Source organism: Micromonospora sp. NPDC005087 (genome assembly GCF_042872965.1).
GTDB lineage: Bacteria > Actinomycetota > Actinomycetes > Mycobacteriales > Micromonosporaceae > Micromonospora.
On record NZ_JBIALB010000019.1, the window covers coordinates 57,234 to 102,162 of the forward strand.

Below are 44,929 nucleotides of genomic sequence, written 5' to 3' on the forward strand. Positions count from 1 at the left end.
CGCGACGACGGCCGCGGCCACCTCGTCCTCGGTGAGCATCCGGTGCAGCGCTGCCCGCGACACGAACGCCTCCTCGGCCTCCTCGTACGTCGTCCCGGTGCGCTCGGCCTCCAGGTTGAAGTTGCGGGTCATCCGCGGCCCCTGGACCGGACCCGGCGACAGGCAGTTCACCGAGACGCCTGCCGGGCCCACTTCGTACGCGAGTGTCGCGGTCAGCCCGATCACCGCCATTTTGGAAGCGGTGTACGGCGTGCGGCGGGTCAGCGGGCGCTTGCCGCTCACCGACGCGAGGTTGATCACATCGCCGACGCCCCGCTCGACCATCGCCGGGAGGAACGCCCGGCACATCAGGTAGATGCCGCGGACGTTGGTCGCGAAGACGTCGTCCCACTCGTCGGGCTCGATGTCGACCAGCGGCGCGACGGGGCCAGGGACGCCGGCGTTGTTGACCAGGATCTCCACCGTCTCGTCGGCCACCTCCTCGGCGAGCGCGGCAACGCTCGCCGGGTCGGACACGTCGGCCGCCGTGACCCGGACGCTCCCGGGCATCGCCTTGGCCTCGGCCGCCACTGCATCGAGCCGCTCCCGGTTGCGCCCGACCGCGACCACGCGGGCGCCGCGGGCCGCGAGAGCGAGCGTGATCGCACGGCCAAGCCCGCTGCCGGCACCGGTCACGACGGCGGTACGGCCCGCCACCCGGTCTCCCGGGAAGGCGGGCCCGTCGACGGTGGTCACGCCGGACCGTCGAGCAGGGCGACCGCGCGGGTCGGGCCGCCGTGGGCGCCGAGCACCTTGAGCGGGAAGCCGATGAACGTGAACCGCTTGCCGATCAGCTGGTCGAGGTTGGTGAGGTTCTCGTAGTGGGTGATGTGGTGGCGGCGGCACATCATGTGGCACGGGTAGGACTTGCTGGTCGGGTTGTCGGGTGTCGGGCTGTCCACGCCGAACGTCTTCACCCCGTGCTCGACGATCCATTCGCTGCCGGTCTCCCCGAGACCGGGGAATTCGGTGAGGTACTGCGGCTGCCCGGCGTACCGGCCGTGCGTCCCGGTGTGCAGCAGCAGGATGTCGCCGCGCTCGACGGTCACGTCGACGGCGTCCTGCGCCGCGTCGAGGTGCTCGGCGGTGATGTCCTGGCCGGCGCCGACGTGCGAGACGTCGAGGCAGACCGCCGCGCCGTAGAACAGGTCGAGCGACATCTGGTCGATGGTCTGGGCCGACGGGTCGGGGTCGAGGTGGGAGAACGAGTCGACGTGGGTCGGGCCGTTGTCGTTGAAGATGATGCCCTTGGTCTGGAACGAGAAGCCGCCCACGAAGCGCAGCGCCGTCTCTTCGTGCAACGCGTGGTCGAACACCACGGTCTTGAGGTGGCCGGGATAGACCTGCATGCCCTGGTAGATGTCCTGTGACAGGTCGACGAGCTGCACGTCGACGCTCCCTTCCGTCGGGCCGGCCCCGCTGACCGGGGTGGCTGGGTGTCGGAACTCTAGGGCGGCCGCGCGCGGCACGGACGCTCCAATCGGAGTAGATTTACGGTCATGAACGCACCGATCGATGAAGCGCTCCGGCGCCCCGGTTCGGCAGCCCCGACACCGCCCCGGCCCGGGACCACCGCGTCGCCGTTCGACATCGCGGACCGGATCGCCGAGGTGGTGGGCGGGCCGGTCATCCTGGAGGACCCGTCGTTCCGAGTGGTCGGTTACTCCGCTTTCGTCGGCCCGATGGACCGTGGCCGCGCCGAGGCGATCCTCGGCCGCAGGATCCCGGGTGTGTGGCTCGAGCATCTGACCCGGACCGGAAGCCTCGACCGGCTCCGCGGCACCGCGGACGTCGTCGACCTGTCCGACGGCCCGCGGAAGGCGCACCGCCGGCTGATCACGGCGTTCCGGGCCGGAGACCGCCTGCTGGGGTTCGCCTGGGTCGCGGAGGGCGAGCGGCCGCTCGGCGACGGGGCGGCCCGCATCTTCCGCCGCGCCGTCGACGAGGAGACGCCCGCCCTGCTGCGGCACCTTGAGCGGCTCGACGCCGAGGAGGCGCACCGGTCGCGGCTCGCCTCCGCGCTGCTCGACGGACTGCCCGGGGCACCTGCAGCTGCCGACCGGCTCGGCTTCGACCGGGACGGGCGCTTCGTGGTCCTGTCCGTCGCCGGTCCGGCACAGGCGCGGGCACGGACGGAGGACGGGGAGGCCGGGAGGACGCGCCTGCTGGAGCACCTGCGGCTCTGTCTTGACTCGTTCCACCGCCGCTGGGTGGTGACCCCCCGCGGCGACGGCGGGCTCGCCCTGGTGGCCCTGCGCGCCGAAGAGTCCGAGAAGACGGCCGCGCGGCTCGGCCAGGAGGTGTTGAGGCTCGCCGGCGACGGCCCGCTGCGCACCATGAGGGTCGCGGCGAGCTCGGTCGGCGCCGGCCTCGCCGTCCTGCCGCGGCTGCGTGCCGAGGCGACGGCCGCGACAGTCGTGGCAGGCGACGACGGGTCGTTCGTCGCGTACGCAGACGTCGACGCCGTGGTGCTCGTCGCGGACGTGGTTGCCGCGCTGCCGGCGGGTGTCCGGCTGTCGGGGATCGATCGGCTGCGCGCGGCCGACCGCGGCACCGGGCCAGAAGGCGGCGAGCTGGAGCGCACTCTGCGCGCGTTCCTCGCAGCGTGCGGCAGCGCCTCGGCGACGGCCCGTGAGCTCGGCGTGCACGTCACCACCGTCCGGCACCGGCTCGACCGGATAGCCGCGATTTCGGGGCTCCGGCTCGACCGCCCCGAGGTCCGCATCGCCTGCGACCTCGTGCTGCGCCGCCCCTGAGCCTGGGACACCTGTCGCCCAGCAGTCCGGCGGCCCGGCACTGACGTTTGCTGACACCCCTGTTCACACCGGCTCGCCCTAGGGTGGCCGGATGACGACAGCCCAGACGGACGTGACGACGGTCGGCGTGGTCGGCCTCGGGATCATGGGGTCGGCGATGTCCGGCCACCTGCTGACCGCCGGCTTCGACGTGACCGGCACCGACCTGGCCCGGCCCGCGGTCGACGAACTGGTCGCCCGCGGCGGCCGCCCGGCCCGCGACCTCGCCGCCCTCGCGCGCGAGTCGGCGGTCGTGGTCACCTCGCTTCCGTCCGCCGCGGCGGCGCTGGAGGTGTGCCGGGGCCTCGCCGCCGCGGAGCCGGCCGACCTCGTCGTCGTCGAGACGTCGACGCTGTCGCTGGCCGTGAAGCAGGAGTGCCGCGATCTGCTCGCCGCGGTCGGCGTACCGCTGCTCGACTGCCCGCTCAGCGGTACCGGCGCGCAGGCCCGCGACCGCGACCTGGTGGTGCTCGGCAGCGGCGACGAGGCGGCGTTCGAGAAGGCCCGTCCGGTGATGACAGCGTTCGCGCGGTCAGTGCGGTTCGTCGGGCCCTTCGGCCACGGCATCACGATGAAGCTGGTCGCCAACCTGCTGGTGTCGATCCACAACGCGTCGACGGCGGAGGCGTTCGCGCTCGGCGTGGCCGCGGGCCTCGACCCGGCGGTCCTCTTCGAGACGGTCCGCGAGGGGGCGGGCGGGTCGGTCATCTTCGACAAGCGCGGGTCGCTCATGGTCGAGCGTGCCTACCGGCCGGCGACCGCGCGGGTGTCGATGTTCGTCAAGGACGTTTCATTGGTGCAGGAGCTGGCCGCGTCGGTCGGCGTCGCCACGCCGGTGCTCGACGCGACACTGCCGCTGTACACGAAGGCGGTGGACGCCGGGTGGGCCGATGCCGACGCGGCCGCGCTGCTGGAGGTCGTCGAGGCGGAGGTGCGGGGTTGAGCGAGATGACCTTGGCGCAGGCGGAGGCGGTTGCCGCCGGGACGCTGCGACACGCCCGCGTGGTCAGGGCGGCGCCGCTCGCGGTGGCGGTGCTCGACCCGGGCGGCCATGTGGTCGTGGTGAAGCGCGAGGACGGCGCGGGCATCCTGCGCGTCGAGATCGCGACCGCCAAGGCCTTCGGCGCGCTCGGTATGGGCATGTCGTCGCGGGAGATCGCCCAGCGGGCGGAGCGGCAGCCGACGTTCTTCGCCTCGCTCGCCGCAGTGACCGGCGGTCGGCTGGCGCCCGCGGCGGGAGGTGTTCTGGTACGCGACGCCGACGGCTCCCTGCTGGGAGCCGTCGGCGCAAGTGGCGACGTCTCGGACGTGGACGAGGCGTGCGTGCTGGCCGGGATCGCGGCCGCCGGTTTGGTCTGACGGCGCGCGCCCCGGTCGGCGGATCAGTCGGTGAGCTTCAGCAGCCGCGCTGCCGTCCGACCGCGGATGGCCTCCCGGTCGTCGTCGCTGAGCCCGCGGGTCTCGTCAATCTGGCCGAGCGGGTCGTAGTGGCCCATGTCGAACGGATAGTCGGTGCCGATGACGACGTGATCGGCCCCCATCTGCTGGACCAGGAACTCCAGGTGCGGCGCGTCGAACACCAGGCAGTCGACGTAGATCTGCTTGAGGTAGGTGCTCGGCGGTCGTGAGATGTGGTGCCGGCCTTCGGGCCGCAACTCGTAGGCGTGGTCCATTCGGGAGGAGTAGAACGGCAGGTAGCCGCCGCCGTGCACGGCGACCAGCTTGAGGTTGGGGTGTTCCTCGAGGACCCCGCCATGGATGATCCGGGTCAGCGCGAGCGTGGTGTCGAGCGGGTTGCCGATGACGTTGGTCAGGTAGTACTTCCGGAACCGTTCGCCGCCCGTGAACCCGTTGGGGTGCAGCATCACGACGACGTCGAGCTCCTCCGCCTTGGCGAAGAACGGCCGGAACCGGCGGTCGTCGAGATCCATTCCCATGACGTTGGTGTTGATCTCGACGCCCCGGAAGTCGTACTCCGTGACGCACCGCTCGAGTTCCTCGACCGCCGATCGCACGTCCTGCATCGGTACGGTGGCCAACCCGACGAACCGATCGGGGTGGTCGCCGACGATCTTGGCGAGGTTCTCGTTCTGCATCCGGGCGAGCTCACGGGCGAGCTCCGGGTCGGCCCAGTAGAAGTAGCCGGCCGGGGCCACCGAGATGGCCTGGACGTCGATGCCCATCCGGTCCATGTCGGCGATCCGTGTCTGCGGGTCGGTTGCCTGCGGCATGATCTCGCGGACGTGCTCGAGCTGGTAGGCGTTGGTCTCGTCGCCGCCGTAGTAGCTGAACGGCTCCATCTCCGGCGCCATCAGCCCCTCCACGAGCGGCTGGCAGTCGGGGAGGATGACGTGGGCGTGGATGTCGACGGTTCGGTGGGATCCGCTGGGCATGGATGACCTTCTATTCGTTGGGACGTGGGGCGAAAGCGGACTCAGCCGACGGGCGTGGGCGCCCAGGGCAGCTGCGCGCCGGCGTACTTCGCGGCCCGGACGTCGCCGGAGCGGGCGTGACCCTCGAAGAGCTCCACGCGTGCGGCGCGGCCGCACAGCTCGCCGAGCCGGGCGCTGGCGGCGGGATCGGTGACCTCCTGGTACGTCACCGTGCGCAGGTACTTCCCGACCCACAGCCCGCCGGTGTAGCGGGCGGCACCGCGGGTGGGCAGCACGTGGTTGGTGCCGATCACCTTGTCGCCATATGACACGCAGGTGCCCTCGCCGAGGAAGAGCGCGCCGTAGTGCCGCATCTTGTCCAGGGCCTCGCGCGGGTTGCGGGTCAGGATTTGCACGTGCTCGCTGGCGTAGGTGTCGGCGAGCGCGTACGCCGCGTCGAGGTTTTCGACGACGTGCACCTCCCCGTGGTCGCGCCACGCGGGGCCGGCCATGTCGTTGGTCGACATGCCCGGAAGGATCTCGTCGACGTGGACCATGACCGCTCGGGCGAGTGCCTCTGAGGTGGTGATGAGCACCGCCGGGGAGTCCGGCCCGTGCTCGGCCTGGCTGAGCAGGTCGACGGCCACCACGAACGGATCGGCCGCATCGTCGGCCACGACGAGGATCTCGGTCGGTCCGGCGAACAGGTCGATGCCAACCTCACCGAACAGCTGCCGCTTCGCCTCGGCGACGTACGCGTTGCCGGGGCCGGCGATCAGGTCGACCTTGCCGATCGACTCGGTGCCGATGGCCATCGCGGCGACCGCCTGGACACCGCCGAGCAGGAAGATCTCGTCCGCGCCGGCCAGGTGCAGGGCGGCCACAGTCGCCGCTGGGATCTTTCCGCGCAGCGGCGGGGTGCAGGCAGTGACTCGCTCGACCCCGGCGACCTTCGCCGTCACGACGGTCATGTGCGCCGAGGCGGTCAGCGGGTAGCGGCCCCCGGGCACGTAGGCACCGGCCGCGACGATCGGCAGGTGCTTCTGGCCCAGGAACACGCCCGGCTGGGTCTCCACCTCCAGGTCCTGCAGGGTGTCGCGCTGGCGTTGGGCGAAGTCGCGGACGTTGGCCTGCACGGTTCGGATGTCGTCGACGACCTCGGACGTCAGTGACGCGACGAGCTCCTCGATCTGCTCCGGCCCGAGCCTGAACGACTCGGGCGACCAGTTGTCGAACTTCTCGGAGTAACGGCGTACGGCCTCGTCGCCGTTCGCGCGAACGTCCTTGATCACCTCGCGGACGACGACGGAGACGTCGTCGTTGCCGTGGGCGGCGGGCACGCCGCCGGTGGGGGACTTCAGGTGGGTGCTCATGGTGCTCCTGTACTGGGCGGGTGCGGTCAGGCCACGGGCTCGGCAGTGGGGCTCATTTCCTTCATGGCCTCGAGACGCGCGAGCACCTCGGCCTGGAGCGTGGCCACCGTGGGGTCGGTCTGCCGGCGCGGGCGGGGCAGATCGATGGTGATGTCCTCGTAGATCCGGCCGCCGGGCTGGAGCACGATGATCCGGTCGGACAGCTCGACGGCCTCGACGACGTCGTGGGTCACGAAGACCACGGTCTTCTTCGACTGGGCCCAGATGTCCTGTAGCTGCGCGCGAAGCCCTCGGGCGGTGATCGCGTCGAGGTGGCTGAACGGTTCGTCCATCAGCAGCAGGTCGGGCTCGACCGCGAAGGCACGGGCGATGCCGACGCGCTGCTGCATGCCGCCGGACAGCTGACCGGGATAGAAGTTGGCGTTCTTCGCCAGGCCCACCATCTCGAGGTACCGCTTGGCCCTGGCCACGGTGGCCTCGCTCCGGTCGTTCTGGACGTACATCATGTTTCGCATGACGCTGCGCCAGGGAAGCAGCCGCGGGTCCTGGAAGACGTAGCCCATACGGGCCGGGCCGCCATCGTCACTGGTCAGGCTGATCTCGCCGGAGGTGTGCTCCTCCACACCCGAGATGATGTTGAGCAACGTGCTCTTGCCGCAGCCCGACGGCCCGACGATCGAAACGAATGTCTGGCCGCTCACCTCGAAGGAGATGTCGTCAAGGACCCGGCTCGCCCGGGGAGTGCCCAGGTTGAAGGTCTTGGCGAGGTTCTTGACGGTCAGGACTGCCACGAGAGCTCCCTAGGGCTGGGGGTGTGCAGGATGGGGGCGGACGGGGTCATCAGCCATCCCGCCAGCGGAAGGCGCGCTTGATCGCGCGGTCGAGCACGAGCCGGTCGAGCAGCACGATGAAGCCGACGAACAGCACGACCCAGGCGGCGAACCCGCCGAACCGGTTGGCGTCGTACCAGAAGCGGGCACGGTAGCCGACGCCCCCGCCGCCGCCGAACCATTCGGCGAGCAGGACGCCGTTCCAGCCGATGATGATCGCGAAGCGCACGCCGGCCGCGATGTACCCGGTGACGGCTGGGAGGACGAGGTCGCGGATGCGGCGGGTGACCGGCACGTTGTACGTCGACGACATGTCGCGCAGGTCGCGGGAGACGCCCCGCACGCCTTGGGCGACGTTGACGACCACGAACGGCACCGAGGTCAGAAACGTCGTGATGATCGGGCTCATGTCGCCGAAGCCGAACCACATCACCGTGAGAAACGACCAGATGATCGCCGGGATCGACAGGCCGACCAGGACCGGGCTCTCGAAGAACGCCCGGGACAGCGAGGAGAGGCCCATCAGCACACCGATCGCGATGCCCACGACGGTCGCGAGCAGCAACCCGACGCCGAAGCGGTAGAGCGTCGAGCCGAAGTTGCCGAAGACCTCGCCGCGGGAGAACTCCTCGCCGAGCCGCTGCACCACCTCGACCGGGCCCGGGACGCGGCCGAAGAGCAGCGACATCAGGACCCAGAACAGGAAGAAGGACAGCAGCGCGGCGACCCGGGCGGCCCCGTCGGAGGTGAGCCGCTTGCGCCAGGTCGGCGTGCTCTGCTCGATCTCGCTGGTCGAGCGGCGCCGGTTGACGGTGGCCTGGAACGTGGTGCTCATAAGGCGGAACTCCTTTCCTCCGGACGCCATGCGAGGAGCCGTGCCTCGGCCTTGAACAGGACCAGGCGCTCAATGAGGAGCATGAACACGATGAACAGGGACGTCCACGCGAGCACGGCAGCGATGTCGTAGAGCTGGTACTCGGTGCGGATCTGGAAGCCGACACCGTTGCGGCCTCCGAACACTTCGGTCAGCGCCTCGACCTTCCAGGCCACCGCGAAGCACATCCGGATCGCGGCGAACACGAACGGCACGATCGTCGGGAGCAGCACCTCCCGGCGGATCTGGTGCGGGGCCCGCCCGAATGCCTCGCTCATGGTGACCAGGGACTTGTCGACGCCTCGGATGCCCTCGGCGACGTTGAGCGCGACGTAGGGCGCGGACACGAGCGCGACCGCGAGGATCGGCCCGAAGTTCGACAGGCCGAACACGATCAGCGACATGACCGCGTAGACGATCGCGGGGATCGTGCCGGCGATGGTCACGCCATCGTGGAAGAACGCCCGCCAGTAGTTGTACCGGCCCATCAGATAGCCGACCGGCGCCCCGACGGCGGCGGCGACCCCGAAACCGGCGAAGGTCTTCAGCACGCTCGCCGAGAAGTCGGTGACGAAGTTGCCGTTCTCGACGATCTCGACCGCCGCTTGGATGACCTCGTGCGGGCGGGGCAGCAGCCGCGATCCGTACCACCAAGAGCCGAACTCCCATAGCAGGAACATCGCGATCCAGCCCATGACGAGCAGGCCGGTGCGCCGCCAGCGCCGCAGCCGGGCGATCCTGCGGGCGCTCGCCTCGCGGTCGTCGGGGTCCGCGGGGGGCGCGGCCGGAGCCGCGCCCACCAGCTGATCCGTCATCATCTCTCCTTCACTCGGCCCTACCGGGCCCACTCACCCGGCCACACCGGGCCTGCTGGATGCGTCGGGACTCGAGGTTCAGGACTTCGGGAGGATGGTGAAGTCGGGGGCCGGCGTGTTCTTGTCGACGTAGCCGGTCTCCTTCATCAGTTCGAACAGCTTGGTCTCGCTGTCGACCCACGCCTGGTCGAGGTAGGTCGTGTCGACGAACCAGTCGTACTTGTTGGCCAGCCAGTCCTGGATGAACGCCTTCTCCTCGGGCGTCTCGGCGGCGAAGTCCTCGGGGTAGGCCTTGACGATCGCGTCGCGGTTCTTGGCCCACTCCTGCACGCCGCGGTCCCAGATCTTGACCAGGAAGGCCGCCTCCTCGGGGTTCTTCTCGACCCAGGCCTTACGAGCGACGAAGACATTGTTCTGGGGGTGGGTGACGTTCTGCGGGTCGGAGGAGAACTTCTCGGCGTAGATCTGCGAGACCGACTTGGAGTCGTAGAGCGGCTTGATCGCGCCGCTGGACAGCTGCGGAATCGAGAAGTCGGGCAGCAGCAGACCGGCGTCGGCGTCACCACGCTCGATGAGGCCGGCGGCGTTCTGCGGGTCGGTCACGACGAGCTCGAAGTCGCCGCCCCCGGCGCGCAGGTCGAGGTTGCAGAACTTGCGGGCGTAGACGCCCCACATGATCGTGATCGAGACGGCGCTGTGCGTCACGATCTTCTTGCCCTTGAGGTCGCAGATGGTCTGGGCGTTGCTCTTTGCCGACACGGCCAGGATGCTTCTGTCGGAATTGAACTTGCCGAAGATTGTTGTCTTCTCGCCGGTCTGCTTTTCCAGGTCGGGTACCTCGTACGACGCGGCTGAGACGACGTCCGCGTGGCCGCCGGCGTACACCCCGTACTCGTCCCAAGAGGACGAGGTGAGGACCTGGATCCCCGCCTCCTCCTCCATCTGCTGCTTGATGCCTTGGCTCTCCATCCACTTCCAGACCGGGTCGGGAGCCATCACCATGTTGACGACGCCGCCGGCGTCCTTTGCCTCGCCGCCCTTGGCGGCGCCTGGACGCGACCCACAGCCGGAGACCAGCAGGGCAATGACGCTGGCGGCGGCTACCAGGCGCCAGCGGTGGGGACGGAAGATGCGTGCAGTGCTCATATCGTGCCTCTCAGAGTCGTTCGACCGGTCCGAGGGTGCGATCAAGGGGCGTCGCGCTACGACGGGCCTGGTGGTGGTTGGGGGGTGGGGGTGAAGTGGTGGGGATGTGGCGCCTGACACTGCCGTGACTAATCTTGCAAGTCAAGCATTTCTCGGAAACTTATGCATGCTCCTGTTCTCGACCATGCGCTCAACGGCCGCCGGGTTCACGCCTGCGTGCCGATATTTCCGGACGTACACGGGGTTCTGGGAAGTTGACAGCAACGAGATGGTCGCCTATCTTCGTTGTGCATAGATTATGCATTTCTGCCCGCATCGAGGGCCGGTGCCTGGACACGAGAAGAAAGTGAGACGGCTTGTGAGCGTGAATCCGGGCATGACGGGCGACGGTCCGGGACGACGGCGACGCGCGCGCCCGGCGACGAACAGCTCGACCGTGGCGCAGGCCGCCGGCGTCTCCCAGTCGACGGTCTCGCGCGCCCTGCGGGGCGACCCCCGGGTGCGGGAGGACACCCGCCGCCTCATCGAGGAGACCGCCGAGCGGCTGGGTTACCGCCCATCGTGGGTGGCTCCCCCGACGCCACAGCGCACACGCACCATCGGTGTTGTCGTCGCCGACCTGACCAACCCGTTCTTCCCGACGCTGCTCACGCCGGTACACGACGAGCTGCAGATTATGGGCTACCGGGTCGTGCTGTTCGCCGAGCGCACCGACATCCCGACCGGGCAGGAGGCCCTGGTCAACCTGCTCAACCGGTCGATCGACGGCGTCCTGGTCACGACGGCCACCCTCGACTCGCGGCTCGGCCAGGCCCTCGCCGGGCGGGACCTGCCGGTCGTGCTTCTCAACCGGTACGTCGACGCGATGGACGTCGACCGCGTCATTGCGGACAACTACCAGGGCGGACGCGCCGCCGCTCGCCATCTGCTGGACTTCGGCCACCGCACCATCGGCGTCATCCGTGGCCCCGCCAACACCTCGACGAGCAGAGACAGGCACGCCGGCATCGTCGACGCCGGGATCGCACTCGACGAGCGTCTCGTCCGCGAAGGACCGTACTCGCACCAGTGCGGCTACCAGAACGCCCGAGAGCTGCTCCGGCTGGCCACTCCCCCGACCGCGCTGATCTGCGGCAACGACGTGATCGCGTTCGGCGCCATCGACGCCGCGAAGTCGCTTGGCCTGGACGTGCCGGGCCACGTTTCGGTGCTCGGCTTCGACGACGTTCCGATGGCAGCCTGGGAGGTGTTCCAGCTGACCACGGTCCGCCAGCCCCTGTCGGAGATGGCACGGACGGCCGCCCGACTGCTCGTGGAGCGCATCGAGCACGGCGGCGACATCGGCGCCGGGCGCGAGCGTCTGTTCGCCACCAGCCTCGTGCAGCGGTCGACCACCCAGCGGGTGGCCCGCTGACACCCGGTGCCCACAGGGCCCGGCCGTCGCTGGTGACATGGCATGTCCTCCTCGAGCGGGGGCGGTAGGTTCGGCACCACCCATGCGCCACAGCCTCGCCGCGTCACGCGACGCGCCACCATGTGGGGCCACCCATTTCTGAGGCGACAGTGTGGTGAGCGACACATCGGCACGGATCCGCGGCCGGCGGCACCGTGGCCTCATGACCTCCGCCTCGCTCCACCAGGTGACTACGCCCACACCAGCCCCACGACCGCGTCCAGACGCTGACGTGCGCCTGCCGACGTGGGCACGCGAGGCCTCCGACGGCGTGGATCTGGTGGCCCTGGCGGACCAGGTCGTCGAGGCGGACCTCGCGGCGGCGTTCGACACGTTGCGCGACAACGACGAGTTCGTGACCCGGCTACGGGCCAGCGTGGTCGAGAACCTCCGCCATCTCCGCCAGGTCATCGCCGGGCGGATCCACCTCACTGAGGTGACGCTCGCCGAGCCGTTCGCCCTGGCCCGCATGCAGGCCCGGCTCAGGTTGCCGCAGACGGCGCTGCAGCGGTCCTACCGTGTGGGCTTCCTGACCATGTGGCACGAGTGGAGCGACCGGCTGGTCGAGCGGGCCGACCGCAACGACGTCCCGCGCGCAGAGAGCCTCGAGGCACTACGCAGCATGACTGCGCTGCTGCTCGGCTACCAGCACCAGGTGGCATCGCAGGTCGCGGACAGCTTCGCCCGGGCCGACGAGGCGCTGAGCCGCTCGCGCGAGCACGTACGCAACGGCCTCGTCCAGCATCTGCTGCGCGAGGACTCCACGCCACTCCCACCGTCGGACCTGGTGCTGCTCGACTATCCCCTCGACGCCAGCCACATCACCGTGCTGCTGCCGGCGATGCCCGAAGGCGCTGCGCGCCAGATCCTCAACGCGCTGCGCAAGGCGTGCCACACCCGCGACACCCTCGTCCATGCGGTCGACCTCACCAACACGGTGGTGTGGCTGGCACACCCCCGGCCACCGGGATGGCGCGCCGCGAGGATCGCCAACCTGACCGACTGCCTCCGCGGCCTCGGCGTCGAAGCGTCGGTCAGCGACCCGCACGTCGGCGTACAGGGCGTGCGGGCCGGCTGGCTCCAGGTGCAGGACGTGCAACGGGTACGCACGGCGTGGGGTGCGGCGGGCAGCCCCAGGGTGCTGGGCCACCCCGACGTCAGCCTCGAGATCCTGTTGATGGCCGACCCGGTCAAGGCCCGTGCGTTCGTCCACGCCGAACTCGGACAGCTCGGTGCCGACGACGACCTGGCCGCGCGGCTGCGCGAGACCGTCGAGGCGTCCCAACGGTGGGGCAGCCATGTGACCACCGCCGCGCACCTCCACCTGCACGAGCACACCGTACGCAACCGGCTGCAGAGGGCCGCAGAGCTGCTGGGCCGCCCGCTGACGGAGCGACGGACCGAGCTCCAGGTCGCGCTGAGGCTCGCGCGGCTGCTGACCGAGAACAACAGTCGGGCCGACAGCCCGACACTGCCGCCGCCGGTCAGTCCCGGCACGCCGGGATGACGCCCGGCGTGAGTACACCGCACGGCCGGACCTCCCATCCTGAGGGTCCCCGCATGAGGAGCGAGTACATGAACGGCGACGTGGCGCGTGTGAACCACTGGATGGGGCGAGAATTCGCGGGTGCGAGCACCCGTACCGCCTCGGTCACCAACCCAGCGACCGGAGCGGTGACCGCCGCGGTGGCACTGGCGTCCACGCACGACGTGGCCCGCGTGGTCGACGCCGCCGTCGCGGCGTTCCCGGCGTGGCGCGACACGTCGTTAGCCCGCCGCACCCAGACACTGTTCGGTTTCCGCGAGCTGCTGAACACACGCAAGACGGAGCTGGCCGAGCTGATCACCGACGAGCACGGCAAGGTGATGGCGGACGCCGTCGCAGAGGTCAGCCGCGGCCAGGAGGTCGTCGAAGTCGCCTGCGGGATCGCCCAGCTGCTGCACGGCGCCGTGAGTGAGAACGCCGCCACCGGTGTCGACGTGTCGACCGTACGCCAGCCGTTGGGACCGGTCGCCGTGATCAGCCCGTTCAACTTCCCGGCCATGGTGCCCCTGTGGTTCGTGCCGGTGGCCATCGCGGCGGGCAACACCGTCGTGCTCAAGCCCAGCGAAAAGACCCCGTCGGCCTCAATCTGGCTGGCGCGGCTGTGGGAGGAGGCAGGCCTGCCGGCCGGTGTGTTCAACGTCGTGCAGGGCGACGCCGAAGCGGTCGACGCGCTGCTCAGACATCCCGCGATCGAGGCGGTGTCGTTCGTAGGATCGACGCACGTCGCGCGGCACGTCTACGAGACCGCGGCCGTGTCGGGCAAACGCGTGCAGGCCCTCGGCGGCGCCAAGAACCACATGGTCGTGCTCCCCGACGCCGACCTCGACGCCGCTGCGGACGCCGCCGTCAGCGCGGGCTACGGCTCGGCCGGCGAGCGGTGCATGGCGATCAGCGTTGTCGTCGCGGTGGGACCGGTAGCGGACGACCTGGTGACCCGAATCGCCGACCGGACACGTGCCCTGTCGGTCGGGTCCGGACGCCGCGACGTCGACATGGGGCCACTCGTGACGCGCGAGCACCGCGATCGGGTTGCCTCGTACGTCGAGGCGGCGGAGGCGGAGGGCGGCAAGCTCGTCGTCGACGGCCGCGACTGGGACGTGGATGGCGAGGCGTCAGGCTTCTGGCTGGGGCCGACGCTGGTCGACCATGTCACACCCGAGATGTCGGTCTACCGCGACGAGGTGTTCGGCCCGGTTCTCGCAGTCGTACGAACGGAATCCTTCGACGAGGCGCTTCGCCTGATCAACGCCAACCCCTATGGCAACGGCACCGCCCTGTTCACCTCCAGCGGGCCGGCCGCCCGGCGGTTCCAAAACGAGGTGCAGGTCGGCATGGTCGGGATCAACGTGCCGGTGCCGGTGCCGGTGGCGCACCACTCCTTCGGCGGCTGGAAGAACTCACTGTTCGGCGACACGCACGCCCACGGTGCCGAGGGGGTGCGGTTCTTCACCCGCGCCAAGGTGGTCACGTCGCGGTGGGGCGCGCCGAGCGGCGGAGTACAGCTCGGCTTCCCGCAGAACACCTGAAGTGACGACCACGGCGGCGCCCCCCGCTCCGACGCTCCTTCTTGCCTGCCTGCTCGGCGGTTCGGCCGGCTGGGCGATGACGGCCGCGGGCGCCGCAGCGAGCACCATGGCGGCCGCCTACGGCGCCGACCTTCTCTGGGTCGGCCTGCTCACCGCCGCGCTGGCCGCGCCCTATGCCGCCCTCCAGTTCCCCGGCGGGATCCTGGTCGACCGCCTCGGCGTGCGAACGGCGGCGGTCGCCGGGCTGTCCCTCGTCGTCGCCGCGCACCTGCTGGCCCTGCTGGCTCCCCTGCCCTGGCTGGCGGTGGCGGCCAGGATCGCCTCCGGGACGGGATTCGCCGTCTGCTTCGTCTCCGGAGCCGAGCTGGCGCGCAGCAGCGGCCGCGGATCGTGGGGCATGGGGATCTTCGGTGGCGTGGCGCTCGCCGCGTCGGGAGCGGCCGTGCTCGTGGTGCCGTTCGCCGAGCTCGTGCTGGACTGGCGGGCTCCCTGGGTCACGACAGCTGCTGTGACGGCCCTCGCGCTGGTACTGGCGGCGCGGCAACCGCCGGACGGAGCCCGCCGAGCGACGCCCACGCATGGCGTCCACACCGCCGGATCACCACCGTCGACGCTGTTGCGCGACGGTGAGCTGTTCCGCCTCGCCGCCGTCCACGCCGTCACGCTCGGAGTGGGCCTCGTACTCTCGTCATGGGCCACCACGTTGCTCGTCGACATCTGGTCGTTCGAGTCCACGGCGGCCGCCGTGATCGGATCGGGCGTGCTCGGCCTCTCCGTGGTGAGCCGGCCTCTCGGCGGCCACGTCGCGGCGATGTGGCCCACCCACAGCCGGACGATCTGTGTCCTCGCACTGATCGCGTGCTCGGCCGCCACCATGGCGCTGTCCCGACCGACCGCGCCGGTGGTCGCGGTCCTGGCCGTGGTGGTGCTCGGGCTGTTCAGCGGACTGCCGTTCGCGAGCGTGGTCGGCGCCGCCCAGGCGCGCTACCCGCAGCGACCGGCGGCTGCCGTCGGGATGATGAACACGGCCGCGTTCGGTCTCGTCGTCACGGCGACCCCGGTCATGGGGTGGGCAGCCGACCACGGGCACGCCTCCTGGACACTGGTCGTCGTCGCCATGCTGTGGCTGGTGCCGTTGCTCGTGCTCCCGAGCGGTGCTCAGCCACGTGCCGTGCCGCCGTCCTGACCACGGGTCCCGAGCGCGTCGGCCACCTCGTCGGCACTCAGCGCGATCTGGAGTTCGGCGAGGGACCGCACGTGCGCGGTGGACACCCCCAGCAGCTGCTCGGCCTTGCGGATGCGCAGGCCGACCGTGTTGGGGTGCACGAACAGCGTGGTGGCAGTGGCAGCGGTGTTGAGGTCGTGGGCGACGTAGGCGCGCAGCGTCTGCTCGAGAGCAGTCCCGCGCGTAGCGTCGTGGGCGCGGATCGGGGCGAGCGTCTCGGCGGCGAAGCGACGTAGCTCCGAGACGTCCTCGAGCTGCAGCAGCAGCCCGTGCACGCCCAGCGACTCGAAGCTCGCGACCGTGTCGGCCTGCCCACGGAGCTGGGCGATCGTCGCCGCACCGCGGGCACGTCGGTAGGCCGCGGGGTAGTCGGCGAGCGTCGTGCAGAGCGGCGAGACTGCCACCCCGGTGTCCGCCCCGACGCCGATACGGCGCAGCTGCCGTTGGAGCTGACCGGCGCGGTCCAAGGCGTCGGCCTGGTCCTTCGCCGGCAACAGCAACACGACGTCGTCCGCGATCGCGCTGACCAACGCACGGGGCTGAGCGGTGGCCACCAGCGACCTCGCGACCGACAGGACGCGGGCGGACCCGGCACGCTGCGTGCCGCCGTGGACCACGATCACGGCATGCGGGTTCGTCAGGTCGAGACCGAGCCGGCCCGCCCGCTCGGCGGCCGTCACCAACCCCGCTGGGTTCCCGGTGAGCAGGTCCGTGACCACCTCGCCGGACAGGCGCCACTCGACCTCGAGTGCCGTGCGGGCCCGCAGCACCTCGAGGGCGCAGACCGTGGCGGCGTGCTCGAGCGCGCGGACGTCGATGGCGGGCAGCGGCAGCACGGACCGGGGGACCCAGATCCGAGCGACCGTGTCCAGGCCGAGCATCACCGGCGTCGAGTGCGCCTCCGTGTCCTGTGTGACGAGAGGCTCCTCGTCACGCTTCACCGCGGCCAGCTCGTCCCCAGACGGTTCCTCTGTCACCACGACCGACGTACCCAGCACCTCGGTCAGCGCCGCCGCGACCCCCGCAACGCCACCGCCCCGGAGCGCGACCTGGGTGAACTGCTCATGCACCGCCTCCCCGCGACGCAGCAACTCGTGCTGCTCGGCGAGAGCGGTGTTGGCCGCGAGCAGCTCGGCGATGGTCGCGGCCTCGCGATCGCGCAGCCTGGTCGTCTCGATCGCGACGCCGGCCTGGTCGGCGAGCAGAGAGAGCAGATCCCGCTCGTCGGCGCCGTACTCGTGGGGAACCCGCTTGTAGCAGTTGAGCGTCCCGACGGGCACGCCCGACGACACAACGGGGACCGAGATCAACGAGCGGTAGCCCTGCTGGCGCGCCACCCCACCCCACGGGAGGAAGGTCGCGTCGGCCAGGGTATCAACCACCTGCACCGACCTACCGGTGAGGAACGCTTTGCTGGAGGGAGCCTGCAGCTCGTCGTCCGGGTCCAGCATCACCGGATGGTCGGCGTTGACCTGCTGGATGTAGCTCGACGAGAGGCCGTAAGTGCCGGTGATGGCCAGCGAATTGCCGTCCTCGTCGACGATCAAGACGGCGCAGAAGTCGTAGCCAAGCAGGCGGGCCGCCGTCTCGGACACGAGGTCGAGCACCTCTGGTAGCGAAACCGGTCGATTGATCACGGTGGCGATGGTCGCGATCGCCTCGAGCCAGGGGCGCAGGTGCAGGGCACCGCTCGTCTGCATGGCGTGACTGTGCCACGACACCCGACTCCGCGCCATGCCTGTGTGGCGACACATGTCCGAACGGGGCCAGCGGAGGCCACAGTAGGCGCCATGAACGACCACCACCTGTCCGAGGCCGAGCCGCCCGGGACGTCCCGCGGGGCCGGCGTGCACATCATCCGCGCCGACGACCTATCCGACGAGACACCCCAGACGTCCGGCCTGAAGCGCTTCGAGGCCGTCTCCGCCCGCCGCCTCGGGTCCCAGGACCTGTGGATGGGGCTCTCGGTGCTCCCCCCGGGCAGCAAGACCGGTGTCCACCACCACGGCCAGTCCGAGACCGCGCTCTACGTGCTCAGCGGGGTGGGTCGCTGGTGGGTCGGCGACACCCTCGACGACATGCGGGAGGCGCACCCAGGCGACTTCGTCTACATCAAGCCCCACGTCGTGCACTGGGAGGAGAACGCCAGCGGCGCCGAGCCGGTGCGGATGATCGTCGCGCGCACCACCCAGGACGCCATCGTCGTCAACCTCGAGCACCACCCGTACGGACCCGCACTCGACAACAGCGAGAGGTACGACCATGACTGAGGCGCGCCGCGCGGTCGTCGTCGGCGGCTCGTTCGCCGGACTCACCGCGGCCCTGCTGCTGCGCGAGCAGGGCTTCGAGGTCGACGTCTTCGAGCGAACCCCGACGTACCTCGACGGCCGAGGCGGCGGCATCGTCCTCCAGCCCGACACCGTCCGCTGGATCGTCGAACGACCTCACGGCTTCGGCGTCGACGACATCAGCATCGGCTCGTCGGTGACGCGCTACCTGGGCGTAGGGAACAAGATCGTGCATGAGGAGCCCGCCGCCTGGCGATTCAGCTCCTGGACAACGATGTACCGCGTGCTGCTGGACGACTTCGGCACCGACCACTACCACCTCGGCGAGTACGCCGTCGGAGTCAGTCAGGACGACGACGGCGTGAACATCCGCTTCACCAGCGGCCGGACCGAGAGTGCAGAGCTCGTGGTGTTCGCCGACGGAATCTCGTCGATCGGGCGCCGGCGGCTTCAGCCGCAGTTCCAGCCGCGCTACTCGGGCTACATCGGCTGGCGTGGAACCGTGCCCGAGCGCACAGTGTCGGTCGAGACGGCCGACCTCATCCACAAGGCGACGACCTACGCCGTCATCGACGCCTCGCACATCTGCATGTACCCAATCCCCGACAGCAACGGCAGCCTCTCCCGAGGGGACCGGCAGCTCAACTACGTCTGGTACCGCAACGTCCCCGAGGGCCCGGAACTGGACGAGATGGTCACCGACCAGCGCGGCTTCACCGCCCCCGTCTCGGTGCACCCGGGACAGGTGCAGCAGCGGTACGTCGACCGGATGCGTTCCGACGCCTTGAAGCTGCTGCCACCCGCGGCAGCCGAGCTGGTGACCCGGACCGCCCAGCCGTACATCCAGATCGTTCTCGACATCGCGGTGCGCAAGATGGCTTTCGGACGCGTGGCCTTGATCGGCGACGCTGCGTTCGCCGCGCGACCCCACGCAGCGGCCGGCACCGCCAAGGCGGCCGCCGACGCCTGGGCTCTCGCGGACGCGCTCTCTGCTGAGCCCGACATTCCGCGCGCGCTGGCCGCCTGGGAGCCGGCCCGGCTGGCGTTGGGCAACAACCTTCTCAGTCGGGTTGCCGAGATGGGTGCACGGTCACAGTTCACGAACACCTGGGATCCGGCTGACCCAGCGCTGCATTTCGGCCTCTACGGCCCCGACCAGTAGGACGCCTCTGGTGGGGCTGTGGGACGCATGCAACCGGGAAGACCCCTCGACTGCGGCCTACCTGACCGCCCAGCGTCCACAGGCCTCGCACCTGAACGGCACAACAAGATCATCTCTTCGAGGGGCACTTCCTCGCCGGTTGCCAGCACCTCGAACCGCGCAGCCTCGCAACACAGTGGTGTGGTCTCGCCAAGGAATCCCCTTCGTGTCCCTGCTGTCGGACAGCGGCGTCAGCATCGAACAGATCGCCGACCTTTGCGGCCACTCCGGCACGACCGTCACCGAGAGCGTCTACCGGCACCAACTCCGGCTGGTGCTCCTGAGCGGTGCGATCGCCATGGACCGGATCTTCGACCCTGAGGCGTTGTCACTCAATTAGTCACCCAGCTACGACGAGAGGGCACGTCCGTCGATCAGATGTGCCCTCTGAGCTGCGTCGGAACGGCCGGATTTGAACCGATGACCCCCTGACCCCCAGAGACGCGCAAGCCGTCCCGACCGCTCCCCAGCCCAGGTCAGACGGGTTCTCTCGGCACGGTACGGAACCCTGTGGAGCGGTCGGCTGCTGTACTCCGCTGCTGTACTCCCCCAGCGGTCGGGCGGCCGATCTGCGAGACCCGCACCGAACTGGCAACCCCTTCGTCCCGAACAAGGTCAAGTCGCTTCCGTGCCCTTCGGCTGAGTGCAGATATGCAGGTCAAAGCGTTAGTGACCGTTGGTCTGCATCGGTGCCGGGAACGGTCATTTATAAGATCATCTCCCGGATTTCTCCCAGCGCGACGGGGGCACAACGGATCAGACCCCTTCGATGCGAACTGTCGGCCCGGTGGTCCGGTGAGGTCCCGTCCGAGGTCAGAAGGGTTGCGCGGGTCCGAACGGGTCCGGCTCGGTGCCTCTGGCTGCTGTGTTTCACTGCTGTGCAGCCGGTTGATCGTGCGGGTCGATCGCCTCGTCCAGCCGCCCCACCGTCTCGCAGGCGCCTGCGAGGTTGTTGCGCGACGCCAGGGTCTCGGGGTGGTCCGGGCCGAGGATCCGCTCGCGGTCGGCGAGGGTGCGCTGTTGCAGGTCGATCGCCTCGTCCAGTCGCCCCACCGCCTGGTAGGCGTAGGCGAGGTTGTTGCGCGAGGTCAGGGTGTCGGGATGGTCCGGGCCGAGGACCCGCTCGCGGTCGACGAGGGTGCGCTGGTGCAGGTCGATCGCCTCGTCCAGTCGCCCCACCGCCTGGTAGGCGTAGGCCAGGTCGTTGCGGGAGCCAAGGGTGTGGGGGTGGTCCGGGCCGAGGACCCGCTCGCAGTCGGAGAGGGTGCGCTGGCAAAGTTCGACCGCCTCGTCCAGCCGCCCCACCGCCTGGTAGGCCAAGGCCAGGTCGTTGCGCGAGACCAGGGCGTCGGGATGGTCCGAGCCGAGGATCCGCTCGCGGTCGGCGAGGGTGCGCTGCTGCAGGTCGATTGCCTCGTCCAGCCGCCCCACCATCTGATAGGAAGAGGCCAGGACGTTCCGCGAGGCCAGGGTCTCGGGATGGTCCGAGCCGAGGACCCGCTCGCGGTCGGCGAGGGTGCGCTGCACCAGGTCGATCGACTCGCCCAGCCGCCCCACCATCCAGTACGCATTGGCCACGTCGTTGCGCGAGGCCAGGGTGGCGCGGTGGTCCGGACCGAGGACCCGCTCGCGGTCGGCGAGGGTGCGCTGCACCAGGTCGATCGACTCGTCCAGCCGCCCCACCAACCGGTAGGCGCCGCCGAGGGTGTTGCGCGAGGCCAGGGTGTCGGGGTGGTCCGGGCCGAGGACCCGCTCGCGGTCGGCGAGGGTGCGCTGGTACAGGTCGATCGCCTCGTCCAGCCGCCCCACCGCCTGGTAGGCCAAGGCCAGGTCATTGCGCGATTCCAGGGTTTCGGGATGGTCCGGGCCGAGGACCCGCTCGCAGTCTTCGACGAGGGCCGCGCCGTGAGTGAGCGCGGCACTGACACTGTGGACCCGGCCCAGCCAGTACTGCATCCATATCCGCAGGGTGAGCAACCGTCGTGTGGTGGATTCGTCGGTGGGGTGCGTAGCGAGGGTCTGGGCGTGTTGAACGTAGTCGGCGATGAGGGTACGGGTCGCCCATTGCTCGCCAGTCTGCTGTGCGGCGGCGTCGAGCCGGCCGACGGTGTCGCTCAGCAGCGTGTCGAGTCGGCCGAGGTGCTGGTTGTGGTCACGGACGACGCGCTGCACGAGCCGGTGGACCACGGTGCGGTCGGTGTCGACGGTGGGGATGGTCAGCGACCGTTCGGCGAGGACGACCGCGGCGGTGTCGTCGTCGGTGAGGTGGGCGAGCATGGCGGGGTCGACGCCGGTGGGGGCCAGCACGGCGAGGTGATCGAGCAGGTTGCGGGCGTGTCCGTCGGGGTCGTTGGCGGCGAGGTCGTCCAGGGCGAGCAGGATCGCCTCGGCGGCGCCGTGCGGGTAGGGGTCGCCGCTGGGGCGTGGCAGCATGTCGATGACGGACATGGTGGCGAGCCGGTCCAGGTAGGCGCGGTAGCTGCGGTAGCGGCGGCGCGGGCCGATGACCGCGCCGGCCTGCGCGAGGGCGAGGGGCAGCCAGCCAAGCTGTTCGGCGACCTCACCCGCGCCGGTGTCGTCGGTGAGTCCGGTTCGGGCACGTAGGTAGGTGACGGCTTCGGTCGGGGTGAACAGGGTGACGTCGACGGGTTCGCCGAGGTTGCCGAAGTCGTGGCGGGTGGTGGTGACCACGGTATGCACAGCACCGACCGGTGGGGTCCAGGCGCGGATGAGGTCCGGGTCGACGGCGTTGTCGTAGACCAGCAGACAGGGGCCGGAATGCGCGCGCAGCCACGCCAGGGCGGCGCGGGCGGCGTCGACGGGGTCGGTGTCGGGTTGGCGGACTCCTGCTTGGGCGGCGAGTGCGTCCAGGCCGGTGACCAGGTTGGCGGGGGTGTCGGCGACGACCCACACCACCACGGGCCAGCCTTCGGCGACGCGGGCGCGGGCGTATGCGGCGGCAAGCTGCGTTTTGCCGATGCCGCGCTGCCCGGTCACCGCGCAGACCACGACAGTCCGGCCGTGCCCGGCCATCACCGTCAACCGGTCCAGCAGCTCGACCCGGTCTTGCCAGGCGACCGCCTGCCCGGGCAAATCGCCGATCACCATCTGCGGCGGGTCGGTTCCGGCCGCGCCGGGCGGCAACGGTCCGGTGTCGCGGGCGGCGAGCTGGTCGGGGTCCGGGATGGGGTGACCGTCGCGGTTGGCCCACTTCGTCAGCGCAGTGACGACGATCGTGACGATCGCGGCGGCGACACCGACCGCGACGTCGCTGTCCTGGTGGTTCGGCCCAGCGGCCGCCCACCAGCCAATCGCCCCGGCCACCACCGCCCCGAGGATCACCGTCGCCCAGCGCATTCACACCCCATCCGGCTCCGGTCACCAGTCGCAGCCACCTCATCACAGCAGTCGCGCGCAAGGCATCCCCGGATCGGCCTGTATCACCGGCGCGCATTCGCCGTCGTCGCGCTGCTGGATGCGGTGTTGGTCTGGTGGTGTGTTGTGGTTGCCTGCGCAACAGAGGTGTGGGCCGGAGGGCGCCGTTGCATTATCTGATGGGGGAGGTGCGTTACGCCCGGGTCGGGTTCGCGTCAGATGGCCCGGGCGAGTTCACTGAACGCCGAAGCGACTCGGAGCTTGGGCTGACTGTCGAGCCCGAGTTCGTAGTGTCCACGGCGGAGGTTCTGGATGAATGCGTGTCCGGCGATGATCACTTGTGCGGTCTGGTCGGTTCGGAGCACACGCATGGGTCGTAACCGGTGCTTGAGCTGGCTGTGATCGGCCTCGATCGGATTGTTCGCGTGCCGCTCGACATGGTGCCAGGCCGAGGAGATCAGGTCGTCGAGCACGGCGGGGTAGACCGGCGCGGCGTCGGTGACCACCTCGGTAGGCGTCACCTTCAGCATCCGTGACGGTGCTGGGCAGCCGGTCGCCGTCGCTGGAATATCGGCTGCGACCCGGTGGGCTGGTCCGGGAGAATGACGGCCGCGTATCCGCGTACCGTTGCTGAGCTGGCCGACCTTATTGCCTCCGGCCAGCGGGTGAAGTTCCTGCACTTCTGGGGAAAACCAACGGCCGCGGCGCGGAGGGGTCGGCGCCGGTTGCCTGAGCCAGTGGTGGCCGGCCCCGTTCTCCATCGGCGGGCGCGAGTTCGGCACCGACGAGCACTACATGATGTGGGCCAAAGCCATGCTGTTCGGCGACACGACCATCGCGGAGGAAGTGCTGGCCGCGTCGCATCCGCATCGGGCCAAGACACTGGGGCGGAAGGTATCCGAGGCTTCGACCAAACCATCTGGGAGGCCAACCGGTACGACATCGTGGTCGACGGCAGCGTCGCCAAGGTCGGGCAGCACGGTGATCTGCGGGACTACCTGGTCGGCACCGGCGACCGGATCCTGGTCGAGGCCAGCCCGGTCGACCGGATCTGGGGCATCGGGCTCGCCGCCGACGACCCCGGCGCCGCCGACCCAGGCCAGTGGAGGGGGCTCAACCTGCTCGGCTTCGCTCTCATGCACACCCGGGAGCGACTGCGCCCGGACAGTCGATGATCGACGGGGCAACCGTGCCGAACCACGGTGAGAAGGATCTGCTCGCGGCGTGGGTCGAGGGCAAGACGCCGCAGGTTCGCCGACGTGGGAGCCGGGCGCCGGCCGGGCTGCGGTTCGCGTTCTACGGACGCGTCTCGACGCAGGAACTATCAGGACCCGGTGTCCTCGCGGCGGTGGCAACTCGACGTCGCCACCGAACTTGTCGCTGGCAGGGGACGGATCGTGGCGCAGTTCTTCGACGTCGGCCACACCCGCGAACTGTCGTGGGTCGACCGACCCCAAGCCGCCGCACTACTCGCCGCAGTGACCGACCCTGACCGTGGCTTCGATCGTGGTCGGCGAGTACGCCCGTGCGTTCTCCGGCAGCCAGGCCACGCACGTGGCCGCGCTGTTGCAGCGGCACGGCGTGCAACTGTGGCTGCCCGAGACGGACGAGCCGATCGACTTTCAGGACGTCACTCACCAGGCGCTGTTGATGCTGCTCGGGGCACAGGCCAAGCGGGAGGTGCGACGCGCCCGCTTCCGCACCACTATGGCGATGCAGGCACGAACCCGCGAGCAGGGCCGCTACCTCGGCGGCCGGCCACCCCACGGATAACGGCTTGTCGACGCCGGACCACACCCCAACCGCGCCCGCGCGCGGTGGGGACGACGACTAGCCCATCGTGAACCCGGTCAACGTGCCGTCCACGCGGCGTGGCAAGCAGACGAGTGACCAGGTCCACTCACCGCCATGGGATCGACGACGGATCATGTGCTACGGTGCCCGAGTTGCAGTTTTGATTTCCGTAGACGTCTTCCGGCGCCTGATGGGGCATCTGAAACCCATCCAGGCGCTTTTCGTGTCGTTTCGACGCGGGTGATCAACGCGGCGGCGTAAGGGTCCGCGCAGTGCGGTCTCTAACAGCCTGCGAAGGAGCAGACATGACTACAGGTACCGTGAAGTGGTTCAACGCCGACAAGGGCTTCGGCTTCATCAGCCCGGACGACGGCGGCGCCGACGTCTTCGCCCACTTCTCCGCGATCTCGGCGAGCGGCTTCCGCAGCCTCGACGAGAATCAGAAGGTGGAGTTCGACATCACCCAAGGCCAGAAGGGCCTGCAGGCGGAGAACATCCGCCCGCTTTGATCCACACTCTGCGAACGGCGGCCCGACTGGTTCAGCGGGCCGCCGTTCGGCGTTTCATGCGTTCACCACGGCATCGCGAAGATCGTCTGATCGGCAGAAGTCCGGCCATCTCGGTGTGGAGCCCGCTCAGCATTGCCCCCGTGTTCTCTTCTCTGGATCGATTCGGACCTCGGGCGCTAGTCTGCCCAGGCCGACTGTCAGCTCGCCCAAGGCGCGCCTCTGGCTCATGAACCAGACAGACACGGACATCGACCCTTATCGCTAACGAGCCGAATTCCGCATCGCCGCCGCCCTGACGGTTGAGGCACGTACGGTCGCGGTCCAGGTGGAGCACGCCGTGGTCGGACTCGACGCCTCGCCTCCTGATGACTGTCAGACAGCCGGGACCCGGGGTGCACGGCGTTACATCCTGAAGGGTTGATGATTATGACGACGACCTACTCGGGTCCTGCGAGGCTGATCCTGGTCGACGGCGCATGCATATCCGGCATGGCTTCCCTCAGTACCAACCAGCGCGGAGGACTCAACGGCTGGGGGGGCACATTCCGTCCGGACGAGATCACGGCAGACCTTCGCAACGCAGTCGAAGGGCTGCAATTGGAACTGCCCTACGATCGGATGGGGACAGTCGTCGTCACCGGCATACGCAAGCTACTCGCCACGCAGGTGTTGATGTCGTTGGCAGGCCGCGGACCCGCACCATTCTGATCGTGCGCCGCACGGCCGCCGCTACATCGCCGCCGCGACGCGGTCACTCTGCTCTGACGCAGCGATGAGGGCAGGATCGTGTCGATCGATAGACTCTGCCGGGAACCGTTAACTCTCATGCCACCTATCGCGCGTTACCAACTGTCACGACAGCCGGATGGAGCGGGTGCCGGTCCTGCCGACCTGTTCTGGCTTGGTCAGGTCCAGGCGTGATCGAGGGCCAGTGCCAGCCGCCTGGTCCACTGCTCGGCGGTGCCCGTAATTCCGGAGTACTCGTCGGTGAAGTTGGACCAGTCGACCTCCCAGGACAGCACGGTCTCGGCCGTGAAGGTATCGGCTTCGGCGCCGAGTTCCGGTCGCATGAGTTGGCGGACGAGGGCTTGGTCAACGGCGGTGTGTTCGGCGAGCAGGACCGCGTCGTAGAGGTCCTTGCCTTGCGGGTACATGTCGGTGGCCAGCCGCAGCGGCTTCCACGCCAGCGCCAGCGAGGCGGGCGCGGCCAGTAACGACTCGTCGACGTCGGGCAGGATCAGCACCTCTGGCGGGAGAGGAAGTCGTTCGCCGAAGACGATGTCGATCTGTACGTGGCCGTCCGATGCCTCCGGGGTGCTGAACGGGATGAGCAGGCGGCGTCCGTCAGCGCGTTCGTACGTCCAGATGGCGGACTCGGTGATCCGGTCTGGTTGCAGGCCGGCGCCCGTTGCGGTTCGGATGGCGGTCTTGATGTCATCGAGCAGCGTGCGGGCGTCGGTGCTGTCGCTGGTGATGGTGTGCGGGGTGACGACGAAGTCGAGGTCGCCCGGCTCGCGGCGGCGTCGCCGACCCAGGCCGCAATGGTGACGCTGCCGCGCAAGACCAGATACTGGCCCCAGGTGGTTGCGGCGATGGCCGCCAAGACGTGATTCATGGCGGCGCGTCGGGCGTTGGTCCACAGCTGGCCGGTGGCCGCTACGAGGAAGTCGGGCTCGCCGGCGCGGTAGGCGTTCGGGTACTGCAAGACGCCCGGCACAACCGGTAGCAGGGCCAGGGTTTTCCGGGGTCTGCTGTTGAGCGCGTGGGCGACAGCGTTGATCTCTTCGGCGCTCCATCTGGACAGGTCGGTGCCTTTCGGGAAGTACTGCCGCAGCAGCCCGTTGGTGCCGCGTTGCCAAGGGCTGTGGGGGTCGGCGAAGAACACCGGGACTCCGGTCTCGACCGTAAATCGTGCATGCGCAGACAGCTCCTTGCCGCGGTCCCATGTCAGCGATCTGCGGAGCTGCTCGGGCAGTGTCGTGATCGTCTCGGCGAGGGCTTTGCTCATCGTGATCGCTCCATACCCGGCGAGAGCTGGGCCGTTCTTCGTCCGCGGGATCACACCCCAGCCGTCCTCGCGGGGTAGGTGGATCAGCATCGTGAACCTGGTCGTCCGCTCGACCAGCGTCCCGATAGCGGAACGCTGCAACCCGATGATCAGATCTCCTTCCCAGTGCCCGGGAACGGCGCGGTCCGCGACTTCGGCGGGACGTTCGCTGATCAGCGTGTCGCTGGTGACGTGCGCCCATGCGCGTTGTTTCGCGCGTGCCCGGGGGACGCGAAGCGCCCGACCGATCCGCAAGCAGGTGACGAGTTCGCGCTTGAGGGCGCCGCGGCTCTGGACGTAGAGCGCCTGGTAGATCGCCTCGTGGCTGATGCGCATCGACTCATCCTCCGGAAACTCGGCCCTGAGTCTTCGGGAGATCTGCTCCGGACTCCATCCGGTAATCCATGCCCGAGCAACTTTGCGGTCTTCGGGCGGCGGGCTCGACGCTCGGCGTGCCACTGCGCGGTCGTGGCCTTGTAGTCCAACCGGTACGTCCTGGTCGAGGCGTTGCGCCGCAACTCCCGCGAGATAGTCGACGGGTCTCGGCCGAGCCGGCGTGCGATCTCGCGCACGCCCATACCTTGCGCCTTCGACAAAGCGATGTCTTCGCGTTCGCCGAACGACAGATACCGGCCCGACACCGTCGCAGGCAGCGCAGGATTCACGCCGCCAGCGTGCCGGAACCACCGGAACCCAACCGGTGACGACACGCCCGCCGCCGTGGCCGCGTCCTCGGTCATCACACCACGACTGATCGCAGCCCAAAACCTGACCCGGTCCTGACGCCACGCCACCGTCGGTCGTCCCGGCGAGGGAATCTGACCCCGACACTCCCGAACCCGCTTCTGCCTCGGCCCATAAGCCATCGCTTCACCCTTCCGACGAGGTGTTGCGACGACCCGTTGAATCCGCCCTGACAGCCGCGGTCGCTATGAAAGATCACCGGCTGCTCGGGGCGACGGCTGGTCACGGCGTGGGATAGAGCCTGAGCGGGTAGGTCGGTGCGCAGATGATCGGCGGTGGCCCAGCCGACGACCCGACGGGAGGCCAGGTCGAACGGTGGCCAGATACAGCCAGCCCTCCCACGTGTTGATGTAGGTGATATCTCCGCACCAGCGGGTGTTCACCGCCGCGGCTGCGGTAGTGAAGTCCCTGGCGATCAGGTCAGGACGCGCGGGCGCCGCCGGGTCGGGCACGGTCGTCGTCCGCCACCGCTTCGGTGCCCGACCGCACCGGCCGGCCGCTTGCATGAGCCGGGCGATCCGCTTGCGGGAGTGCCGGCGGCCCTGGGCGCGCAGTTCGGCGTGCACGCGCGGGGAGCCGTAGGTTCCAGCGGAGGCGTCGTGCACCTCGATGATCTGCTCGGTGAGTTCGACGTCCTGACGGACCCGCGTCGACGGGCCGGCGGCATGGTGCTGGTAGTAGGCGGACCGGGAGACCTCCAACAGCTCACAGGCACGCTTCACGTTGCCCTGCTGCGCTCTCTCCGCCTCGATGAACGGATACACGTTCACCGGGTCTCCTTCGCGAAGAAAGCCGTGGCCCGCTTGAGAATGTCGACGTCCTCACGCAGCCGGCGGTTCTCCCGCCGCAACTGCGCCAGCTCATCCCGCTCGGCGGTGGTCAGCCCGTCCGACCGCGTCCCAACGTCGAGGCCAGCCTGCTTGACCCAGTCCCGCACCGCGGTCTCGGTCAGGTCAAAGTCCTTCGCGACCTGACCGACCGTCCGGTCTCCACGCCGGCATACCGCGACGATCTCCGCCTTGAACTCCGGCGTGAACGCCCTGCGAGGCCGGCGCGGCTTCTTTCCCATGCCTTCCATGATGAACATCCTCCCGGGGGCTCACAGCCCCCACAGATCTCAGATGTCCGTCAAACCGGGTCAGGCCCATCCTTCAAAACGGTCGAGCAGAGCAGGAAGACAGAGAATGCGATGGCCGTATGCGAAAGTGTCAACCCTGTTGACCTGCTGCGCGAGCAGATCGATGACGTGTTGCAGGCGATGTGCGCATTCTGCGCAGGCGTTGATGTCCGTCGAGGCGGAGGCGATCCGCGGCGCCGCCTATGGGCAGCGCGCTGAAGAGCGGGTCAACTCCCGCAACGGTTACCGGCATCGGGAGTGGGACACCCGCATCGGCACGATCGACCTGGCGGCCCCGAAGCTGCGGCACCGCTCCTACTTCTGCGGGTTGCCGGGCAGGTTGAACACCCACGTCCTCGTCCGGATACGGTCCAGCGCCGAGGTTAAGGTCGCGGTTCCTGGTGAACTCGGGAGGGCCTGGGCCGAAGTGCCGTAGAGATGACTTCGCGGGCGGAATGAGCGCCTCAGCGTGCCCACCTGTCCCGCATTCACCCATCACCGCTCGTGAAGACCGCCCGCGTGCTCTGGCCTTATACGGTCCCGAGAGTCACTGACGGGGCTATGCACATAAGGCGACAGACCGGCCGGCACTCGGTGGCCGCGGCGCTGCTCCGGGTTTGGGCGGCGCAGGAGACGATCGAAACCCGGGCGACGTGCCCACGACAGCAGCCGACGGCGGGCTCGTCCGCTGTTCCCGCACTCCTCGGTCGGTTTACCGGTCTGGCTGTCCGTCGGCGTGTTACGACTGGCCCGCGGCGTCGAGGAGGGTCTTGGTCATGTGGAGACGTACGGTTGCCAGACCGGAGCCGGCGCAGGCTCGCCCTGCTCGGGTGACGTTCCTCGAGCTGTTCTTCGATCTGGTGTTCGTCTTCGCGTTGACGCGGATCGTCGCTCGGGCGTTCGAGGACGTGGTGGTCGAGCCCGGTGGCAGCGCCTGGTCTCGGGCGCTGCCCGGCGCCGGGAAGACCCTCATCCTGCTGCTGGCCCTGTACGCGCTGTGGCAGGGCATCGCGTGGACGACCAGCCGCTACGACCCGGAATCCATCACGATCCAGGCGGTGGTCACCGTAGCGCTCGGCTCCAGCTTGGTGATGGGTGTGGCCGTCCCGCGGGCGTTCACCGGATACGCGGAAGCCTTCGCGTTCGCCTACGTCGCCGGTCAGCTCACCCGGCCGCTGGTGCTCCAGTTCGCCCTGCGCGACCGGCAGCGCCGGCAGCTGAAGTGGCGGATGCTCGCCACCTACAGCGTCACTGGCGTGCTGTGGATCACCGGGGCGATCCTCGACGGCCGGGCGCTAATACCGCTGTGGGCGCTCGCGCTCGGCATCGAGTACGCGGCCGGACGGTGGGGCTGGCCCGTGCCTGGGCTGGGCCGTGCCACCACCGCCGAGTGGGACATCGCCGCGGAACACCTCGCCGAGCGTTACCAGCAGTTCTTTCTCATCGCCCTGGGTGAGACGATCCTGGTGATCGGTTTGACCTACAGCACCGGACCCTTCGACCGCGACCACACCCTCGCCTTCGCCGTCGCCGCGATCACCTCAGTGCTGCTCTGGCGCATCTACTACCACCGCGCCGGGCGGATCCTCCCCGACGCCATCGCCCACTCGGACAATCCGTCGACTATCGGCCGGTCCGCCGCCGACACCCACCTGGTCATGATCATCGGGGTGGTGACCACGGCCCTCGGATACGAGATCACCATCGAACACCCCTTCGATCCCGCCCCGGCGACCTGGATCGCGCCTATCCTGCTCGGCCCGGCCCTGTTCATCGCCGGCCGCGCCCGCTTCGAGTACGAGGTCTTCGGCCGGGTCTCTCCCGCCCGTCTGATCACCCTCGCGGCGCTGACGCTGTCCTACCCGGCACTGATGTCCGCGCCGCCTTTCGCCGCCACGGCCGTCGCCGCCGCGGTGCTCCTCGCCGTGGCCGTGACCGATGCGCGCCGTGCCCACGGCCGACCACCGGAGCCCGCCCAACCACCCTTTTGACGAACTCCAGCGCGCCACCTGCCGCAGGCGCGCTGCACCACGAAACGCCCTCCGTCTGCTAAGCGACCGTTCCCCGAACAGCCGTCGGGCTGCCCTGACGTGGATCAACCCCTTAAGCAACCGTCTCAAGACGCAAGAGTCGTTGATCTGAAAAGCAGATCCTGCACAACCATGCACAGTAGCCACCGCAACGGCCGCGGCCGATCGAAGTGGGCGGCGCGCTGCACGCCCGCCCTGGACCCTTCGCCATCACCTTCGCGAAGGCCTCATTATCCGCAGCACCGCCAACGACCACGCCGCATGGATTACATCGGAAACCGGTCACTCCCTCCCCCGGGCTGAAGTACTGGGTGGGAAGATGCGCCGATGCCGCTGACCTTTCCGTCGCACCCGGGTGTGGTACTCCCGCTCAAACTCTGGCGACCCCGCTGGTTCGACGGTGTCGCGCTGACGACCGGTGCGGTCGCACCCGACGTCAAGTACGCGTTCCTCGGGGTCGGACCGGAGTGGCAGAGCCACACTCTCACCGCGCTGGTGTGGTGGTGTCTGCCGGTGGCGCTGCTCGGCGCGTGGCTTGTCCGCGCCACCGTCGCGACCCTCGCCGCCCACCTACCCCACCTGGGTCCGTTCGCGCTGCGCGACTACGGCGTGCTCGCCACAGTGCGCTATCGATGGCAGATCACCGCAGGATGTGCGCTGCTCGGCGCGGCCAGTCACATCGGCTGGGACTACCTCACCCACACCGTGGCGTGGCAGCGCATCGTATTCGGCACCGACTGGGACTCGGTCAGCGAGATCGCCTGGTGGACGGTGTCCGACATCCCCAGCACTCTCTTCGGGGCGCTGGTCACGCTCGGCGTCGCCGTCGTGATCGGCCGCCGCCGGCTGCTTCGCGACTGGCACGGCACCCCACAGCCAACCCGCACCCGCTCGATGATGTTCTGGTCCGTCGCCGGCGCCGTCGCAACCATCGGGTACGCCCTGACCCCGCTGCTGCCAGCCGCGGAACTGCCATGGGCGACTGTCGTACGGCTACTGTGCGTCACAGCTGGGGCGCTGCTCGTCGCCGCTGTGGCGGTTCAAGCAGTGAACGCCAAGACCGCCCCCGCTGAGACCCGGACGCAAGAACCTGGCAGCAAATCGGAAGTGCCGCCCTCGTCGCCGAGCGCCTCGCCGCCGCCACGATGAACGCTGCCCGATCGCCGCAGCGGTACGCTGCTGCGCCGCAAGGACGGTGGAGATTCAACCGCTGCGGCAGCCAACCTACCGGGCCTGGGCTTGCAGCATCGGTCGCACCGGCCGATTTCGTGTCCGCCTCAGACCTCCCCGGAGGTGGAGCGAAGGTCGGTGTGTGAGCAGGCGATCGTAGCTGCGGCTGTGGCGAGCGCTTCAGGTGTCACGCGAGCCGCAAGGTGGGTTGCGATGCCCCCCAGGTTTAACTCGCGCACCCGGTCGACGTCGACGTCGTTAGCCCGCAGGTGCTCTTCAACCGGCCAGTAGTTGTCCAACCGTTTCGCGAGCGCGGCCAAGGCCCAGGCGAGGTCGACAGCGGGAAGTCTGACGGCCCCGCTGCCGCTGCTGACCTGCTGCCCGTAATCGGCGGCCCACAACTCCAGGCCCCAGCCGGGCCAGCGAGCCGGCCACGTCTCGGTCACTCCCTTCAAGGGGATGATGCTCCAGAGACCGGCACGGCGCGCCGAAAGGTCGAGGTGAAGTCCCGCGGTCGGAATGGTCCGGCACGAGGAAACGAGGTGGCGGCCGTCGAGTTCGGCCATCAGCTGCGGGCCGCCCAGCCAGGGACGCTGCGCTCCCTCGGTCAGTCCATAGGCGCGGCGACCAGCGTCGTCGAGCACGCTGACCAGAAATTCGATCGGCCCATCGGACCAGCCTTCGCCGTCCTCGTACAGGGCCGGCCGCGCAGGCATCCGCTGCCGCACCGCCTGGCGGTCCTGGCCGAGGTATGCCACGAGATCGCCGATTCCGTCGTAGGCCCAACGTATCTTCCAGCCAGCCCAGGTACGCCCGTACGCTTCGAGTAGCGCGGCCCGATAGTCGTACCGGCCGCCGAGGGCGACATGACCGAGCAGACTGAACATCAGCAGCGTGCGGTGATCTACGTCAATCAGCACGCCGCCTTCGCAGGACAGGTCATCGAACCACTCGTCCGTCCGACAGTCGTCGAGCTGGTCGAGCCACCGCAGCGCGGCCGCGGGACCGATCGCGAAGTGATAGTCGAGGCTGTAACCAGCCCCGCCGCCCTGCGCGTACAGCTGGTGGCGCCCATTGCGAATCACGACGTAATTCACTCTGCTACCCATGGCCGCCGATGCTATGGGGCGGCCCTCCGGAGCTGTTAGCGTTGTGGTTCACCATGCGGCTGCCGCTGTACCTACTTCTCACCCACGGACCCAAGCCGGTTTCATTGTCTTCGTGGCGCCTTCGACTGTCGCGAGACCGGCGGCATACGGCCTCGGGCCCCGCGTTGTCTAGTGCCTTACGCGACGACGACCGCCAGCACATGCAGCTACCGACCCGTCTCTACCGGGTCACGCTGCCGGTAGACCTGGATGCCGTGGTCGCTTTTGCGGTAATCAGGATGGCATCAGGGCGAGGCGTAAGAGTTTGACAGCTTCGAACCTGGGCTAGCTTGAGCGGCTGCGGCCAGCGCGGGATCGGTGGTCGTGCCGGGCCAGGACGGTGTAGCAGGCCGCGAGGACGATCGCGGTCGTCATAGCGGCACCGCCGGCACGGGTGACGGCCAGGAACACCATTCGCTGCGGTGCCACCTCTTCCGTGGCGGCCAGCGCGGCGCCGGCTGCGGCGGCGAGGCCGATGGCCGTCCAGGCCAGCACCACGAGCACCCGCTCGGCCGACGGCCACTGCGCGGTCGCCGTCGCGGGCGACTGCGTACGCCACCATCGGACCAGCCAGACCACGACGACGCAAGCGCCGACGATGTCGCTCACCCGCTGCGCCCAGCGATAGCCGGGCATGCCGAGGTGCGACTCGGCCAGCCAGCCGATGTGCGCGGTACCCCACATCCCGTCGTGTGTGAACGAGTCCCACAGCACGTGGGTCGCCGCGCCGAGCACCAGCGAGACGACCAGTATCGCCACGCGGACAGCCGGCCGATGACGGTGACGCGCGGGCGGGGGTCGGCGATCGCGTAGCCGGATCGGCGAGATGGCGATCAGGAAGCGGGCCAGCAGCCCATGCCACAGGGCCACTGCCGCCAGACCCAGCACCACGTCGACGCCGAGGACGCCGGCGAACGAGTGGGTCAGCGTCGCCTGCACCGGCAGCGGCAGGTAGTAGGGCAGGTCGGGAACCATGCTCCCGAGCACGAGGGCCGACGGCGCCAGCCAGGCTGACCGCGCCAGCGGCAGCACGGCCGCGACGTGACTACCGGTGAACGGCACCTCGCCTCCCTCGCTTGGATGGATCCTGGTGCGCTGTCACCGCCGGCTGGCGGTGTACAGGCCGGGCACCACGGTGCGGCTGTCGCCGCGGGGGTCAGCCGCGCAGGGAGCCGCTGCTCTTACCGGCGGGGTCCATTGCGACGCAGGTGACATTGTGGTCACCTCTCATCCACGCCGGCTGCGTCGGATAGAGAACGAAGAGCTCCCAGGATTCAAAGTCCGCCGTCGGGGCGTAGGACTCGGGCAGGTGGTCCCTGGCCAGCGCTAGGCCTCGCTGCCGTTGGCGGCCTCGGCCACCACCTCAATGTCGTCCTCGACGTCAAGGAGTGCGCGGAATCCGCTGCGAAGGAGCGGCTGGTCGTCGACCAGCAGGACACGGATCATGACATTTGATCCACGGGAAGGTCGGCTTGGACGGTGAAGCCGCCCTCGCGGCGCGGTCCCGCGAGTAGTTGGCCTCCGAGGGCGGTGACTCGTTCGCGCATCCCGAGAAGCCCGACGCCGGGCACCGGCGCGGTGTCCGGCGTGGCCTTGCCGTCGTCATCGACGCGGATCGCGAGGGCGTCGGGACGGTAGTCGATCCGGACCGACGCCGTAGCGGCGGCGGCGTGACGGGCGATGTTGGTCAGCGCCTCCTGAACGATCCGGTAGGCGGTGCGGTCCACCGCTGCCGGCACGTTGTTGCGGTGTCCCTCGATCGTCAGCGTCGTGTCCAGGCCGGTCGCACGGACCCGTTGCACCAGTTCCGGGACGTGGTCGAGCCCATGCGGCGGGTTCTTGTCGTCGTCGCGCAGCGCCTCCAGGGTCGCTCGCAGTTCCCGGGCCGCCTCACGACCGGCCTCCCGGATCGCCAGCAGGGCCTCCGGCACCTGTTCACCCCGCTTGCGGGCCAGGTGGACAGCGACTTCGGCCTGCACCTTGATGACGGAGATCTGGTGGGTAAGCGAATCGTGCAGCTCCCGCGCGATGTGCAGCCGCTCCTCGTTGGCGCGGCGCCGCGCGGTCTCCTCGCGGGTGCGCTCGGCCTCGTCCGCCCGGCGCTCGGCCTGTCGCAGCGCTTCACCCGCCGCACCGGCGGCGATCAGCCAGGCCAGCTCGAGGACACCTCGGGCCCGCGCGAACGCCTCGCCCGTGTCGTGCAGGCCCGAGGCCATGGCCGCGAGGGGAAGAGCAGCCAGCATGATCACGCTCGTCGCCACCGTGATAGAGCGGTGTCCCGCCCGCACGGCGGCGTACACCGCGAACAGGTACGCGACGGCAGGCACGTCGAAAGCGGCCGCCTGGTAACCCACCGCGCACAGCCCGGTGACGGCCAGGACGGGAACCGGCGCGCGGCGGCGCGCGGCCAGCGCCAGGCCGCCGGCCGTCAGCAGCGCGTAGCCGAGCAGGTCGAGGTTGGTGGCGGAGTGCTGCCCGGACAGCCCGGTGACCAGCAGGATCGCCGCCACCCCGGCGGCGATCGCCCAGTCTCTGACACCGATCCGTCCCCTGCTCATGCGCGCACCCTAACTGGGTGTCTGCCCTGGCGACTCCTGCGCGCGGATGAACGGCCGGGTACCGCACACGCGGTACCTTCCCGGCTTCTGCGGCATCCGCAGCAGCCGGATGCGCCGCTTGCGGCAGCGTGAAGTGCCCACGTCAGCAGGACGACAGGTGGTGGGTCCGCCGGACAGGATCAGACGACGTCCAGTCGTAGGAAGATGAGGAGAACCTCATGACCGTCCGTCGCCTGCTTACCGCAGCCGCCGCCGCCCTGCTCGGCGTCTTCGTGTTTGCCACACCAGCGGCCGCGCAAGTCTGTGCGACGAAGGCAGAATGCGCGGGCCAGGGTGTCGATACTTTCATCGGGACCCCCGAGCGAATCTGGGCCAGCGTTGCCGCACTGGTGGCGCTGGTCGGCGTGGTCATCGGCGGGCTGGCGCTGCGCTCCGTCCGTCGTATCGGCAACGGCGGGAGGAAGGGGGCCATCGTGGCCCTGGTGACGGGGCTGACCGGCGCGGTCAACGGAGCGGTGAATCTGGCGGTCGCCGACGGTGGTCTCGGCACCGGCAACGGAGTAGCCGGGGGTGCCTTGGCCCTGGTGCTGGGGCTGGTCGGCGTGGTCCTCGGCTGGCTGGCTCTGGCCCGCTCCCGCCGCACCGGCTGACCGGCTGACCGGCTGACCGGCTGACCGCAGGGAATACGAGCGCCGTTCGGTTCTGCCTGACGACCGCCGCGCCAAGTTCCAGCGCGCCGTACGCGTCCGTCCCAGCCTCATGCTCGGATAACTGCCCTCAGCCGCAGACTTACCGGCGAGCGCGCATTCAGCAGGCATTCAGTCACGCAGCGCTGCGTGGCACTTGGTAGCTGCTTCCTTCACGGCACCCCAACTCAGGAAGGAGAACGATGCGACACACCATCTCGATCTGGCGAACACTCGCTGCCGGCCTCGCCGGAGGCATCGCGTTCCTGCTGGGCACGTTCGTCACATTCCGCCTGCTCGGCGGTTCACGCCTAGGCGCGGAAGGGTTGTTGTTCGACCCCGACACCCAGCATCCCAAGGTCATCACCGTGTGGAAGGAACTGGAGCCACTTCCACGGATTCTGGAGAATCCGCTGATCATCCTCGGCGGGATGCTCGCGTTCGGGATCGGCTACGCCTTCGTCTACCGGTCCATCGCTCCCGCATGGACGACGGGCCTGCACAGCAGGGCATGGCGGCTCGGCCTCATCGTGTGGCTGGGCACCGTGTTTGCCGAGTTCATGGGCTCATTCAACGTGCTGCACCAGCCCCTGAGCCTCAGCGTCCTGGCCTGGGCGATGTGGGCGGTATGCGCCTTCGCCGAGGCGTACGCGTTGGTGTTCGTGTTGGACCGCGGCCTGTCCAAGGGCGGTGAACAAGGCGAACGCGGCCTCACGCATCGCTCCACCGCGGCCGAACCCCATACCTGACGCCAACTGGGTGGAGACGCCAATGAACATCACTGTGTTCGGCTCGACGGGCCGCACCGGTCGCCACATCCTCAACCTAGGATTTCGCCGCGGCCACCGCATCACCGCCTTCACCCGGCCGTGTTAGCAACCAGTGGAACATCCTCATGTGCGGCCAGTTGGTGAGGAGCTAGCTGGCCGTGACGGCTTACCGGCCATGACGGAGTCGCGGTGGCTGGTCAACCTCGTCAGCGTAAGTTTCAGCGCCTACGCCCGTCGAGTGCGTGATCCGGGCTTGCCCTACGGCACCGGGTGTCGGCGCTGCGCTCCTGTTCAGATGTACCGGCGGCCGATCGACTTTCACGCACACTGAGCTTCCTTGAGAAACTGGCCCGGGCCGTTCCAGGGTGAGGAGGGGGATATGACACGTCCAGAAAGGGTGCTCGTCACTGGTGGTACCGGCGTGCTGGGTCGCGAGCTGGTACGTCGGCTACAGGATCGAACCGAGGTGCGGGTGTTGAGCCGTCGCCCATCTCAGGGACCTGGATTCGTCCAGGGTGATCTCGAGACCGGCGCGGGCCTGGCCGCAGCGGTCGAGGATGTGGATGCCATCGCCCACTGCGCGAGTGCGGCCGACTACCGGCGACCGCAGCGGGACGTGACCCAGCTCCGGCAGCTCCTCGACGCGACAGGTGGAGCGCGGCCGCACCTGGTGTATGTCTCGATCGTCGGAGTGGAGCGGGTTCGGTTCGGGTTCTTCCAGGCCAAGCTAGACACCGAGCGGCTCGTCGAAGCCTCCGGCCTGCCATGGACGATCCTGCGGGCCACCGAGTTCCATGATCTGATGCTGATGTTCTTGATGCGACTCTCCAAAGGTCCGGCCGCCGTGGTGCCGCGGAAGTCACTGTTCCAGCCAGTCGACGTGGGCGATGTCGCCGAGCGAATGGCCGAACTCGTCATGGGGCCTGCGGCAGGCCGCGTTCGCGAGCTCGGCGGGCCGAAGGTCGAGTCGATGGCGGACCTGATGCGCGCCTATCTCGCCGATGCACAGCGCCGCCGCCCAGTCATCAGGATCCCCTTGGGGGGAAGGCTGGGCGCGGGGTTCGGCTTGGGTGGCCACCTGCTCACCGATGGTGACCGCGGCACGGTCACGTTCGCCGATTACCTACACGCGCGTAGTGACGCTGACGGCCTCCTCGGCCATCCCTACCGCTAAAAGCGTGGGACCTGCTGCAGGCGTCCAGGCCAGCCGGGCGGGACCTCACCGACCAAGCCGACGTCGACCTGGTCGATGAACATGTCCGACGCGTACGCCACCAGATCGCTTCCGACCGGTCAGCTGGGCGGCAGGTCCTCGAAAGCCTGTTCTACGACAAACCGCCCATGGACTCGGCGACCGCCGCAGCCCTGCTCGGCGCGGCAGACCGCATCCTCGCCAGCGACATCGCGACCGCCCGCCAACTCCTACACGAAATTTGCGACGCGGCGTTGTTCCCCCACCACTAGACCAAGACATTCCTCAGCGGCGACGGCCGCTGCTCGGCAGACATGCTCTCTCGCCGGGATCGAAGCCGGCCCAACACGTGATCCGACGAGCCGGGCTCCCACTAGTGAGTACGCCAGTCCAGGGCGTCGAGCAGGGCTGCTGCCACGGCCAACCGGTTTGTCGCACCAATCCCGTCCAGCGCCCTGTGCATAACCTCCTCGGCGTCCTCGGACAGTTCCTGCGGACCGAGCATCGGCAGCATCAGGATGAGCCGCTGCGCCCAGGTCAGCCGCTCGTCCGGCAGCGCCGCCGCGGCGAGCAGTTCGGCCCAGGTCATCGCGGACGTGAACCCGTGGCCCGCCGATTACGGCGAGTTCGGAGGCTTGGCCTTCTGCGGGTAAATCGTCTCGTGACGGGCCAGCATGGCAACGAACTCGCCGATCTTCCGCTCGCGGGTCTGCGCCCGCTTGACGGCATTGACGCGGTGGATGAGAGCGAACCGGTTGGTTTGGTGAGTACGTCGAACATGGCCTGGGCGGCAGGGTCGGCAGCGATGGCGGCGAGTAGGTCGGCCGGTACCTCGGCTTCCGACGGTGGGGCGTAGGCGGCCGCCCACCGCCCGTCCGCCTTCGCGGCTTCTACCGCGACGCGGCCTGGGGGCAGCATTCGCCCCTGCGCCTCCAGCCGGGCCACGTGGGCGACGTTGCGTTGTGACCAGGAACTGCGGGGCCTGCGAGGGGTGAACCGGATCCAGGAGGTTTCCTGATCCCGTTTACGGGCCTGCCCGTCGATCCAGCCGAAACACAGGGCCTCGTCGACCGCCTGCTGCCAGGTCAGCGTCGTGACTGTGCCGCCCTTCTTGGTCAGGGCGAGCCAGACACCGGGCGACGTGGCGTGGTTGGCCGACAACCACGCGCGCAGCGCGTCGGCGTCCGCGACGATCAACTCATCCAGCTCTGCGCTCGCCATGACGGCAGGCTAACCGCTGCACCGTGGCCGCAGCCTCTGCCTGTGGGCCAGCCCGACTCGCCGGGCTGCCGGCGCGCCGGTCGCTCGGCGGACCGTCGGGGGCAGGACCTCGATGCTCAGGACGATCTCGACGTCGGGCCGGCATGTCAGACTCCTCGTGCACGTACGGCGAGCGTCGTCCACGACCACGGGTCTCTGACAATCGCCAGCGCCATCCACGGTGGCGGCCGGACGCCGTAGGAGCTGGCGACGCCCGGCGATCCAGCCGCGCACCTCAACCGCTCGGTCTGCGGCAGATCGGTAAACCTGACCTTCGTCGACGCCCAGCGACGGGTGAGGTAAAGCGCCCGGCAGCTATCCGAACGCATTGAGATCGGCAGGGCCGCATACCGGTCGTCTCGAGCTGGTGGCGTCGGCGGCGATCAGTTTCCTGATCAGAAGGGGGGTGCGTCCTCGCCCATCAACGCCAGCACGACGCCTCCCTTCCCGCTCTTGAGGCTCTGGACCACGACCTTGCCGGTGCTGCCGTCGGGCAGCTCCAACGTAAAGGTCTTCCCGACCGCGTTCTTGGGGCCATTGCCGGCGCTGTTGGCGGGTCGGAAGTCGCCTGCCCACGGCGGGGTCCCACCCTTGCGGGCGGGCTCGGCGAAGAGCGCGGCGGTGCCGGGGGTCCTGGTGCCGTCCGACGATAGAAGCACTGAGGCGCTGCGATAGGTAGCCATATACACCAAGGCTATCCCGGACTGCGCTCGTTCGCGCCACGACAACTGCGCCGTAACGCGAACGGCCACGGGGAGCGACCTTGATCTGCTCTCACCCCTTGGGCTGACCGTGCGTCGGCCGTGGCCCGAGCTAGACCCCGGTCGCCGAACCTGCAGCTTCGGCGGTCGACAGCCCGCCGGCTCGGTCGACGTCTCGCCACCGCGTCCGCACGTGCCCGCACCAGGCCCAGCCGCCTCGCAGGTTGTCGGCGCGCCGATCGGCGGCATGTGAGTGAACCAGTCGCGCCCGCTTTGAGTAGAAATGCCCATGGCTCTGCGCGCTTCTCGGCCTGTACGTTGATTCCTCGGGCCGACTGCAATCGGTCGACTACCGTTCGTAACGGCTGCGACGCCTTCCGCCGACTCCGGTGAGCCGGCCCGGAAACCGCGGATTCGCTGACCCGACTGGAGTGTTAAGCATCGCGGCGGTGGAAAGTGAGAGCGGCGAGCGTTAGGGCGGAGAGTGTCCAAGTGATCGTGGCGGCGGCGGCGGCGCCGCGGGACGGGTCGAGGGCGGCGGTGTCTGGCAGGTAGGCGGCGCTGGTGCCGGTCCGGGCCCGAAGCAGCGGGCCTGCGATGAAGTACAGACCGAGCAGCAGAACCACGGCGGGCACTGCGCGGCGGACGACGCCGGCGACTGCCGCCCCCAGCAGCGTGGTGAGCGTCAGGTACGCGGTCGCGGCGGGCGTCCAGGTGGCCCCATAGGCCGGCAGGGTGCTGGTGGCCGCCGTCGCGGCGGCCACCGGGAGCGTCAGAGCAGCCAGCGCGAGGGCTTTCGCCGCCTGCAGTGGCAGGCGCCGGGGCATCGCGAGCAGTGTGGTGCGGATCTGGCCGCCCTCCTGGTACTCGGACGCGGCCGCTAGCACGCCGAGCACCAGGAAGCCGGCCTGGGTGTAGCCGAGCGGGGCCAGGGCGGCGTCGTCGCCGAGCGGCTCACCGCGGGACTCGGCGGATGCGTACGCGTACGTCAGCAGCAGGTTGGCGGTCCAGGTCAGCAGTGCGGTCAGGCGCAGCGACGGCAGGGTCAGCAGTTTGCGCAGCTCAGCGCGGGCGGTGTTCATACGTCTCGCCGCTGAAACAGGACGGCGCCGACCGCGAGTAACGCGACGACCCAGGCCGTCATCACCAGGCCGGCGGTCACCGGGGCGATCTCGACGGGGAAGTCCGCGCTGCGGATGAACATCTGCGCTCCGACGATGTCCGGCAGGTAGGAGGCGAGGTCGGTGACCTTCGTCAGCAAGTACGACACTGAGACGACGGAGCTGTTGATGATCAGCAGCGTCAGCGGCACGATGCCGTTGCGAGTGATCAGCGCGATCCCGCACGCCAGTAGTGCGGTCAGCGTCCAGTAGAGGATCGCGGCGGCCACTCGGGCCGGGGCGGGTGCCGGCGCGTGTTCGCCGTGCAGCACCTGGGTGAGGGTGAGTGTGGCGGCTGCGGTCACCGCTGCCTGTGCCGCGACGACCAGCACGAGCGCGGTGGTCTTCGCCACCAGCAGACGCAGCCGGTCGGGAACTGCGGCGAGCGTCGCGGTGAGCTGGCGGGCGCCGGGGGCGTCCTGACCGGTGGACGTGTATTCGCTGCTCACCACGATCACGCCGAGGACCATCGGACCGATCAGGCCGATACCCAGGTCGCGTAGGCCCAGGTCGGACGTGTCGGTGAGGGTACCGGCGGCGATCGCGCGGCGGGTGTACGGCGCGTTCAGCAGGACGACCACGGGTGCTATCAGCGTGCCCAACACCAGGCCGACCCAGGCGGTGGGCAGGCCGAGCAGCTTACGGAGTTCGGCGCTGACCAGGCTCACCACGGGCCACCCGCCTCGGTAGCGGTCAGCGCGAAGAAGGCGTCCTCGAGCGTGCGATGACCGCCGGTGACGTCGGCGAGTCTGCCTTGGATCACGATCCGGCCCTTGTCGATCACGATGACGTCGTCGGCGATCTCGGCCAATTCGCCCATCAGGTGGCTGGAGAGTAGGACCGTGCGGCCCTGCGCGGCGCTGTCTCGGAGGAACTCGCGCATCCAGCGAATCCCGGCCGGGTCGAGGCCGTTGACCGGTTCGTCCAGGACCAGCACCTCAGGGTCGCCGAGCAGCGCGGTGGCGAGCCCGAGCCGGCGGCTCATGCCGAGGGAGAAGCGGCCGGCGCGCTTCCGCGCGTCGCCGGTTAGGCCCACGACCTCGAGGACCTCGTCGGCGCGGGAGTCCGGCAGGCCGTTGCTGGCGGCTACCCAGCGCAGGTGGGCGCGGGCCGTGCGGGCTCGGTGCGCGCCGCTGCCGTCGAGTAGCGCGCCGACCGTCGTGAGCGGACGGTCCAGTTTCCGATACGGGCGCCCGCAGATCAGCGCGGTCCCGCTCTGCGGGCGGTCCAGGCCGAGCAGGATACGTAGCGTCGACGTCTTGCCGGCTCCGTTCGGCCCGAGGAAGCCGGTGACCCGGCCGGGTCGGGCCTCGAAGGTGACGTCGTACAGGATCTGCGTCCTGCTCTTGGTCTTGCTGACGCGATCGATCGTGATCATAAGCCGAGTCAACCGGTGTTCCGGCCCTCACACATCGGACCGTTCTCGGATCCTGACGGCCGAGTCGGTCCACGGACCGTCAGACCCTGGTCTGAGAACTACAGTCGGGGTGGTGAACGCCCATCCGCGCCCCTCCGGGCGGTCCAGGGCCGTGCCGGTGGTTGCCGTGGTGATCAGCGTGCTGGTGATGGCCATGTGTACGGTCGGCGCGCAGGGCCCGTTCGCGGTCGTACTGCCGCCGCTGATAGTCGGCGGCGCTGTCGCGGCTGCGGTATGGGCGGTGCGGCGGTCACGCGCCGACCGAACCGCCTACGAATCGCGGCTGACCGCCTGGGCCGCATCCGAGGCGGTGCTCGCCGAGCGGTTGCGGATTGCCCGCGACCTGCACGACATCGTCTCGCATGGCTTGGGTCTGATCACGGTCCGCGCCGCGGCCACCCGGCATCTACCCAAGCCTGCCGAGGTGGAGGTGGCGCTCACCGATATCGAGGACGCGAGCCGGCACGCGACAGCCGAGCTACGCCGCATGCTCACGGTCCTGCGTGAGCCGTCGGCCGCCAGCCGCCGTGCGCCGGTGGACAACCTCGACGACTTGCCCGGCATCGTGCACGGGGCGTCGCTCGCAGGGCTTCGGACACGGCTGACGGTCGAGCCGCTCGGCCCGGTATCGCAGGGTGTACAAGTCGCCGTCTGCAAGACCGTGCGGGAGGCGCTCAGCAACGCGGCGCGGTACGCGGGACCGACGGACGTGCGGGTGCGGGTGTATCGGGACGAAACATACGTGGTGGTCACGGTGGCGGACACCGGCCCGTCAGTCGACGGATGGCGGGCATCGCCGGGCGCCGGACACGGGCTGGCCGGGTTACGGGAGCGGGTCGGCAGTCTCGGCGGCACGCTGTCGGCGGAGCACGTCGACGCGGGCTTCCGCCTCACCGCGCGGATCCGGGACGAGGCGGCGTGAGCGGCATCCGCGTGCTTCTGGTGGACGACCAGGCGCTGCTCCGACACAGCCTCGCCGTGATTATCAACAACGAGCCGGACTTGGCCGTCGTCGGCGAGGCCGGCGACGGCGCGCACGCCGTGGCGTGCGCCCGCACCACCCGCCCCGACGTCATCCTGATGGACGTCCGGATGCCGCACCTCGACGGCCTCGAGGCCACCCGTCGCATCTGCACCGACCCAGCGCTGTCCACTGCCCGCGTCCTGGTCCTGAGCATGTTCGAGCTCGACGAGTACGTCTACGAGGCGCTGCACGCGGGCGCGTCCGGTTTCCTGCTCAAGGACGCCCGCCCCGACGAGCTGATCGAGGCGATCCGCCGCACCCACCGTGGTGAATCGCTGTTCGCGCCGTCGATCCTCACCCGGCTCGTCGCGCACTACGTCACGGCGCCCCGACCGGATCGGCCGACGCCGGCACTGCGGCGGCTGACCGGCCGTGAGGTCGAGGTGCTGACACTGATCGGCGGCGGCTTGTCGAACGACGAGATCGCAACTGCCCTGGCGATCTCGGTGAAGACGGTGAAGACGCACATCACGCACCTGATGGCGAAGCTGGCCGTGCGAGATCGGGCACAGCTCGTGATCGCGGCGTTCGACGCGGGGCTGGTGCGGCCACGCCGCTGAACCCGAACGCGGCGATCTGCGTCGATCATCTGGCTCTGACACAAAAGCAGTGATGCCCGGTCCGCGTTGTTTGTTGGCGATGCGGCAGTCTAAGAGCGTCCGCCAGTAGGTCATCGGATGCGAGGGCTGCGGGGTCGGGTGTCCCACCGGTAGTGCTTCCACGCCCGCACGATGATGCTACGGA

Annotated in this window: 43 protein-coding genes and 5 pseudogenes (1 of these 48 running past the window's edge); 23 read left to right on the plus strand and 25 right to left on the minus strand. The window is 69.3% G+C overall.

The genetic code is table 11. The features are described 5' to 3' along the window. Positions 1-735: the 5' portion of an SDR family NAD(P)-dependent oxidoreductase gene (locus tag ACFYPS_RS30600; protein WP_354968033.1), read on the minus strand. 66 nt of this gene lie to the left of the window's left edge; the window shows 735 of its 801 coding nt (coding positions 1-735); it begins with the start codon at positions 733-735; its stop codon lies beyond the left edge, outside the window. Next, the gene (locus tag ACFYPS_RS30605) at positions 732-1,427 is read right to left on the minus strand and encodes a cyclase family protein (RefSeq protein ID WP_354968032.1); all 696 of its coding nucleotides are present in this window, start codon (positions 1,425-1,427) and stop codon (positions 732-734) included. The genes ACFYPS_RS30600 and ACFYPS_RS30605 overlap by 4 nt, the downstream gene beginning before the upstream one ends. A 111-nt stretch (positions 1,428-1,538) precedes the next feature. Here ACFYPS_RS30605 and ACFYPS_RS30610 point away from each other — a divergent pair, with 111 nt between their 5' ends. From ACFYPS_RS30610 to ACFYPS_RS30620, 3 genes are all read left to right on the plus strand, one after another. After that, positions 1,539-2,795, plus strand: coding sequence for a helix-turn-helix domain-containing protein (locus tag ACFYPS_RS30610; protein WP_354968031.1), 1,257 nt, complete (start codon positions 1,539-1,541; stop codon positions 2,793-2,795). A 91-nt stretch (positions 2,796-2,886) separates the two neighbouring features. Then, positions 2,887-3,777, plus strand: coding sequence for an NAD(P)-dependent oxidoreductase (locus ACFYPS_RS30615; protein WP_354968030.1), 891 nt, complete (start codon positions 2,887-2,889; stop codon positions 3,775-3,777). Positions 3,778-3,782: 5 nt separating this feature from the next. Then, a complete protein-coding gene (locus ACFYPS_RS30620) occupies positions 3,783-4,193 on the plus strand; it encodes a heme-binding protein (protein WP_354968062.1) in 411 nt (136 codons plus the stop codon). A gap of 23 nt (positions 4,194-4,216) precedes the next feature. Here ACFYPS_RS30620 and ACFYPS_RS30625 read toward each other — a convergent pair whose 3' ends face one another. The 6 genes from ACFYPS_RS30625 to ACFYPS_RS30650 all read right to left on the minus strand — a co-directional run bounded on the left by ACFYPS_RS30625 (position 4,217) and on the right by ACFYPS_RS30650 (position 10,244). Then, positions 4,217-5,227, minus strand: a complete 1,011-nt coding sequence (locus ACFYPS_RS30625) for an amidohydrolase family protein (RefSeq protein ID WP_354968029.1) — start codon at positions 5,225-5,227, stop codon at positions 4,217-4,219. 41 nt (positions 5,228-5,268) lie between these two features. Continuing rightward, positions 5,269-6,579 carry a histidinol dehydrogenase gene (gene hisD, locus ACFYPS_RS30630; RefSeq protein WP_354968028.1) on the minus strand — a complete coding sequence of 437 codons (1,311 nt, stop codon included), beginning with the start codon at positions 6,577-6,579 and terminating at the stop codon, positions 5,269-5,271. Between the two features lie 26 nt (positions 6,580-6,605). Beyond that, positions 6,606-7,370 carry an ABC transporter ATP-binding protein gene (locus ACFYPS_RS30635; RefSeq protein WP_354968027.1) on the minus strand — a complete coding sequence of 255 codons (765 nt, stop codon included), beginning with the start codon at positions 7,368-7,370 and terminating at the stop codon, positions 6,606-6,608. A 49-nt stretch (positions 7,371-7,419) separates the two neighbouring features. Then, entirely contained in the window at positions 7,420-8,244 is an 825-nt protein-coding gene (locus ACFYPS_RS30640; RefSeq protein ID WP_354968026.1) for an ABC transporter permease subunit, read from the minus strand. After that, positions 8,241-9,098, minus strand: coding sequence for an ABC transporter permease subunit (locus ACFYPS_RS30645; protein ID WP_354968025.1), 858 nt, complete (start codon positions 9,096-9,098; stop codon positions 8,241-8,243). The genes ACFYPS_RS30640 and ACFYPS_RS30645 overlap by 4 nt, the downstream gene beginning before the upstream one ends. Before the next feature lie 78 nt (positions 9,099-9,176). Then, positions 9,177-10,244 (minus strand): hypothetical protein, encoded by a 1,068-nt coding sequence (locus ACFYPS_RS30650; RefSeq protein WP_354968024.1) that lies wholly within the window; start codon positions 10,242-10,244, stop codon positions 9,177-9,179. 376 nt (positions 10,245-10,620) lie between these two features. Between ACFYPS_RS30650 and ACFYPS_RS30655 the strand changes: the two genes are divergently transcribed. The 4 genes from ACFYPS_RS30655 to ACFYPS_RS30670 all read left to right on the plus strand — a co-directional run bounded on the left by ACFYPS_RS30655 (position 10,621) and on the right by ACFYPS_RS30670 (position 15,955). Beyond that, on the plus strand, positions 10,621-11,658 hold the full coding sequence (locus tag ACFYPS_RS30655; RefSeq protein ID WP_387328931.1) for a LacI family DNA-binding transcriptional regulator: 1,038 nt from the start codon (positions 10,621-10,623) through the stop codon (positions 11,656-11,658). Between the two features lie 271 nt (positions 11,659-11,929). Next, positions 11,930-13,204: a PucR family transcriptional regulator gene (locus ACFYPS_RS30660; protein WP_387328934.1), complete on the plus strand. Its 1,275-nt coding sequence runs from the start codon at positions 11,930-11,932 to the stop codon at positions 13,202-13,204. A gap of 101 nt (positions 13,205-13,305) precedes the next feature. Next, a complete protein-coding gene (locus ACFYPS_RS30665; protein ID WP_387328996.1) occupies positions 13,306-14,769 on the plus strand; it encodes a CoA-acylating methylmalonate-semialdehyde dehydrogenase in 1,464 nt (487 codons plus the stop codon). A 1-nt stretch (position 14,770) separates the two neighbouring features. Continuing rightward, the gene (locus ACFYPS_RS30670) at positions 14,771-15,955 is read left to right on the plus strand and encodes an MFS transporter (protein ID WP_354968021.1); all 1,185 of its coding nucleotides are present in this window, start codon (positions 14,771-14,773) and stop codon (positions 15,953-15,955) included. Here ACFYPS_RS30670 and ACFYPS_RS30675 read toward each other — a convergent pair. After that, a complete protein-coding gene (locus ACFYPS_RS30675; RefSeq protein ID WP_387328938.1) occupies positions 15,928-17,694 on the minus strand; it encodes a GAF domain-containing protein in 1,767 nt (588 codons plus the stop codon). The genes ACFYPS_RS30670 and ACFYPS_RS30675 overlap by 28 nt on opposite strands. 90 nt (positions 17,695-17,784) lie before the next feature. Here ACFYPS_RS30675 and ACFYPS_RS30680 point away from each other — a divergent pair, with 90 nt between their 5' ends. From ACFYPS_RS30680 to ACFYPS_RS30690, 3 genes and pseudogenes are all read left to right on the plus strand, one after another. Continuing rightward, entirely contained in the window at positions 17,785-18,264 is a 480-nt protein-coding gene (locus tag ACFYPS_RS30680) for a cupin domain-containing protein (RefSeq protein ID WP_387328940.1), read from the plus strand. Beyond that, the gene (locus ACFYPS_RS30685) at positions 18,257-19,444 is read left to right on the plus strand and encodes an FAD-dependent monooxygenase (RefSeq protein ID WP_387328943.1); all 1,188 of its coding nucleotides are present in this window, start codon (positions 18,257-18,259) and stop codon (positions 19,442-19,444) included. Before ACFYPS_RS30680 ends, ACFYPS_RS30685 begins: the two co-directional genes overlap by 8 nt. A 202-nt stretch (positions 19,445-19,646) precedes the next feature. Further along, positions 19,647-19,823, plus strand: a pseudogene (locus ACFYPS_RS30690) (site-specific integrase); the annotation flags it as partial. A 530-nt stretch (positions 19,824-20,353) separates the two neighbouring features. Here ACFYPS_RS30690 and ACFYPS_RS30695 read toward each other — a convergent pair. Beyond that, complete coding sequence (locus ACFYPS_RS30695) at positions 20,354-22,840, minus strand: tetratricopeptide repeat protein (RefSeq protein WP_387328946.1); 2,487 nt, start codon at positions 22,838-22,840, stop codon at positions 20,354-20,356. Between the two features lie 233 nt (positions 22,841-23,073). Next, on the minus strand, positions 23,074-23,619 hold the full coding sequence (locus ACFYPS_RS30700) for a DDE-type integrase/transposase/recombinase (RefSeq protein ID WP_387328999.1): 546 nt from the start codon (positions 23,617-23,619) through the stop codon (positions 23,074-23,076). Here ACFYPS_RS30700 and ACFYPS_RS30705 point away from each other — a divergent pair. The 4 genes and pseudogenes from ACFYPS_RS30705 (at position 23,618) to ACFYPS_RS30720 (ending at position 25,869) form a co-directional block, all read left to right on the plus strand. Continuing rightward, positions 23,618-24,033, plus strand: a pseudogene (locus ACFYPS_RS30705) (NADAR family protein). The gene ACFYPS_RS30700 and the pseudogene ACFYPS_RS30705 overlap by 2 nt on opposite strands. Before the next feature lie 319 nt (positions 24,034-24,352). Next, on the plus strand, positions 24,353-24,631 hold the full coding sequence (locus ACFYPS_RS30710) for a hypothetical protein (protein WP_354968015.1): 279 nt from the start codon (positions 24,353-24,355) through the stop codon (positions 24,629-24,631). Positions 24,632-24,957: 326 nt separating this feature from the next. Beyond that, on the plus strand, positions 24,958-25,161 hold the full coding sequence (locus tag ACFYPS_RS30715; protein ID WP_250799179.1) for a cold-shock protein: 204 nt from the start codon (positions 24,958-24,960) through the stop codon (positions 25,159-25,161). A 426-nt stretch (positions 25,162-25,587) separates the two neighbouring features. Then, positions 25,588-25,869 (plus strand): hypothetical protein, encoded by a 282-nt coding sequence (locus tag ACFYPS_RS30720; protein WP_354968014.1) that lies wholly within the window; start codon positions 25,588-25,590, stop codon positions 25,867-25,869. A gap of 197 nt (positions 25,870-26,066) precedes the next feature. On the opposite strand, the gene ACFYPS_RS30725 is transcribed toward ACFYPS_RS30720, so the two are convergent. From ACFYPS_RS30725 to ACFYPS_RS30740, 4 genes and pseudogenes are all read right to left on the minus strand, one after another. Continuing rightward, positions 26,067-26,957: a nucleotidyl transferase AbiEii/AbiGii toxin family protein gene (locus ACFYPS_RS30725; RefSeq protein ID WP_387328949.1), complete on the minus strand. Its 891-nt coding sequence runs from the start codon at positions 26,955-26,957 to the stop codon at positions 26,067-26,069. After that, positions 26,894-28,074 (minus strand): annotated as a pseudogene (locus tag ACFYPS_RS30730) (IS30 family transposase); the annotation flags it as partial. The pseudogene ACFYPS_RS30730 and the gene ACFYPS_RS30725, both read right to left, overlap by 64 nt. 63 nt (positions 28,075-28,137) lie before the next feature. Next, positions 28,138-28,722, minus strand: a complete 585-nt coding sequence (locus ACFYPS_RS30735; protein ID WP_387328952.1) for an IS3 family transposase — start codon at positions 28,720-28,722, stop codon at positions 28,138-28,140. Then, positions 28,719-29,021, minus strand: a complete 303-nt coding sequence (locus tag ACFYPS_RS30740) for a transposase (protein ID WP_354968005.1) — start codon at positions 29,019-29,021, stop codon at positions 28,719-28,721. Before ACFYPS_RS30740 ends, ACFYPS_RS30735 begins: the two co-directional genes overlap by 4 nt. Positions 29,022-29,229: 208 nt before the next feature. On the opposite strand from ACFYPS_RS30740, the pseudogene ACFYPS_RS30745 reads away from it, so the two are divergent. The 3 genes and pseudogenes from ACFYPS_RS30745 to ACFYPS_RS30755 all read left to right on the plus strand — a co-directional run. Then, a pseudogene (locus tag ACFYPS_RS30745) lies at positions 29,230-29,391 on the plus strand (transposase); the annotation flags it as partial. A gap of 508 nt (positions 29,392-29,899) precedes the next feature. Then, the gene (locus tag ACFYPS_RS30750) at positions 29,900-31,060 is read left to right on the plus strand and encodes a low temperature requirement protein A (RefSeq protein WP_387328955.1); all 1,161 of its coding nucleotides are present in this window, start codon (positions 29,900-29,902) and stop codon (positions 31,058-31,060) included. 366 nt (positions 31,061-31,426) lie between these two features. Beyond that, positions 31,427-32,248 (plus strand): DUF4184 family protein, encoded by an 822-nt coding sequence (locus ACFYPS_RS30755; RefSeq protein WP_354968685.1) that lies wholly within the window; start codon positions 31,427-31,429, stop codon positions 32,246-32,248. A gap of 128 nt (positions 32,249-32,376) precedes the next feature. Here the strand turns inward: ACFYPS_RS30755 and ACFYPS_RS30760 are convergent, their stop codons facing one another. From ACFYPS_RS30760 to ACFYPS_RS30775, 4 genes are all read right to left on the minus strand, one after another. Beyond that, positions 32,377-33,378: a hypothetical protein gene (locus ACFYPS_RS30760; protein ID WP_387328958.1), complete on the minus strand. Its 1,002-nt coding sequence runs from the start codon at positions 33,376-33,378 to the stop codon at positions 32,377-32,379. Between the two features lie 324 nt (positions 33,379-33,702). Next, the gene (locus ACFYPS_RS30765) at positions 33,703-34,479 is read right to left on the minus strand and encodes a DUF4184 family protein (RefSeq protein ID WP_387328961.1); all 777 of its coding nucleotides are present in this window, start codon (positions 34,477-34,479) and stop codon (positions 33,703-33,705) included. 264 nt (positions 34,480-34,743) lie between these two features. Beyond that, the gene (locus ACFYPS_RS30770) at positions 34,744-34,863 is read right to left on the minus strand and encodes a response regulator transcription factor (protein ID WP_387328964.1); all 120 of its coding nucleotides are present in this window, start codon (positions 34,861-34,863) and stop codon (positions 34,744-34,746) included. Continuing rightward, positions 34,860-35,975 (minus strand): sensor histidine kinase, encoded by a 1,116-nt coding sequence (locus ACFYPS_RS30775; RefSeq protein ID WP_387328967.1) that lies wholly within the window; start codon positions 35,973-35,975, stop codon positions 34,860-34,862. Before ACFYPS_RS30775 ends, ACFYPS_RS30770 begins: the two co-directional genes overlap by 4 nt. Before the next feature lie 218 nt (positions 35,976-36,193). Between ACFYPS_RS30775 and ACFYPS_RS30780 the strand changes: the two genes are divergently transcribed. The 4 genes from ACFYPS_RS30780 (at position 36,194) to ACFYPS_RS30795 (ending at position 38,895) form a co-directional block, all read left to right on the plus strand. After that, entirely contained in the window at positions 36,194-36,625 is a 432-nt protein-coding gene (locus ACFYPS_RS30780; RefSeq protein WP_387328969.1) for a DUF6223 family protein, read from the plus strand. Between the two features lie 239 nt (positions 36,626-36,864). After that, a complete protein-coding gene (locus ACFYPS_RS30785; RefSeq protein ID WP_354968689.1) occupies positions 36,865-37,410 on the plus strand; it encodes a hypothetical protein in 546 nt (181 codons plus the stop codon). A gap of 400 nt (positions 37,411-37,810) precedes the next feature. Next, positions 37,811-38,605, plus strand: a complete 795-nt coding sequence (locus ACFYPS_RS30790; RefSeq protein ID WP_387328972.1) for an SDR family oxidoreductase — start codon at positions 37,811-37,813, stop codon at positions 38,603-38,605. A gap of 167 nt (positions 38,606-38,772) precedes the next feature. Continuing rightward, positions 38,773-38,895 (plus strand): hypothetical protein, encoded by a 123-nt coding sequence (locus ACFYPS_RS30795; RefSeq protein WP_387328975.1) that lies wholly within the window; start codon positions 38,773-38,775, stop codon positions 38,893-38,895. A 101-nt stretch (positions 38,896-38,996) separates the two neighbouring features. Here ACFYPS_RS30795 and ACFYPS_RS30800 read toward each other — a convergent pair whose 3' ends face one another. From ACFYPS_RS30800 to ACFYPS_RS30825, 6 genes and pseudogenes are all read right to left on the minus strand, one after another. Next, the gene (locus ACFYPS_RS30800) at positions 38,997-39,212 is read right to left on the minus strand and encodes a hypothetical protein (protein ID WP_354968691.1); all 216 of its coding nucleotides are present in this window, start codon (positions 39,210-39,212) and stop codon (positions 38,997-38,999) included. A 27-nt stretch (positions 39,213-39,239) separates the two neighbouring features. Then, positions 39,240-39,844 (minus strand): annotated as a pseudogene (locus ACFYPS_RS30805) (YdeI family protein). Positions 39,845-40,278: 434 nt separating this feature from the next. Continuing rightward, complete coding sequence (locus ACFYPS_RS30810) at positions 40,279-40,566, minus strand: hypothetical protein (protein WP_074310625.1); 288 nt, start codon at positions 40,564-40,566, stop codon at positions 40,279-40,281. A gap of 452 nt (positions 40,567-41,018) precedes the next feature. After that, on the minus strand, positions 41,019-41,666 hold the full coding sequence (locus ACFYPS_RS30815; protein ID WP_387328979.1) for a hypothetical protein: 648 nt from the start codon (positions 41,664-41,666) through the stop codon (positions 41,019-41,021). Further along, positions 41,663-42,412, minus strand: a complete 750-nt coding sequence (locus ACFYPS_RS30820) for a hypothetical protein (RefSeq protein ID WP_387328982.1) — start codon at positions 42,410-42,412, stop codon at positions 41,663-41,665. Before ACFYPS_RS30820 ends, ACFYPS_RS30815 begins: the two co-directional genes overlap by 4 nt. Then, positions 42,409-43,122, minus strand: coding sequence for an ABC transporter ATP-binding protein (locus tag ACFYPS_RS30825; RefSeq protein ID WP_387328984.1), 714 nt, complete (start codon positions 43,120-43,122; stop codon positions 42,409-42,411). The genes ACFYPS_RS30820 and ACFYPS_RS30825 overlap by 4 nt, the downstream gene beginning before the upstream one ends. 112 nt (positions 43,123-43,234) lie before the next feature. Between ACFYPS_RS30825 and ACFYPS_RS30830 the strand changes: the two genes are divergently transcribed. After that, positions 43,235-44,083, plus strand: a complete 849-nt coding sequence (locus tag ACFYPS_RS30830) for a histidine kinase (RefSeq protein WP_354968696.1) — start codon at positions 43,235-43,237, stop codon at positions 44,081-44,083. Further along, positions 44,080-44,745, plus strand: coding sequence for a response regulator transcription factor (locus tag ACFYPS_RS30835; protein ID WP_354968697.1), 666 nt, complete (start codon positions 44,080-44,082; stop codon positions 44,743-44,745). The genes ACFYPS_RS30830 and ACFYPS_RS30835 overlap by 4 nt, the downstream gene beginning before the upstream one ends. Positions 44,746-44,929 lie beyond the last annotated feature (184 nt).

Excerpts from the sequence above, each read along its gene's own strand:
- ACFYPS_RS30610 (WP_354968031.1), top strand. The coding sequence starts at position 1,539 with ATGAACGCACCGATCGATGAAGCGCTCCGGCGCCCCGGTTCGGCAGCC.
- ACFYPS_RS30615 (WP_354968030.1), top strand. The coding sequence starts at position 2,887 with ATGACGACAGCCCAGACGGACGTGACGACGGTCGGCGTGGTCGGCCTC.
- ACFYPS_RS30620 (WP_354968062.1), top strand. The coding sequence starts at position 3,783 with ATGACCTTGGCGCAGGCGGAGGCGGTTGCCGCCGGGACGCTGCGACAC.
- ACFYPS_RS30625 (WP_354968029.1), bottom strand. The coding sequence starts at position 5,227 with ATGCCCAGCGGATCCCACCGAACCGTCGACATCCACGCCCACGTCATC.
- hisD (WP_354968028.1), bottom strand. The coding sequence starts at position 6,579 with ATGAGCACCCACCTGAAGTCCCCCACCGGCGGCGTGCCCGCCGCCCAC.
- ACFYPS_RS30640 (WP_354968026.1), bottom strand. The coding sequence starts at position 8,244 with ATGAGCACCACGTTCCAGGCCACCGTCAACCGGCGCCGCTCGACCAGC.
- ACFYPS_RS30645 (WP_354968025.1), bottom strand. The coding sequence starts at position 9,098 with ATGACGGATCAGCTGGTGGGCGCGGCTCCGGCCGCGCCCCCCGCGGAC.
- ACFYPS_RS30650 (WP_354968024.1), bottom strand. The coding sequence starts at position 10,244 with ATGAGCACTGCACGCATCTTCCGTCCCCACCGCTGGCGCCTGGTAGCC.
- ACFYPS_RS30655 (WP_387328931.1), top strand. The coding sequence starts at position 10,621 with ATGACGGGCGACGGTCCGGGACGACGGCGACGCGCGCGCCCGGCGACG.
- ACFYPS_RS30665 (WP_387328996.1), top strand. The coding sequence starts at position 13,306 with ATGGGGCGAGAATTCGCGGGTGCGAGCACCCGTACCGCCTCGGTCACC.
- ACFYPS_RS30675 (WP_387328938.1), bottom strand. The coding sequence starts at position 17,694 with ATGCAGACGAGCGGTGCCCTGCACCTGCGCCCCTGGCTCGAGGCGATC.
- ACFYPS_RS30680 (WP_387328940.1), top strand. The coding sequence starts at position 17,785 with ATGAACGACCACCACCTGTCCGAGGCCGAGCCGCCCGGGACGTCCCGC.
- ACFYPS_RS30685 (WP_387328943.1), top strand. The coding sequence starts at position 18,257 with ATGACTGAGGCGCGCCGCGCGGTCGTCGTCGGCGGCTCGTTCGCCGGA.
- ACFYPS_RS30695 (WP_387328946.1), bottom strand. The coding sequence starts at position 22,840 with ATGCGCTGGGCGACGGTGATCCTCGGGGCGGTGGTGGCCGGGGCGATT.
- ACFYPS_RS30700 (WP_387328999.1), bottom strand. The coding sequence starts at position 23,619 with ATGGAGAACGGGGCCGGCCACCACTGGCTCAGGCAACCGGCGCCGACC.
- ACFYPS_RS30715 (WP_250799179.1), top strand. The coding sequence starts at position 24,958 with ATGACTACAGGTACCGTGAAGTGGTTCAACGCCGACAAGGGCTTCGGC.
- ACFYPS_RS30720 (WP_354968014.1), top strand. The coding sequence starts at position 25,588 with ATGACGACGACCTACTCGGGTCCTGCGAGGCTGATCCTGGTCGACGGC.
- ACFYPS_RS30725 (WP_387328949.1), bottom strand. The coding sequence starts at position 26,957 with ATGGAGCGCCGAAGAGATCAACGCTGTCGCCCACGCGCTCAACAGCAG.
- ACFYPS_RS30740 (WP_354968005.1), bottom strand. The coding sequence starts at position 29,021 with ATGGGAAAGAAGCCGCGCCGGCCTCGCAGGGCGTTCACGCCGGAGTTC.
- ACFYPS_RS30755 (WP_354968685.1), top strand. The coding sequence starts at position 31,427 with ATGCCGCTGACCTTTCCGTCGCACCCGGGTGTGGTACTCCCGCTCAAA.
- ACFYPS_RS30760 (WP_387328958.1), bottom strand. The coding sequence starts at position 33,378 with ATGGGTAGCAGAGTGAATTACGTCGTGATTCGCAATGGGCGCCACCAG.
- ACFYPS_RS30770 (WP_387328964.1), bottom strand. The coding sequence starts at position 34,863 with ATGATCCGTGTCCTGCTGGTCGACGACCAGCCGCTCCTTCGCAGCGGA.
- ACFYPS_RS30775 (WP_387328967.1), bottom strand. The coding sequence starts at position 35,975 with ATGAGCAGGGGACGGATCGGTGTCAGAGACTGGGCGATCGCCGCCGGG.
- ACFYPS_RS30780 (WP_387328969.1), top strand. The coding sequence starts at position 36,194 with ATGACCGTCCGTCGCCTGCTTACCGCAGCCGCCGCCGCCCTGCTCGGC.
- ACFYPS_RS30785 (WP_354968689.1), top strand. The coding sequence starts at position 36,865 with ATGCGACACACCATCTCGATCTGGCGAACACTCGCTGCCGGCCTCGCC.
- ACFYPS_RS30790 (WP_387328972.1), top strand. The coding sequence starts at position 37,811 with ATGACACGTCCAGAAAGGGTGCTCGTCACTGGTGGTACCGGCGTGCTG.
- ACFYPS_RS30795 (WP_387328975.1), top strand. The coding sequence starts at position 38,773 with ATGGACTCGGCGACCGCCGCAGCCCTGCTCGGCGCGGCAGACCGCATC.
- ACFYPS_RS30800 (WP_354968691.1), bottom strand. The coding sequence starts at position 39,212 with ATGACCTGGGCCGAACTGCTCGCCGCGGCGGCGCTGCCGGACGAGCGG.
- ACFYPS_RS30810 (WP_074310625.1), bottom strand. The coding sequence starts at position 40,566 with ATGGCTACCTATCGCAGCGCCTCAGTGCTTCTATCGTCGGACGGCACC.
- ACFYPS_RS30815 (WP_387328979.1), bottom strand. The coding sequence starts at position 41,666 with ATGAACACCGCCCGCGCTGAGCTGCGCAAACTGCTGACCCTGCCGTCG.
- ACFYPS_RS30825 (WP_387328984.1), bottom strand. The coding sequence starts at position 43,122 with ATGATCACGATCGATCGCGTCAGCAAGACCAAGAGCAGGACGCAGATC.